This window comes from Streptomyces sp. NBC_00028, assembly GCF_045041065.1.
Classification (GTDB): Bacteria; Actinomycetota; Actinomycetes; order Streptomycetales; family Streptomycetaceae; genus Streptomyces.
Genome location: NZ_CP108293.1, coordinates 56423 through 114093 on the forward strand (window position 1 = coordinate 56423; position 57671 = coordinate 114093).

Sequence of the window (57671 nt, forward strand, 5' to 3'; positions counted from 1 at the left end):
GCGGCCGTGGCGAGCCGTTCACGGCGTTCGGGCGGTACATCGTCGCGGATCGCGCGCTGGACGAGGGAATGCACGTCGACGACCGCCGTTCCGGCAGGTCCATGGTGGGTGACCAGACTCAACCGGTGCAGTGCCCGCAACGCCAGCAAGGCACCTCGTTCCGGGACGGGGTCACCGCCGAGCCAGTCGCGCGCCGCCGAACCGAGCAGCACCGCGTCGGGAATGCCGTCGGGCGCGAACATCGAGATCAGTTCGAGCATGGCACGGACGGATCCGGGAGGTGCCAGCAACTCCGCTCGCCCCAGGGCGAGTTGCAGTGTGCCGGTCATCGTGCCGCCGTGCTCGTCCGCCGGGGAGGAGGGCGGGAGCAGACCGGCGACGCTCTCTCGCCGGTCGGCCAGCAGGCTCAGGTACGCAGGCAGGTTCATGCCTGTGTCGATGAGGAAGGCGGCCGCCTGGGACAGAGCGAGCGGAAAGTGGCCCAGCACCGCGGCAAGGGCCGCCAGATCCTCGCGGCGGTGCGCCTGGGACCCGTGCTGCCCGGCCGCCGGGCCCAGGTCGAGCAGCAGCCGGTCGGCCAGGTAGGCAGTGGCCTCGTCGGCGGTGAACACGCCGACGGGAATCATCCGAACGCCCGGCCGCAGCAGCGTGGCGTCCCGCCGACGGGTGACCAGTACGGTCCGACCGGCGTCTCCGGCAGGCCAGAGCCCGGCCAGTTCGCCCGGATCGTCGATGTCGTCGAGGACCACGAGCCAGGGCGTGGCGGTTGATCTCAGCCAGTTCAGGAACAGGTCGGCCTGGGTCTCGTCGTCCCCGCCGCGGTCGATCCCGGGCAGCAGAGCTTCCTCCTCGCTGCCCGTGATGCGCACCCCGGACAGCGCCCGCCACGCACGGGCGTAACCGCCCAGAACCGAGAGGCGGTCGCCCGCGGGCACCCAGAGCAGCATCTCGTCCCGCTGCTTGGCGCGGTGGAAGGCCGCCGAGGCCAGTTGTGACTTGCCGACGCCGCCCGCGCCCGTGAGCAGGATCTGCCGCACGGACGCGTCCCGTATGGCCGCGTCGATACTGTCGGCCAACCCCTCACGCGGCCGCAGCGCGGCGGCATCACCCGGCGGACGGCCGATCACAATCTGCGACTGAGGCTGCGGCGACGATCCCGTGGCGGCAGTGCTCCGGTAATCCCGCGCGGCACGCCACAGTTGCTGCCACTGCGCCACAGTGGGCTGTTCGGCGGACTTGCCTCCAGCTGTCCTCTCGACGGCCTGCACCAACACCATGACAGCTTCGAACTTGCGCGGTACGGACTGGCCGTTGGCCCATTCGCCAAGCCTGCGCGCGTTGACGGCGACCCGGCGCCCGGACGGCAGCACCACCGCGCTGGCCCGCCGGGCCAGGGTCTCGTCCGACACGTCCGGCAGACGCCGGCGCAGCCGGGTCAGCGCTGCTGCGAACACCACTCTGGGATCGCCGGTTTCACGATCGTCCACCCGAGTCTCCCCCACCCGCCGCGCCGCCCACGCCAGCCTATGCGACTGCGCCGCCCCCGGACCGGCCCGGAACGGGAGCGAACTGCCGCCACAGCACCCGCCGTTGACCTCCTCGGACAGCCTGCGTCGACTGCCTGGGACGGTCGCCGGCGCTCCTCACCCCTACCGTGGAACCGTTGTTGTCGGGTGTTGAAGCACCGGGTACTCAGAAAAAAGGGGGGACTCCTCTTGGCTGTTGAACGCGCCTATCCAGAAATGATCCGCGACGAGCACTACGTGCGGCACTTCAACGGCTGGGAGGGCTACGCCCATGTGCGGGCGTGGCGGACGGCACCGCACCAAGTGACCGTCGTGATCAGTGGCCTGGGCGGCACGTGCACTCTGGAAAACCTGCTTCCCCTGCTGCGCGACGAATACCCGGACGACGCGACGGACTTCTACTTCCACATGCCCACGGACTGGACGGAGTTGGGGTACTACGCAGCGCTGACGACGAACGCCGACGGCACCGTCGTACAAACACGCCTTGTTGGAAACACGCTGACCACACGTCTCGGGCCCACCCTGCACGCGACCGACGACCCGGACGACGACTCCATCGGCGGGGACAGCCCGTGACGGCTTCCTGCCCCACGCCTCGCGCCCTGGTCAAGGGGCCGCCCGTCTGTCTCAGCTCCATGATGTCGGGCCCGCGGGGTGCGCCCAAGAGCACTCTTGCGAGAGGTGCGCGTGCCATCGGCCGTCGAGGTCCGACTGGACGTGCAGGGTGGTGCCCAGGTAGCCCGCGGGGCCGGGTGTTTCGTCATCTCCGGCATGGGCCAAAGGGCCGGCTGCGCCCGGCGCTGTGCCGGCTCCTTTGGCGTCGGGGTCTACTTCACTGAGCCTGCCATCACGCCCTGGACGAAGTAGCGCTGGAAGGCGAAGAACACCACCAGGGGTACCACCAGGGACACGAAGGCTCCGGGGGCGAGGACGTCGACGTTGCTGCCGAACTGCCGGATCTGGGACTGCAGTTGCACGGTGAGCGGTTGGGAGGAGGCGTCTGCGAAGAGCAGGGCGACCAGCATGTCGTTCCAGACCCACAGGAACTGGAAGATGGCGAGGCTGGCGATGGCCGGCCGGCCGACGGGCAGGACCAGTTGGCGGAAGATGCGCCACTCGGTTCCGCCGTCCATGCGTGCGGCTTCCAGCATCTCCTTGGGTATCTCCGCGAAGTAGTTGCGCAGGAGGAAGATGGCGAAGGGCAGACCGTAGGCGACGTGGAAGAGGACGACGCCCGGGATGGAGCCGAACAGGCCCAGTTGGCCGAAGAGTTTGGCGACGGGCAGCAGGCCGATCTGCACCGGCACGACCAGCAGTGCCACGACGACGAGGAAGATGGCGTCCCTGCCGGGGAACTCGAGCCAGGCGAACGCGTATCCGGCCAGTGCCGCGATGAGAACGACCAGGGCGGTGGTGGGCACCGAGATGAGCACGGTGTTCCAGAACGCCTGGGTGATGCCCGCGTTCTTCAGCAGCGCTGAGTAGTTGTCGAGGGAGAGCTGGCCGGGGTGGGAGAAGGCTGTCCACCATCCGCCCAGTGCGGAGTCCTGGGCCGAGCGCAGCGAGGAGAGGAGCAGGCCTGCCAGTGGGGTGAGCCATATCAGCGCCATCACGGCCAGGACTGCCTGGATGAGGGTGTTGCTGAGTCCGCGCCGGATCGTGCTCATCGCTGGCTCCTTCGGAATCGGCGGACGTTGAAGGCCATGGCCGGGACGACCAGGAGCAGCAGGAGTACGCCCAGGGCACTGCCCAGGCCTTGGTTGTTGCCGCCGCCGAAGGAGACCAGCCACATCTGGGTGGCCAGGACGGTGGCGTCCTCCTGTACCGGTCCGGGCGCGATGATGTAGACGAGGTCGAAGACCTTCATCACGTTGATGACCAGGGTGACGAAGACGACGGTCAGGACGGGGGCCAGGAGCGGCACGGTGATGCGGCGGAAGATCTGCCATTCGTTGGCGCCGTCCATGCGTGCGGCTTCCAGGGCGTCGCGTGGGAGTGCGGCGAGTCCGGCGCCGATCAGGACCATGGCGAAGCCGGTCCAGATCCACAGGTAGGCGCCGATGATCGCGGGTGTGACGAGGGTGGGGCCGAGCCAGGACACGCCTTCGTAGGGCTGTGTGAAGTTGGAGGCGGGCAGTTCCAGCAGGTAGGGGTGGGCTTCGAGGCCGGTGAAGCGGAAGGAGCCGTCGGCGCCTGTTGTGGTGGTGGCGACCGTGTCTCCGGTTTCGTCGACTGCCTTGACCTGCATCTTGGGCAGTCCGCTTTCTTTGCGGTCGACCTTGCCTTGTGTGCCGCCGCCGCCCGGTGTGAAGTCCAGGTACACGGTCCCGCTGATGGTGTCCGTGGGCGCCTCGCGGCCGGCTGCCGGGTACGCGGGTCGGGCGCCTGCGGGGAGGTTGTCCGGGGCGACGCCGACGAAGCCGAGGTTCACGCCGGTGCCGGGGGCGACGGTCGTGCTGGTCCGGTAGGAGCCGTCTTTCAGTGCCGTGAGGCCGTGGCCGTCGCGGGCCCGCGCTGTGGGGTAGGTGGAGGTGCCTTTGAAGGCGTCGTGGACGCTGACGACGGCGGCGTTCAGCACTCCCTTCGAGGGGTCCTCGTCGTAGGCGAGGCGGAAGATGATGCCGGCGGCCAGGAAGGAGACGGCCATCGGCATGAAGAGCAGCAGTTTGAAGGCCGTCGCCCAGCGGACCTTCTCCACGAGCACGGCGAGGATCAGGCCCAGGCCGGTCAGCAGGGTGGGGGCCACGACGACCCAGATGGCTGTGTTGCGCACGGCCTTCAGGGTCGCCGGGTCGCGGAACATCTCGGTGTAGTTGTCGGCGCCAACGAATCGGGTGCCGGAGGCGTCGAAGAAGCTGCGTCCGACGGAGAACACGACGGGGTAGACGACGAGTGCGCCCAGCAGGAGCAGCGCGGGGAGGACGAACAGAAGGGCGATGGTGCGGGCCCTTCGGGTGCGGCGGCCCCTGTCGGGGGCGCTGGTGGGCGCCGGGCGGGGCGTCTGTCTGATCAGCGTGGCAGTCATGGGTCGATCAGTTCTGGTAGGCCTTGGCGGCGGCGTCTTCGAGCTTGGCCGCGGTGTTCTTCGGGTTGGAGGGGTCGCGCAGGAAGTCCTGCAGGAGCTTCCACTCGCCGGCGCCCTTGGTGCCGCCGAAGGCCGCGGGTGCCTGGTCGGACATGTCGAAGCGGACGGAGTCGCCGGCCTCGACGAGGGACTTGGCGGTGGCGCGGGCGACGTCGTCGTTGTAGGAGTCCAGGGGGACGTTCTTGTTGGGCGACAGGTAGCCGCCGGCCTTGGCCCAGACCTTGGAGGCTTCCGGGGTGGCCAGGTATTCGAGCAGTGCCATGCCGGCCTTGGCGTTCTTGCCGTCCTTGAGGACCACGGCGGCGTCGCCGCCGCTGACGACGGGGGCCCTGCCGCCGTCGACGGGCGGGAAGGGGAAGAAGTCGGCGTCCTCGCCGATGGTCTTGCCGAACTGGTCGTGGGCGACGCCGCCGACGAAGTCTCCCTCGTAGACCATGCCGGCGTCGGGCTTGGGTCCGAAGACCTTCTCCACGGAGCCCGGGAAGTCGGTGTTGAGGGCTTCCTTCTGGCCGCCGGCGAGGAGTTCCTTGTCCTTGAAGACCTCGCCGAGGGTGGTGAGGGCCTGGACCACGGAAGGGTCGGTCCACTTGATCTGGTGGGCGGCGAGGGCGTCGTACTTCTCGGGCCCGGCCTGGGAGAGGTAGATGTTCTCGAACCAGTCGGTGAGCGTCCAGCCGTCCTGACCGGCGACGGAGAAGGCGGCCAGGCCGGAGTCGGAGATGGTGTGTCCTGCCTTGAGTAGGTCGTCGAAGGAGGTGGGTGCTTCGACGCCGGCCTGGGTGAAGGCGTCGGGGCTGTACCAGACCGTCGACTTGTGGGCGGCCTTGAAGTAGAGGCCGTAGAGGGTGTCTTCGACGCTGCCGTACTTCTTCCAGACGGGTGCGTAGCCGGCGTCGACGGACTTCTCGGTGGTGGCGGACAGCGGGGTGAGCCAGCCGTTGTGTGCGAACTGCTGCAGTACGCCGACCTGCGGGACCATGACGACGTCGGGGGCGTTGCCGCCTTCTATCTTGCTGCCGACGACGGTGGAGACGTTGTCGCCGGTGGAGATGAACTGGGTCTTGGCGCCGGTCTTGGCGCTGAAGGCGTCGAGGACCTTCTGGAAGTTCTTCTGTTCGGTGCCGGACCAGACGCCGGCGACGGTGACGGTCTGGCCGCTGAGGTTCTTGGCGCCGCCGCCCGCGGAGACGGGCTCGCTGCCGCCGCAGGCGGTGGCACCGAGGGCCAGGGGGAGGGCGATGCAGCCGGTGAGCAGGGTCGTACGTCGTCGCATCATCGTTGATGTCCCTTTGCTTGCTGGTAGGGGCGGGCAGAGTCAGAGGTCGTTGATCCACCACGCGGCGGTGGAGCCGGGGAGGACTCCGGCAGGTGTGGGGCCGCTGGCGAGGAGAGGGGCGCCGGCAACCGGCGCGGGAACGGGTTCGGTGCCGAAGTTGACGGCGCAGACGAATCCGTCGCCGCGCTCGAAGGCGAGGACGCCGGGCGGGGTTTCCAGCCAGCTCAGCGAGCCTTCTCCCAGGTGGGGCAGGGTCGAGCGCAGGTGGAGTCCGTCGCGGTACAGGTGCCAGAAGGAGCGGGTGTCGGCGAGGGCGCGGTCGGTGGCGTACTCGGCGAAGTAGTCGGGCTGGGGCAGCCAGGGCCGTGCGGTGTCGGTTCCGGAGGTGAAGCCGAAGGGGGAGGCCTGTCCGGACCAGGGCAGGGGGACGCGGCAGCCGTCGCGGATGCGGGCCCGGCTGCCGGTGCGGCGGAAGATGGGGTCGGTGAGGACCTCGTCGGGCAGGTCGATGACTTCGGGCAGGCCGAGTTCTTCGCCCTGGTAGATGTAGGCGGCTCCGGGCAGTGCCAGCATCAGGAGGGCGGCGGCGCGGGCGCGGGCGGGGCCCAGGCCGCTGCCCTCGGGGGTGAATTCGCCGTACCGGGTGACGGTGCGGACCTGGTCGTGGTTGTTGAGGACCCAGGTGACCGTGGAGCCGGTGCCGGCGATGTCCTGCATGGCCTCGGAGATGACCTTGCGGAAGGCGTCGTCGCACCAGGGTGCGCTCAACAGGTCGAAGAAGAAGGCCTGGTGGAGTTCGTCGGAGCGGACGTACTGCGCGTGCTGGCGGGCGGTGGGGACGGAGACCTCGCCGACGAGCAGGCGCTCCGATCCGTCGCGGGCGGTGTATTCCTCGCACACGGCCCGCCAGTGGCGCCAGACGTCGTGGACCTCGGGCTGGTTCCAGGCGAGGGGGTTGACGGAGTCGCGGGTGCGGGCGTCGGCTTCGGGGTCGTGGGAGTCGGGCAGATCCGGGTGCTTGAAGAGGCCGGCGGCGACGTCGATGCGGAAGCCGTCGACTCCCCGGTCGAGCCAGAAGCGCAGCACCCGCTCGAACTCGGCGGCGGTCTCGGGGTTGCGCCAGTTCCAGTCGGGCTGGTCCGGGGTGAACATGTGCAGGTACCACTGGCCGGGTCGGCCGTCGGCTTCGGTGACGCGGGTCCAGGCGGGGCCGCCGAACATGGCGTGCCAGTTGTTGGGGGGCTGTCCGCCGTTGGGGCCGCGGCCGTCGGCGAAGTGGAAGCGGGCGCGTTCGGGGCTTTTGGGTGAGGCGGCAAGCGCCTGTCGGAACCAGGGGTGCTCGGAGGAGCAGTGGTTGGGGACGATGTCGAGCAGGACGCGCAGGCCGAGCCTGTCGGCGGCGGACATCAGCCGGTCGAACTCGGCCAGATCGCCGAAGGTGGGGTCCACGTCGCAGTAGTCGGCCACGTCGTAGCCGTGGTCGTGCTGCGGGGAGGGATAGAAGGGGCTCAGCCAGATGCCGTCGACTCCGAGCTTCTTCAGGTAGGGCAACCCGGCCCGGACTCCGGCGAGATCGCCGATTCCGTCACCGGTGCTGTCGAGGAAGCTGCGGACGTACACCTGGTAGATGACAGCGTCGCGCCACCAGTGCTCCATGTTCACTGCCTGTCTGTGCCGTAACTGGTTATGCATGCATGTTAAGTAGCGATGTCGGCGAGGTGTCAATGAGAAGCGCGCAAGCAGCGCGATATCGGTCCGCTATATAGGCATATTTCAGCGCACTATGGGAGTGGAGCGCCCGCCAGTCATACCTAACAGGTAAGTAGAGAGGTCAGTGGGTGCTGACGGCGTCGAGCTCACGGCTGAGCCGCCGCACCGCTGCTTCGGGCGTCTGATGTCCCGTCAAGGCGTCCTGCACCGCCGCCTGGACGACCAGACTGACCTGGTCGTAGCGCGGGCTCTTCGGACGCGGCGCCGCATGCAGCACGCTGGAGCGCAGAATCGGCAGATAGGGAAACTTCTTCACGAGGTCGGGGTCCTCGTACAGTGCGGCCCGCACGGGTGGCAGGGCGCCCCGCGTGAGGACCTGACGCTGCACGGCCTCACTGGTCAGGTAGGCGATCAGGCGCGCCGCGGTGTCCGGGTGCCGCGCATGCGCGCTCACCGCCAGATCAGAGCCGCCCAGCACACTGCGTCCGGGGCCGTCCAACCCCGGCAGGGGCAGGACGCCCACCTTGCCCGCGACGGCGGATCCGGGCGCGGAGGCGCTCGCGAAGGCGTAGGGCCAGTTGCGCAGGAAGAGAAGACGGCCGTCCTGGAAGGCCTGTTTGGACTCCTCTTCCTTGTAGGTGAGCGCCGCCCGGGGAATCCACCCCTGCCGGACGCCTCGCGCCAAAAAGCCGATGCCCTGACGTGCTGCCGCCGAGTTGACGGTGACGCGGCGTCCCTCGTCACCGAGGATGCTTCCGCCGGCCGAATAGACCGCCTCCGCGGCGTTGACGGTGAGGCCCTCGTAGGGAAGGAACTGACCCGCGTAGCCGCCGAGGCCGTACTTGGGCGCGATGGTCTTCGCGGCCTCCTCCAGCTCCGCCCAGGTGTGCGGTGGTGACACGCCCTCCTTGGCGAGGATGTCCTTGCGGTACAGCAGAAGCCCGGCGTTCGTCACATAGGGCACGGCGTACAGCCGGTTGCCGTAGGTCGCCGTGTCGACGACCGGCTGCAGAAAGGACTTGAGCGGGAACCTGTCCCGCTCAAGGGGCCGCAGCCACCCGGCCGCCGCGAATTCCGAGGTCCAGGCGACGTCGATGTTCAGGACGTCGAACCGGCTGTGTTCTGCCCGGCGAAGGTCGGTGACCATCTGCGCATGGGTCTCGTCGGCGGAGTCCGGCAACTGTACGAGAGTGATCTGCTCGTCGGGGTGATCGCGGTTCCAGTCCCCCAGCACCGACCCCAGGTAACCGGTCAGGTCGCCGGCGGTGGCCAGCGTGAGCGGACCGCGATCCGCGTCTGCGCTGTGGGCGCCCGGCCTGTGGGCAGGGACACATCCGGCGAGCACCACACCGAGAGCGAGGAGACACTTACCCGCGGTCGTCATCCACCGCATCGGTCCTCCCATACGCCCGTGACCGGCACCATCACCTGGGTCAAGGGCCATGTATACCTGTTAGGTATGGGCGATACTAGGGGCCGGAAGATTTCACGAGGACAGGAGGACCGCGGTAGTGCGCCTGCCCCTCCTGGCACTCCTCGCGCGAGGACCCGCACACGGCTACGAGCTCAAGCAGGGCCTTGAGCAACTGCTGGGGTCCGCGTACCCTCAGCCGAACATCGGCCAGATCTACGTCACCCTCGGCCGTCTCGAGAAGCAGGGTCTGATCGAGGGCGAGGACGTCGAGCAGTCCAGCCGTCCCAACAAGAAGGTCTACCGCCTGACCGGTTCCGGGCAGGCGGAACTCCGCACCTGGTTCGACAGACCAGAGGATGAGCCGCGCGTCCGAGACGACTTCTTCATGAAGCTGGCCCTGGCCCCGCAGACCGGCATCGCCGATCAGATCGCTCTGATCAACAAGCAGCGCCGCCAATACCTCAACTCCATGCGCAACCTGTCGAAGCTGGCCGCCGAGGAAGACCGTGCCAACCGCATCGCACACCTCCTCATAGAGGGCGCGATGTTGCACCTGCAAGCCGATCTCGATTGGCTCGAACGATGCCAGGAAGAGCTGGAGGAGCTGGAGTGAGCGACCACCCCGCTCCCGCATTGCGCGCAGAAGGCCTGCTCAAGACCCACTACGGTGAGAGCGGCCCGGCCCACGCCGTACGCGATGTCGATCTCACCGTCCGCCGCGGTGAGTTCCTGGCCGTCACCGGCCCATCCGGCGCGGGGAAATCGACCCTCCTGCATCTGCTCAGCGGACTGCAGCGCCCCGACAACGGCAGCGTCTGGCTGGACGGCGAATGCACCGACCCCTGGGGCGAGGCCCGCTGGGCGGTCGAGCGCCGCAAACGCATCGGCATCGTGTTCCAGTTCTTCAACCTCGTCTCCAGTCTCTCCGTCGCGGACAACGTCGAACTGCCCGCCCTCCTTGCCGGCCTCTCCCCCAGACAAGCGCGTGCCGAGCGGCAGAAACTGCTGGACGAGCTCGGCCTGACCGGCAAGGAACGCAGCCTGCCCGCCGAACTCTCCGGCGGCGAACAGCAACGCGTGGCACTGGCACGGGCCCTGGTCAACCACCCCCCGCTGCTGCTGGCCGACGAACCCGCCGGAAGCCTGGACAGCAAGGGCACCCGCGAGGTGATGCGGCTGCTGTCCCGCTTCCACCAGCGCGGGCAGACGATCGTCCTGGTCACGCATGACGCCCGGCTGGCCAGCGCGGCAGACCGGGTGATCAGCTTCTTCGACGGCCGCATCGCCGACGACGCCACACTCGACAGCACCCCGTCGCCGCGGCCGGGAACGTCCGGAGTGCTCAAGCTCAAGAGCTGAGGTGCGCACGTACGGCGACACCGGAGGGGATGAACGGAAATGCGCGCCACCTTGCGCTGGGCCCAGTCCGATCTGCGCACACACCGGGGCGAAGCTCTGTTCCTGGTGCTGGCCACCTGCGGCATCGCCATGTCGCTGCTGCTGGCCACCGCACTCTTCGGCTATGCCACCAACCCCTGGCAACGTGTCTTCTCCCAGACACGCGGAGCGCACGTCTGGATCCACACCGGCACCTCCACCGACCTCGAGAAGCTGTCAGCCGTGGACGGCGTCGAGGCCGCCGCCGGACCGTACGCCACCAGCAGCACCACCCTCGCCTCCCGGGGCGCCCGCGCCTCGGTGGAACTACGGGCCACCCCGAGCCTGCCCGGCGTCGACCGGCCGCTGCTGACGGCCGGCCACTGGCTCGACCCGCGCACCCCCCGAGGCGTGGTGCTGGAAAGCCAACTGGCTCGCGCCTTGCTCGCGAGCCCCGGAGACGCGCTCACCCTGAAGGGCACCGCAGAAAAGATCACCGTCGTCGGCATCGCCGACAGTGCCGAGACCCACTACAGGCCCGGTGGGAAACCCGGGCTCGTCTGGGCACTGCCGGCCGCTGTGCAGCGTCCGGACGGCCAGGTCATCGGGCTGCGGCTGATCCATCCGGACGACACGGACTACGCGATACAACGCGCCGTCACCGTCCTGGGCGCCGGTGCGATCGACGACGTCTCCACCTGGCAGCAGGCGCGGGGCGAGGCACAGGGCGAGAACCGCCTCATCGGCCAGGTGCTCGGTCTGTTCGGTGTCGGCTCACTGCTCGCCGCCGGGCTCGCGGTGCACGGCGCCATCGGCACCCGTATCCGCGGCCATCTCCGCGACATATCCGTCCTCAAAGCCGTCGGCTTCACTCCCGGACAGGTCGTCCGCACCTTCCTGTGCCAGCACGTCGCCTACGCCGTGGTCGGAGCACTGACGGCCGCAGCGGTCACAGAGACCGCCGGCTCCCACCTGCCGGGGCGGCTGGGAGACGCCGTCCAGGTGTGGCGCGTCCTTCCCGGACACACCGCGGCACAGATCCTCATCCCGGTGGGGGTCGTGCTGTTCATCGCCGCGACGACCGGCCTCGCCGCCTGGCGGGCGGGGCGGGTACCCCCGGTGCCCGGAGTCCGCGCCCCGGCGATCTCCCGCCCGCGCGCGCTCCGCTCCGGCCGACGCCCGCAGCGCAGTCGCCCCCGGACCACACACCGCACGTCATTCAGCACGGCGCGGCCCCTGTCCGCGGCGACACGGCGGGCCATCGGCGGCGGCGTACCGGCCGCCCTGGTCCTGGGCCTGCACACGTTGATCGCCCGGCCGATCCGCTTCGCCTCCAGCGTGGCACGCCTGGCACTGCCCCTGCTGCTGATCGTCGTGGCCGTGAGCGCCTGGACCACCCTCGACCGCTTCCACAGCCAACCCGAGAAGTTCGGCGCTCCGGCCGCCCTGACCGTCCGCACCCACGAGGGACTCAGCGACAGGGAAGTCCGCGAACTGCTGCTCGGCACAGCGCAGATCGACGCGGTCTATCCGGGCGCGGAAGTCGCCGCCCTGGTCCCGGGGCAGACGGCCACGATCGCCCTGCGCGGACTCGGCACCCGCCACTCCCCCTATCCCGTCTCGCTCGCCGAAGGCAAGGCTGCGACAGCACACGACGAGGCCGTGGCCGGGCAGGGGCTTCTGGACCTGCTGAATGTGCACGTGGGTGACTGGATCCGTGTGACAGTCGGCGACCAGCCCCAGGTCCTGCACATCGTGGGCCGCAGTATCGAGCCGGAGAACGCCGGCCGCGTCATCACCACCTCTCTCGACACCCTGCGCGAGAACGACCCCAGCCTCGGCCCCGCTCTCTATCAGGTCCGTCTCCGACCGGGCGCCGACCCGCACACGGTCGCGCGCCACGTGCTCACCGCCGGCGACGACCGACTCGACGTCCACACCGTGCCCAGCCCGGCTGACGAGCTCTCCCCGCTGCGCAGCGTCGTCGCAGGCCTGATCCTCGTACTCGCCCTCATCGCCCTCATCGAGGTGCTCACCAGCATCGCGGCCACCGTCCGCGAGAGTGAACGTGACCTGCTGGCGCTGAAGGCCATCGGCCTGTCGCCGCGTCAGATCACCGCCATCACCCTCACGGCCACGGGCTGCACCGCCCTGGCCGCATGTGCCGCAGCGGCGGGCATCGGCATCCCCCTGGCCCGCTGGCTCATCAACACCCAAGGACGATCGAGCGGCATCGGAGCGGGTATCGCCCAAAGCCCGCCACCGCCACTGTTGATGTTCTTCGCCGTGGCCGTCGTCATCGGCTCGGCCGGGCTCGCCGCGGTACCGGCCGCACGAGCGGCGCGACGCCGGCTGGCGGACTCACTGGCCGCCGCAGCGTGAAGAAGCACGTGACACCCCGGCCTGCCCTCCGGGAAGTTCGACGACTATTGACGTGTCCCGTCGGTGGATGGGTCTGCGCGGGGCGGGTGCGTTGCTTGTCGGCGCACACCGAAGTTCAGGGCGCTTCGCTGCGCAGAAGGCTGATGTGCAGTTCGCTGCGCAGAAGGCTGATGTGCAGTACGGAACGGCGGAGCCTGGAAGGGCCGGTCATGGTCCTTCGTCCCCATGACGGTGAGCGACCCGCCACCACCCGTCCTCGCGGCGGTAGATCTGCGTCACCCGCAACGTGTAAGTCGTGGGCTCGCCGTTAACGGACACGGACGTGCGCTCGAAGCCGGCCGTCCAGGCCAGGTCGCCCACCACGTCGTACGTCCGCAGATCGAACCCGTACGACGTGCAGTCGGAGAAACTCTCAGCGAGGTGGGTGAAGAGCTCGTCGACCTCGCGCAGCCCGAAGGCGTTGCGCCAGGCGCCGAGCACGCTCACCGGCTCCTTGCGGGACCACAGCGCTCTACGCGGGCCCGCGTCGCCGTTGTGGAGGGCCAGCTCCGCCGCGTACAGGTCGGAGCCGACCCAGGCCAGGAAGTCGTCACGCTCGCTCATGGCAACCATCGAAGCGCCGCTCCGGCCTGACTGCCTCCCGGGCGGCACGTGGGTGAGCTGCGCGCGGGCCGTCTGGCGGGCCCTATCCCTCACCGCACACGCCGCCCTGGCCGGCCCCGCCTCCCGCACCCGCTACGACAAGGCGGGCATGGAGCGTAAGCACCAACCGCAAGCCTTCTGCTGCCTCGCCCGTGGCCGAGCCGACGTGCTCCTCGCAATGCTCCGCGACGACACCTTTCATCACCCCCACACGGTGAGTTCGCAGACGGTGCGTGAAGGTGTCGGACCTCAGCCCAGCGAGGCGCTCGCTGCACGCAGTTCGTCCAGGGCCGCCAGGGTGTACCCGGCGAGTTCGTCCTTGCCGTCGCGGTCGCCCTCGGACCATTGGGCGTATCCGCGTTTGAAGGCCAGGACGCCCAGCTCACCCGCGAGGGCTGCCGTCGCATCGGGTACTCCGCGGGCGACCAGAGCGGTTGTCATCGCGGCCGCGAGGCTGACGCTCTTGAGGGCGTCGCGTTCTTGGAGTTCGGCGCTGGCGGCCACGGCCGCCTTGAGGCGGGGCGCGAGTTCGCGGCTCATGGGGCCCATCGCGCTGCACGCGCGCTCCAGGCCGGCGGCGACCGATTCGAGCGGGCTGGCGTCGGCGGGCGCTTCGGAGATCCCCTCGCTCAGCAGGCGGCTCAGCGTCTCCTGTCCGGCCACCAGCAGCTCGCGCTTGTCGGGGAAGTGCCGGAAGAAGGTGCTCTTGGTGACTCCTGCGCGCTCGGCGATCTGCGCGACCGTCGTGGCGTCGTAGCCCTGCTCGGTGAACAGGTCGACGGCGGCCACGACAAGGCGTTCGCGTGCGCCTGGTTCCCATCTGCCCATGGTCACCATCCTAGGTGATGGGACTCTTGTCCCGTCATTGGAGTAGAGTGATGGGACAAGAGTCCCATCACTTCTGGGGAGTTTTCCCATGCGCGTTTTCGTCACCGGCGGCACTGGACTGATCGGATCCGCCGTCGTCGCCGAACTGCTCGACAACGGACACACCGTCCTCGCACTCGCTCGCTCCCTCACATCCGCGCAGACCATAGAGGCGGCCGGGGCCGAGCCACTGCGAGGAGCCCTCGCCGACCTGGACACCCTTCGCGCCGGCGCCGCACAGGCCGACGGCGTCATCCACCTCGCCTTCGACCACGACTTCAGCAGCCCCGACACCCTCGCAAAGTCGGTCACCGAGGAGAGCGCCGCCCTCGCCACCCTCGGCGAAGCACTCATCGGCAGCGACCGCCCCCTCGTCACCTGCTCCGGCACGCCCCACATCCCCGGTCGCCCCTCCACCGAGACCGACCCGCTGATGACCGACGGGCCGGTCGGCGGTCGCGGTCGTGCGGTCACGTCCGTCCTGGGCCTGTCTTCGCGCGGGGTCCGCAGCAGCGCCGTACGACTGCCGCGCACGGTGCACAACCAGGGCTCCGGCGGATTCGCCGGCCTGCTGACCGACATCGCCCGCCGCACCAGAGTCTCCGGCTACCCCGCCGACGGAACACAGCGCTGGCCGGCCGTACACGCGCTCGACGCGGCGGTCCTCTTCCGGCTCGCCCTGGAACAGGCGGAAGCGGGCACCGCCTGGCATGCCGTGGCCGACGAAGGCGACACCGTCCGCGACATCGCCACGGTCATCGGCCGACGCCTGGGCCTGCCGGTCGAGTCGGTGTCCCCGGAGACCTTCGGTCCCCTCGGCCAGATCTTCGCGAGCGACCAGCCCTCGTCCAGCGCGTACACCCGGCAGGTCCTCGGCTGGGAGCCCAAGCACCCCAGCCTCCTGGAGGACCTGGAGAACATCCGGGCCTGACCGGCGAGCGCAACGTTGCACGCGCCGAAGCGGAGAGGCGGCCTGGCCACTCGCGCTGGTTCAGGGCCCTGGTCAGCTGCCGGTTGGCTTCCCGGGCGGCCTCCAGTTCGGCCTCGCACTTCTCCAGGGACGCCTTCGGATCGACGGTCTGCCGTTCCAGGCGGGTGATCGTCCACTGAAGTTCCTCGACATCGGCGGGGGCGCCGAGGCCGGACTCTCGCGCCGGACCTGTTCCCCCAATGCCTCGGGCAGGCGCTTCTCCAGATGTTGGGTGCGTGCAGCGAGCCGGGTGTTGCGGGCTTACGCATTGGCCAGGTCGGCTTGGAGCGAGGCCCGGCTGAACCGAGGTGGCGCCTGCCGGATCCTGTGCGGGGGGTTCGAGTTCGGCGGCGTGGACCAGGGCGAGGAGGTCTCGATGGCGGTGGAGGAAGGTGCGGTCGCCCGGTGCGCGGGTCCGGGCCCCGTACGGCTCAACGTGGCATGCGGTCAAGGGATACGGAGCCGGGCGGAGCAGCGGCGGCGCGGCTCCGCCCGGCCGCGGTGTCAGGCGCAGCCGCCGGGGGTCCAGCCGAGGTAGTGACTCGCCGCCGTTTTGTCAGCCCCAGTCGGCCGGTCGGTGCTGCTGCCGCTGTGATGACCTCGTACGAATTGTGTCGCCGCACCTGGATGTGGTGCGGGTGGAACGGGTGGCCTGGTGAGGAACACACCATCCGGCGCCGCCGGACAAGAACCCGCGTCGCGGGGCGTCGCGGGGCGTCGCGGGGCCGTCCCGGCGGACGCTCTATCACCAGACTTCAGCCACGACAGGCAGCCGCCCTGCGCGTAGACCAGACAGCACACCGCTACTGCGCGACTGGTCGAAGTCGGTCTGCCCTCAGGATGTTCAGCCGCGTCGCGCGGCGCCCCCATAGCCCGTACATAGGGAAAACCCTGGAAAGGCGGGCGAGCTCTTGTCGCTGCCGCCTTCAGGGCGCTTCACTGGCGCTGCTGCACCCCCACAGGAGAACACCCGTCCCGTCAGTAGAAGGGTTTCTCTTGACCGCCCTACGCGCCTCCGCCGTCACCGCCGCCGCCTGTGCCGCCGTGCTCGCCACCGCGCTGCCGTCCTCGGCCATCAACTCGTACAACGCGACACCCGCACCCGAGCGCACCGAGGTCGGCGCGCTCGTCGCGACCTGGGACAACGACGGCGACCCCACGACACCCGACCGGGTCGACTGGGTCTGCTCCGGCACCATGATCGACGCGGACACGTTCCTGACCGCCTCGCACTGCACCACCGACTGGCCCGACAACGTGAAGTTCTACGTGTCGCTGGACCAGGACGTGCAGGCCGGCCTCGACGCCGCCGCGAAGAAGTACCCCGGAGATCCGGCCGCGCAGGCGGGCACCGTCGCCGTCGAGGGCACCGCGCACAGCCATCCCGACTACCCCGGGCCCGCGTCCGACCCGCACGACATCTCGGTGATCGAGCTGCCCACGACCAAGGTCAAGGCCCGCTGGACCTTCACCCCGGCCACGCTGCCCGCCGCCAACCAACTCGGCGCGCTCGGCCCGCAGGCGCTGAACTCCACCGACTGGTTCGTCGCCGGATACGGCACCCAGGAGGCCCAGCGCGGCCCCGGCGGCCAGACCCACCCCGGCGGCGGTGTCCGGATGAAGGCGCCTGTCACCTTCGACGCCCTCAACAACGCGTGGGTGCGCCTGGCGATGACCGAACCCCAGGGCAACGGCGGCGCCTGCTACGGCGACTCCGGCGGCCCCAACTTCGCCGTGCTCGGCGGCCGTAACGTGCTCGCGGCCACCACGATCACCGGCGACGGCCCGTGCTACGCGACGAACGTGTCGTACCGCCTGGACACCCCGGGCGCCCGCGCCTTCCTGGCCCCGTTCGTGAAGCTGCCGTAGCCCCCTGCCGGGCAGAGCTCGCCACCTCCGCAGCGCCTTACCGCGCTGCCGGGCCCGCCGTCGACCACGACTCGGACGAGCCGCGGTCGACGGCGGGCTGATCTCGAACGGTGACGGAGCCCTTCGGCGAGCTGGGCTGCGCGCGCCGTTTTACTGCCTGCCGTATCGAGTTGACCCAGCCCGCAGCGATGGAGCTGAGGCAGACGGGCAGCCCCTTGACCAGGGCGCAAGGCGTGGGGCCGCCCATGCCCTGCTGTTCCTGCACTGGGCAGTCGCCGACGGTGATCGCCAACTTGCGGCACAAGCAGCATCAGGCTCCACTCACGGTCCGGCCACGGTGACCGGCTTCAAGAGGGGCCCAGGCACACGCTCGTCCTCCTCCACCGACGGCTGGCCACAACGGTGGGTCCGCGCCACGACACCGCTCATGACGGGCCGGTCTGCCGGCTCGGCGTGAACCGCTCCCCCACCACCCGGGCGATCGGCGAGGTACGCCCCCTGCCTAGCAGGCGCATCGAGGTCGCCGCGGCATCGGGCAGCCGCGGCGACCGGTTTCCTCAGGCCTGGGGAACACCTGGGGTGGCAGGGACCCGGCTCATGCGCAGGCGCTGGGCGAGCAGGGCCAGGGCGCACAGTGCGGCGACCGTGGCCGCGTAGGTGACGAAGGTGTCCTTCAGGCCGGCGTGCGTGGCGGCAATGCCTGCGATCACGGCGGGGATGCTGAAGGCCAGATAGGAGATGACGAAGGCGACGGAGAACAGTTCGCTGCGTTCGGCGGGGCGGGCTATCCGGGCCAGGGTGCCGAAGCTGGCCAGGGCGGAGCCGCCGAATCCGATGCCCGCGATCGCGGTGCCGAGCGCGGCCCCGGTCAGGGAGTGCGCTTCCACCCCGGTCAGGGCGACGGCCGTGCCGGCCAGGAGGAGCATCGCGCTGACGGCGAGGGTTCGGCCGACGGGCCAGCCGCGCAGGGCGAGGGCGGTGAGGAAGGCCGGGCCGGTGAGGAGGGTGACCACGAGTCCGCCGACGACGTGGTTGGAGAGGCCGAACAGGCCGGCGGCGACGGACGGGCCGAGGGAAAGGTAGAGGCCGCCGAGCGCCCAGTTCGCGATGAGGATCGGGACCAGGCTCAGCAGGTCGGCCCGCAGGTGGGGGGCGATGCGCAGGCGGGGCTGGAGGGAACGGGCGGCGCCCGGGCGTCGCAGCGAGGTCTCGGGCAGGGCCGACAGCAGGGCCCCGGCCACCACCAGAGCAAGGAGCAGCAGCACGTAGACGAGGCGGGTGGGGTGCGGACCGTACTCGACGAGGAGCCCGCATCCCAGCGCGCCCAGTCCGAGTCCGAAGGTGGGCGCGGTACCGGTGACGAGGCCTGCCCGGTGCGGGGCGTGCGCGGGGTTGAGGTCGGACAGGGCGGCGCCGAGCGTGGTCATCGCCGTCCCGGTGGCGATGCCCTGGATGAAGCGTGCCGTCAGCAGCAGGCCGACGCTCCCCGCAGTGAGGAACAGAACCATGGAGACGGCTTCGAGAGCGATCGCGGAGAGGAGGACCGGACGGCGGCCGAGGTGGTCGGAGAGGGCGCCGAGGACGAGCAGCGCCCCGATCATGCCGAGCACGTAGACGGCGAAGACCGTGGTGAGGGTGGTGGCGGAGAAGTGCCATTCCTGCTGGTAGACGACGTAGAGCGGGGAGGGCGCGCTGGAGGCGGCCATGAAGAGCACGAAGACGACCGCGAGGGAGGCGAAGGCCACGGGACGGCTCAGTCGTCGTCGCCTCTCGTCCGGTGGCGCTGTGCGGTCGGTGGGCGGCGGGGAGGGCTGGAGCTGGGACGAGGTGGGACCGGACACGGCGAACTCCAAAAGCAGTGATCGATGCGTTTGGGACGCTACCACTAACGCAGCGATCAGTGCGATAATTTCCGCATGGCTGACTCGTCGACCCAGGTACGTCCCGGCGGCCGCTCCGCGAAGGTGCGGGCGGCCGTCCATCGCGCTGTAGCGGAACTCCTCGCCGAGGAGGAGGCGGAGACTTTGACCCTGCCCGCGGTGGCCGCACGCGCCGGTGTGCACCCCACCACCCTGTACCGGCGCTGGGGATCCATCGCCCAGCTGCTCACCGACGTCGCCAGCAGCCGCTTCACCGACGACCTGGTCGTCCCCGACTCCGGCTCCCTGGCCGGCGACCTCCAACGCTGGCTCGCCGACGTGGCCACCGACGTCGCCGACCCCGACACCCTCGCCCTCATGCGGGCGACCATCGGCTCCGGTCCGGCAGGCGGCTGCGCCTGCGTCGAGGACCGCCACCGCCAGCTCGCCGCCATCATCCAGCGCGAACAGGACCGCGGGGGAACGGCAATCGACGTGCAGAGCGCGGCGGACTCCCTCCTCGGCCCGCTCTACTACCGCGCCGTCTTCACCCCCGAACCCGCCACCGCAGACTGGGCCCGCACCCTGGTGACCACCTACCTGGCCACGCTCCGTACACCCTGAGGCCCACCTGACCGCAGGTGTGAGACGCCTCAGGCACACATCCCCCTGCGCCGAGCAGCCGAGCGCGACAGCCTCGGATCAGCAGCGTGCGCTCGACCGCATCCAGACCCCCTGCTGCTTACCCGCCACCCCGCAGACCATAGAGGTCTCACAAACAACCACGAGGTCGGGCGCCCCGTCCTCCGTCCTCCCCCGGCGGTAGACCGCCTGGCCCGCACCAGCGCCCGCCGGAACGGCAAACCGAACCGAGAATGCAGGGTGAGCCGTACGCGGCGGCCGACACTGCCCCGCGGGCCGCATGTCGCCCTCGGCCTCGGGGCGTACGGGCCGCCACCGATCAGAACCAGCGCAGCATCATGCCGACCTCGCCCGCATCTGGACCAGGCTCGCCACCGGCCAGATCACGTCGAAGAACGCCGCCGACTGGGGCGCCCAACTCCCGCCGAGCACCGCGCCGTCCTCGGGCGCGCCAAGCAGCTCTATATCAACTGCCGCTCTTCAGAGGGGAACTGGAGCGAAGCAGTGCAGACGCAGGTGCGTCCGCACGTTGACCATCTTCTGGCCGAGATCGACCGGCTGCACACCGGGTCCCCGCGAAGGTGAGGGCTGTTTCGGCCGTCTCGTATCACGCACGACAACTTCATGGATGGTGCACGGGAGGTGAGGCCCGAGCTTGCCCGGCGAGAACCCCCGGCCCTGCCGTGACGGCTCTCGCGTCTCCGGACTCCTGTCGGCCACGGTTCGGTGGCATGCGCCGATGGGGCTCCGGGATCACGGAAAACGCAGAGTGGGATCAGTGGGAGGATTGCGCGGGTGATGGCAAGAACCAGTGACATCGAAACCGCTGCCCGTGTGTTGCGCGACGGAGGCCTTGTGGGCATCCCGACCGAGACCGTCTACGGCTTGGGCGCCAATGCCGAGGATCCCGCCGCCGTCGCGCGCATCTTCCACGTCAAGGGGCGGCCGCCCTCCCACCCGCTCATCGTCCACATCGGCGGTGCGGAGCAGCTGGCCGAATGGGTCGAGGAAGTGCCGGCGACCGCACGCCTGCTGGCCGAACACTTCTGGCCCGGGCCCCTGACCCTGGTCCTGCGGCGCGGCCGCCGAGTCCCCCTCGAAGCCACCGGTGGCCTGGAGACGGTGGCCGTGCGCGTGCCCGACCACCCCCTCACACTCGCGCTGCTGTCGGCCTTCGGTGGCGGTGTGACAGCCCCCTCCGCCAACCGCTTCGGATCTGTCAGCCCCACCACGTCGGACCATGTCCGTGCCGAGCTCCAAGATGCGGTCGACTTCGTACTGGACGGCGGCCCCTGCGAGGTCGGTGTCGAATCGACCATCGTCGATGTCACGGGCGAGATCCCGAGCATCCTTCGGCCCGGCGGGGTGTCACGCGAGGACCTCGAAGCGGTGCTGGGCTACCCGCTGGCGGTCCCCACGACGAGCAGCGTCCGGGTGCCGGGCCAGCATCCGTCGCACTATGCCCCACGGGCGCGGGTCATCCTCGTCGAGCCCGAGGAGGTCATCGCCGAAGCGCAGAGTGCGCAGGAGCACGGGCACCAGGTCGGCGTCCTGCTCCCTGCCCCCTTCGCCGACGCTCCGGTGAAGGCGCACTTCGTTGTGGCCCTCCCTGATTCGATGGCCGACTACGCGCGCGGGCTGTACGGGTTCCTGCGCGAACTCGATCAGCAAGGCTGCGATCTGATCATCGCGTCCTTGCCACCGGAGGACGGGCTGGGGCTGGCGATCGCCAATCGGCTCCGCCGCGCCGCCGGCCCCCGGCCCTCCCCCGGCAACGCCCGGCAGTGACGGACGGATCTACCGTCCCGACAGGGCATTGGCAGTGACGTCCGGGACGCGGGCTATGGCCCGGGCTACCGCTACCGGGATTCATTCGCGTCAAGCAGCACACCGCCTCGCAAGGGCACCACAGGCACCGTGACGGGGTCGCGGACGTGCCCCTGCGAGGGCAGGCTGCTCGCTCGGACGCACATGGCCGGCGTCCGGTCAGCGCCAGATTCGGAGTTCCGCGGGGGGTGCCAGGTTCAACGGATCACAAAGGTCATCACGCTCTGAGCGGGCAGCGCACGGGTGAAGGAGCCGTTCGACATGCCGACCGTGCCCTGGGACGCCACATTCCTGCTCGCGTCGGTCAGCCAGGAAGCGACACTGGAACCGGCGCCGTTCACCATGGTGAACTGCTGGCTGACCGCGGCCGTCCCCTTGTTCACCGCGACGACGACCGTGGAGCCACCGCCGCGATACGCGGAGACGTAGACGTTCGCCGTGGGATTCGCCGTCGCGCCGATGCGCACGTATCCCGGCCGCACGAACCGGGCGAAGTGCGCCATGGCGGCGCCGCGCTTGCTCATCCTGCCGTCCTCGCGCATGGGGCCGTAGCTGCGCCGGATGTACCACCAGATGTAAGCCTGGAACTCGGCGTCCACCATGGCCCGGTGGATGTGCTCCCCCACATCGAGGGCCTGCGGCCAAAGATCCGCCGAATCGGAGCTGTTGGGGTAGTACACCTCCGTCATCCAGAGCTCTTTGCCCGCGCCCTTCTGCTTGAAGAGGGGGTAGGGGAAGTTGCCGAACGACGTGCCGTACAGGTGGGCTCCGATCACGTCCACGTTGGCGAGCGCCACCGGGTCGTTGAGGATCGGGTCCGACATGTTCTTCAGGTACTGGAAGGACTCCGGTGCGATAACCCTGGTGCCGATCGAGCCGGCGTTCTCCCTCAGGAACCGGACCATTTCGGCCGGGGTCCACCACGTCCAGTCATGGGCGTAATCGGGTTCGTTCTGCACCGAAATGCCGTACAGATTCACTCCGTTGTTGCGGAGGTAGGTGTTGAAGTCGTTCAGGTGCTGGGCGTAGGCGCCGTACATGCTGTACCTGAGACGACGTGCGTCGCTCTGGGTGCCGCGGACGAAGGTCTCCACCATGGAGGCGGGCGGGTTCCAAGGTGACGCGATGACGGCGGCCCCGAGTTGCGCCGCGCGCTTCGCCGTCGCCAGATCAGGGCTCCAGGCCGCCCGGTCCTCGGGCACCGGGATCCGTAACAGGGTGAATCCCAACTGCCCGTCACCGGTCCCGAATGCCATGTCCCGCTGAGCCGCAGTGAGGTCGCCGATCCACGCGGCATGAGCCATACCACCGAAGCCCCGGATCGTCTGCCGCGTCGACGACGGGTCGATGACCGCTGTGGCGGCGGCCGTCGCGGACCCGGCGTCCGAGGCCCTCGCGAACGGTGCTGTGCTGGCGAGGAGGGGCAGGGCACCCATCGATGCCACGATGGCCCTCCGGCTCGCTGGCCTTCGCCCTTCGACGGGCTCGTTCCGACTCTGCGCCATGTCTCCTCCTCGTGACTGCAGCGCGCACTCCGGGACGTCTCGGCTGCACCTGTCCGAAGAGGCCGCGCACCATGGGAGCGCTCCCACTCTTACGAATGAGCACACTCGGGTTGTTTCAGCGGTACATGGTGTCGATCATCACGCAGGACCGTGCAGCGACCGGCCGGGCGCCAACGCCGTTCGATATCATGAACGTTGTCCAAGTGGCAGACCCCACGAAGTTAGCGACGCCGGTCACCACGGTCAACCCACGCGGCGCAGTCGCCCCCTGAGGCTCCCCCCGCCCACCCGGCGACCCCCTCAAGTGCTGCGACGCCCCGCAGAAGATCGCCTGCCCGGCCGCCGACCACTGACACAAACAAAAGGTCCTCGACGGCATCCGCGTCGTCCTCACCTTCCCCGACCCCGCGATGCTCAAGCTGCCTGCCCGGCCGCAGACCCTGAACAAGGCCGCCCAGGGCTACCCGGGACGCACCCCGCAAGCGGTCCGCCGGTATCTGCATCCTCTGCGCACCTCGCTCGGTTCGATCCGTTCTCCGGCACCGGTTCTCAAGCCCCCGCTAGCTGGATCATGTGGAATCCCGAGCCACTGCACCGTGAAGAGCAGCTGCAACACACTGATGTACTCCTGCGCTGCCCGGAGTTGAATGCGGTGCGCGGCTACATGCACACCCTCGCCCAAATGGTCCGCGACCTTGCTGGCGACCGCCCGCCGACGTGGATGGATGCCGTTTACGCCGATGACCTCCCCCAGGTTGCATGCCTTCGCCTATGGACTGCAGCGTGACCACGACGCCGTCATGACTGGTCTGACGCTCTCAAACACGGCCTGGGCCTGGACCACTTCGAAGGCCGCACCTGGCGCGGCTGGCACCACCACGTCACCCTCGTCACGACCGCACAGGCCTTCCCTCACTCTGCGGCGCTACGACCCAAAAGCCCTCACGGCAGCCTGAGTCTCTACGAAGTCCTCGGCGCGTTCAGGACCTGCTGCGCTGCTGGGACGGCACCTGCACCGCCTTCGGCCGCCCCCTCAGCGCCAGCAGAACCAGCACCTAACGAAGCGCTACTTGTCGGTGTGGGAGCGGGTCGAGGTGATCACGACGGATGTGTAGGGCACGGTGACGTGGCCGCCGAGCTTGTCGATCGCGGCTCCGGCACTGTCCAGGACTTCTGCCATTTTGTCTGCGGGGAGTTGAGTGAGGCCGCCGAAGGTGGGGAGCTGGTCGAGCCACTCTTCTCGGGAGTAGATGCGTTCCCAGGCGAAGCGCCATTGTTCCGGCTCGCTGAAGCTGCCGGTCTGCCGGATCCCGTCGGCGATTTTCGCGAACAGGGGCTGGTACGCCTCCACGGCCGCCGCTTTCAGCAGGCTGGGGTTGAACGGCGAATCGGGGGCGACCCGTTGGAGTGCTTCGGTGAGGGAATCGATCGTCTCGGCCGGGAGCTGGGGGACGTGATGGAACGGGGCGAGCCGGCCGCCCGGACGGAGCACCTGGGCTGCCTTGGCCGCACCGGCGACGGGGTCCACCCAGTGCCACGCGGTGCCGGAGATGACCGCGTCGAACCGCCGCCCGTACGGCTGCCAGTCCTCGAACCTGGCAACCTCGACCTCGACGCCGCTGCGTCGCGCGAAGGCGGCCATCCGCTCGTCGGGCTCGACACCGAGCACCGTGCACCCGGCTGCCCGGAACTGCCGGGCCTCAATGCCGGTCCCGGCTCCGACGTCGAGCACGTGGGGGCCCGGGCTTGCGGCGACGATCCTGTCCACCAGTGCCTGGGGATACGGCGGGCGTGCGCGGTCGTAGCGTTCCGCGTTCACGCCGAACGACTCGGCCGTCTGCCGGTGGAGGTGGGGCTCGGGCCCGGAGTTGTCCGGCTGTCCCTGCGATAAAGTGGGCATGCGCCCACCCTAGTGGGCGGTTGCCCACTTGTTAAGGCGGGCAAAACGGAAGGGGAGATGATGCCGTCCGGGGTGCACATCCACAATGTGCGCGGCCAGTTGTTCGAAGCCGCCGAGCGCGTCCTGCTCCGGGACGGGCCCGACGCGTTGACCAGCCGGGCGGTCACGGACGAGGCGAACTGTGCCAAGGGTGTGCTGCACCGGCACTTCATCGACTTCGACGCCTTCCTCGCGGAACTGGTCCTCGACCGCGTGGGCGGCATCGAGGACCGGGCCACGACGCTGTGTGCCGCCGCGGGCACCGGGAACATCGTGGACAACCTCACCGACGCGGTGAGGGACCTGTTCGGGCCGGTCACGGTCGCGATCGTCGCACTCATCACCTTCCGCGACGGCCTCAGGGCTCGGCTGCGCGAGGCCGGTCTGACCGGCATCCCCCTGGCCATGCAGGGCGCCGCCATGATCGCCGCGTACCTCACCGCCGAGCGGGAGTTGGGGCGCCTGGCCAGTGACGCCGACATCGACACACTCGCCCCCACCCTCGTCGGGGCCGGGCACCTGCTGTTCGCCGACCGGACCAGCGCCCCGCCACAAATCGCCGCCGTCCGCAAGATGGTGACCACCGTGATCGTCGGCGCCTTGCCACCATCGCAGTCGTGACCCAAGCATCCAACTCGTATGTCGCCGCCCGCCCCTGTCTCCGCATCCGGAGGGCTTCCGCAACGAACCCTGCGAAGCCGATGGCGGGCCTGAGCGCCGAGCAGAACAGGACGTGACGCCTGATCAACCTGGCGCATGGTGTGCTGATCGCGGACCTCGCCTGTGAACCGGACCGAGCCTGGGAAACTCTCGTGACGGTCTGCCAGCGCAGCAATATCAAACAGCGGGACGTCGCCGAAGCGATCACCTCGGCCGCGGCAGGCAATCCGACGTCGGCCGTGGCGCAGGAGCAGGTCACGACCGCTGTACAAGCATGACAGGCTCCCCTCTGGCGGGCAGCGCCGAAGAAGACAAGCAAGCATGCTTGCATAATTGTGGCCGTTCGGTGCACGACCCGGGGCGAGGACTGCGCGGACCCTGTGTGCTCAATACACTCGGCGATCGCGCCCATCACGGCGCACACTCGCCTATCGGGGGACGAACGATGAGCAACTGGAACCCGGGCGGACAGCCGCCCCAGGGGCCGCAGCCCTACCAGCCGCAGCCACCTCAGCCCTATCCGCCCCAGCCCTACGTGCCGCCACAGCCCCAGCCGCCCTACCCGGGGCCGCCGGGGCCGCCGCCGGGCGGGCCGATCACCCGGCTGCGGCGGCGCATCGGCCCCATCCACACCGCGCGCAGGGTCTTCACCCCGTCACGGCCGGGCATCGTCTCGGATCCTGAGGTGGCGCGGATGCGGAAGATCAGGACCCTGGCCGGCGTGGGCGCGTTCCTGTGGATGTCCTACGCCTACAAGCTCGCCCCCAAGCTCAGCGATGCGGCGGACGAGCAGGTCGACAAGTCGTGGACCAGCGCCCTCGTGCTGGCGGCGACCCTCCCGGTCGTCGTCGGCGTCCTGTACGCCCTGGCCGCTCCGGCGGCGCGACGGGACCTGCTGCGCCGGGCAGGGCGGTGCTTCGGCGCGATCGTCGCCATGATGGCGGCGGCCTCCGTCTTCCCGATCATCGTGCTCTCAGGGTTCTTCGAGGGTGAGGAACCCCTCGTGGAGGGCCACTTCACCGTGATGAAGGGCCTCATGCTCGCGGTCATCCTCTTCGTCCTCTTCTGGGTGACGCCGTTCGTCGTCTGGGGTGTGGGACTCGCCGTCCAGCACGTGTTCCGCACCGCGGACATCCATGAGACGGTGCCGTCGCTGCTGATCATGGCGTTGGCGTGGGAGATGGCACTGATCGACATGTTCACCGGCGCCCACGAGGGCGTGCCGACGGTGATCCGGTACGTGTTCATCCTGGGCGCCCCGCTCTCCGTCACGGCGGTGGGCCTGTGGGAGCTGCACCGGCTGCGCGTGCACTACGGGCTGGGGTTGCAAGGACTGCTGATGCGCTAGGAACGGCGCCTCGCAGGACGTACTAGCGATCTGGGTTTGAGGTCGTGGGCCGCCACATGAGGCGTCCCCTCTTTCTCAGACTGCCGCGTGCTACTGCCGCGGGTAGCGGCCGCTGGCGCTCATCTCGGGGCCTCGGCCATCAGTGACATCGAACTGGACCGGGTGGAAGGCGTGCACGAGCCGCGCGTCCTGGACGTCGTCGTGCTCGACGAGGTAACGGCCGCCGCCGGGGGCTGGTCGCGGCTGGCGCGAGCCGCAACGCCGCCCATTGGATTCCCCTGCGGGCGCCTACCGGTTGGTAGGCGCCCGCAGCGCATTGACGAAGCTCTACGACCGTCAGCCGGCCGCGCTGAACGTCCACAGCAGGTTGTTGCTCTGCTGCCACGTCCACTGCTTGGTCATGGCTCCCGCGGCGACCGTGCCTCCGCCGTCGAGGACCAGTCCCGTGGTGCGGTTGGCGATCGAGTACCGGCCGTCGCCGCGGTGGGTGATCTGCCACTGCTGGTTGTTGCCGCCGTTCCAGGCCGCCTGCTGGGCCGGGGCACCGTTGGCGGTGGAACCCCAGCCATCGGCGACCATTCCGTTGGTGCGGTTGACGAGCCTGTAGTAGCCGTTGCCGAGATCGATCGCCTGCCACTGGAGATTGCCGCTGCTTATCGGTTCCCACTGCTTCAGGTTGGAGCCGCTGGGGACGTTGCCGCCGCTGTCCAGTACCAGGCCGTTCGTGACGTTGGCCAGGCGGAAGTAGGTGGCCGGGTTGAACGTCACCTTGAGCGAGGCGATGACGTCGTTGTTGTTGGTCTGTCGAAGGTCGGCGGCGTTCGACGTGAACGTCCAGGCGGTGCCGGTGAAGTTGTCGCCGGAGTAGCCCGTCACCTGGAAGCCGTCGGGCACCAGGATGGAGGAGGTCATGGCGGGCCCCAGGCCGGCGGCGGACAGCTGGGCGGACGTGTAGCTGCCCAGCGCGAGAACGGCGCGGGAGCCTTGGTAGTTGACGTTCTGGAACACCGTCGGTGAGACCCGCACCGGCATGCCCTGGACCTCGACGCACACCACGGAGTCACTGGCGTTGGGCGCGCTGGTCGGCACGGTGACGTTGATCTGGTCGGTGACGGTGTAGGAGAGCGAGGCCGAGGGGTTGTTCAGCAGGTAGACGCGGCTGATCGTGTTGTCGAGCCGCGGAATCCGGAGCTGGCCGTTCGCGGGCCAGGTGAAGACATGGGCGAAGAGCTTGCCGCTCTTCTTGGTGACCTTTCCCCACGGCGGTTCGGTGACGAAGGGGCTGCCGCTCGTGCCGTGGATGCTGTCGCTGTACGTCGACATCCATGAGGCCACGCCGTTGAGGACGGTCTGGGAACCGGCGGTGACCGAGCCGTCGCCCTTGGGGCCGATGTTCAACAGGAGGTTGCCGTCCCGGGAGACCACGGTGACGAGCTCTTGGACGATGTCCTTCACGGATCTGTAGGAGTTCTCCTTCGACGCGTCGTAACCCCAGGCGCCGTTCATGGTGGCGCACCGCTCCCACGGCCGGCTCATCGGCATGATGGGTATGCCGAACTCCGCGCACGCGTAGTCACCGAGACCGTGGTCCCGCTTGACCCGCTCGTTGACGATGAGGCCGGGCTTGCGGGCGATCAGCCAGTTGTAGAGGCCGACGCCGTCCGCTGTCAGCCACCAGTCCTCCAGAGTGGGACTGGAAGGCTCGGCGAACCAGTCTCCGTCGAACCAGAGCAGCGCCGGGTCGTAGCGGTCCAGCAACTCCTGGAGCTGCGCTTTCATGTCGGCGATGTAGGCGGTACGGGCGGCCTGCGACGACATCGTGGTGAGACCGCTCTCGTGACGGTCAGTCTGGGAAGGGTGGTTCCAGTCGAGGATCGAGTAGTAGAGGCAGAACTTGATGCCCCGGCTCTCGCACTCCGTCTTGAGGTCCATGAGCAGGTCGCTCTGGACGCCACCGAAGTCATGCAGGTTGTACTGCTTGGAGCCCGTGCTGTCGGTGAAGCCCGCCACGTCGGAGTTCCACATCGCGTAGCCCTCGTGGTGCTTGGCGGTGATCACGAGGTACTTCATGCCGGCGTTCTCGGCCAGTTCGGCGATGGCGGCGGCGTTGAACTGGGTCGGGTTGAAGTGCTCGGTGACCTGGGCCTGATAGTCCGCCTTGCTCCAGTTCTGACCGTCGAACGCCCACTCACCCTGGCCGAGCTGCGAGTAGGACCCGAAGTGGATGAACATCCCGAACCGGGCCTGGTACCACCAGTCCATCTTCGAGGGGACGGTGTACGCCTCGGCGGCGGAGGGCCACAGGGCCTGCGGCAGCCCGAAGGCCGCCACTCCTCCGCCAAGGGCGACGGCCTTCATCAGAGAGCGCCTACTGAGGGAGGCAGAGGACATGGTGCGGCTCCATGTGTGAGGGGGGAAGGGCATGACGTTAGGTGCGGAGCACCAGCTTGGCGGCCGTGCTCCGCTTCGCCCTACGGAGACATCGGATGGATTTATAGGAGCACTGCACCGGCTGCGTCTATAGGCAGAGCGAGATTCACCCAAATCCTGGATATATACGAGACTTTAAAGGGAGCTCGCGTTGCTGGAGGTCACCCACTCACGAACACCTCGGCTATACATCGGATCTCTTGGCTGCTCTTCTGTCGATCTTGTACCGGTCGGGATGAAGACCGCGGAGGGCGATGCCACCCTCACCAGACCGACGGCCCCACCATCTGCGGGTATCCCGGCGAGCATCGGCATCCGAGAAGGTCACGTCCGGTCCGTCGCCCATATGCTCACCGAGCGCCAGGGCGAACGGCTCCGCAGTGGCTCGACGCCGTCTGCCAGGACGACCTTCGCCGGCCTGACCCTGCCTTGGAACTCCGGCGTCCTCGAGGGACACGTCAACCGGATCAAGATGCTCAAGCGCCACATGTTCGGCCGCGCCGGCTTCGCACTGAACCGCACCGGGGTCGGTGGAGGCTCCGGACTGTGCAGAGTGTCTGCGCTGGCGGCCTACCGCTCGCTCACCGGCTCGGACGTCCCGGCATGTCCCCCGTGCCTCCCTGCTACGCGCAACGCGTCGTTGCGGCGGTACTGCCTGGTCTCCAACTCGGTGCAGGTGACGGCGGATTGCACCGTTCGGGACCGGTGCTCGGCCAGGGCCGCGTAGCGTCCCCTCCAAGGGTGCAGTGACCGAACAAGACTCGTGGTCGTAGCGTGGGAGGAGCCAGAGCGTGGTGAGTGCTGGAACGGATGCGCTGTGGCAGCAGCTCGCCGTTACCGGGCAACAGTCGCACACGGCCATGTCCACGAGGACCGCAGCGCTGCACGCCGTCCCGTGCGCCTCCCACGGCAGCGGTTCCGTCAATGCCGAGGGGGGCGAGGAGGCCTTCGGGGCCGCATCGCCCAACCGGATACTTCTCGCGGCCAGAGCAGCCTCATGCCCTCAGCTCACGGAGCAGGCCGACGGCGGGTATCTCACCCATCTTGCCGAGCGCGACCCGGCCTGCGCGCCGGGAGGCCGTGGATGAAGGAGCCCGTCGACCAAAAGCCCCCACCAGGGCAGGCGTCCGAAGGCGGTGCCACCCACTACACCGAGGCATCGGGGACGCGGTCAGTCGCAGTCAACACCGTCGGCGGTGCCTTTACAGGCACCGTCATGACTGGGGACAACTCCACCGCGGTCCAGCTGCCTCCCGAAGCCCTTGTACCCCCGGCCGCCATCGAGGCCCCGCCAGGGCTGGACAATCTGCCAGCCCTGGCGCACGTGTTCGTAGGTCGCGCCTGGGAGCTGGAGCGGCTGGATGCCGCGCTTGCCTCGTCGGGCCGAGCGGTGGTTCAGGCGGTGCACGGGCTGGGTGGGATCGGCAAGAGCACCCTGGCAGCGCGCTGGGCTGCCACCCGCCCCCACGGCCACGCGCCCATCCGGTGGATCAACGCCGATGCTCCCGCCGCCCTCCAGCAGGGTCTGACAGACCTGGCCATCGCCCTGCAACCAGCCCTTGCTGGGGCTTTGACCGCCGAAGCGCTCGCTGAGCGCGCCGTCCAGTGGCTGGCCACTCACACCGGCTGGCTGATCGTGCTGGACAACGTCAACGACCCCGCCGACATCGCCGGCCTGCTCGCCCGCGCACCTGGCGGCCGGTTCCTGATCACCAGCCGGCTCGCCACCGCCTGGAACAACACCACCGCTGTGGTCCGCCTGGACGTTCTGGGCCCCGACGAATCCCTCGCCCTGTTCACCCGGATCACCACCGCCCACAGCCCTGGAAGGGACCTGAACGGCGCCGCCGAACTGTGCGACGACCTCGGCCACCTGCCCCTGGCCATCGAACAGGCCGCGGCCTACCTCGCCCAGAACCCGCTCACCACCCCGCACGCCTACCGAGAGCTACTCGCCCAGTACCCGGCGGCGATGTACCGCCACGGTGCAGTCACCACCCCCGCCGAACGCACCATCGCCCGCATCTGGAACATCACCCTCGACCGCGTCACCCACCTCCAGCCTTACGCCGCCGACCTGCTACGCACCCTCGCCTGGTACGCCCCCGACCGCATCCCCACGGCCCTGCTCGACCCCTGTCCCGTCGACCCGCCCGCACAGAACGCCGCGCTCGGCCTGCTCACCGCCTACAGCATGATCACACCCGACCCGGCCACCAGCACACTCGCCGTCCACCGCCTCTTGCAGGCCCTCGCCCGCACCCCCGACCCCGAAGACCCTCACCGGGCCCCCACCCTCATCGCCCACGCCCGCCAACGAGCCATCGACTATCTCGGCGCCAGCCTGCCCTCCACTCACGACGCCCCCAGCTCCTGGCCGACCTGGCGCACCCTGCTCCCACACATCGACGCCTTCGCGTTGCACACCACGCCCGACACTGACACCACGGCAACCGCCAGCGTCCTCAACAACATCGGGCTTTTCCTCATCATCCAGGGCCAGCCCGCCCGCGCCGCCACAAGTCTCCAGCGTGCCCTCTCCCACATCGCGCGGGTGCTGGGTGAGGATCATCCCGACACCCTCACCTGCCGCAACAACCTTGCCGGCGCCTACTGGAGGTCTGGGGATCCACGGCGAGCAATTCCCCTGCACGAGCAGACCCTCACCGACCGCATCCGGGTGCTGGGCGCAGATCACCCTTCCACCCTCGCCAGCCGCCTCGATCTCGCTGACGCCCACAGGTCGGCGGGTGACCTGCGGCGGGCCGTCTCCCTGTACGAACAAACCCTCGCCGACATGATCCGCGTGCTGGGCGAAGACCACCCCTCCACCCTCACCTCCCGCAACAACCTCGCGAGCGCCTACGAGTCGGCGGGGGACTTGGGACGAGCCATCCCCCTGTACGAACAAACCCTCGCCGACATGATCCGCGTGCTGGGCGAAGACCACCCCTCCACCCTCACCTCCCGCAACAACCTCGCGAGCGCCTACGGGTCCGCGGGGGACTTGGGACGAGCCATCCCCCTGTGCGAGCAGAACCTCGCCGACTTGGTCCGCGTGATGGGTGAGGACCATCCCAACACCCTGGCTTCCCGCAGCAACCTCGCCGACGCCCACCGGGCGGCGGGAGATCTGGAGCGGGCGATCCCGCTGTTCGAGCAGATCGTCACAGACCGCATCCGGGTGCTGGGCGAAGACCACCCTTCCACCCTCGCCAGCCGCTACGCTCTCGCCGACGCCTATAAGTCTGCGGGGGACGCACAAAAGGCCATCCCACTGCTCGAGCAGACCCTCACAGACACGGTCCGGGTGCTGGGCGAGGATCATCCCAACACCCTCGCCTCCCGCAACAATCTCGCCTATGCCTACGGGTCCGCGGGGGACCTGGAGCGGGCAATCCCCCTCTTCGAGCAGACCCTCACTGACCGCACCTGGGTGCTAGGCGAGGATCATCCCGACACTCTGATTTCCCGCAACAACCTCGCCTATGCCTACGTGCCTGGAGCGGGCGATCCCCTTGTACGAGCAGACCCTCACACACATGGTCCGAGTACTGGGCGAGGATCATCCCAACACACTCACCTGCCGCAACAACCTCGCTCGAGCGGTAGAGAAGCGGGCAGTGGAGGGGCCGAAGTGATGGAGAGTCCCGCTCAATCCTCTTGTGCGGTCGAGCGCTGATCAATTCCCCAGCCATCCCATCCTTCTTCATCAGTCTCTACAGTCACCGCATGGCCACCCAAGACGAGCCCCCAAGCCAGCCCGGCATCACAGCGATGCTCACCAACCAGACGAGTGCGTGCAAGCTGGCACGTGAGGCCATCGCTGCCGGCGCTGAAGTGAGGGTCTTTGACGGGGAGGTGCCCCAGTGGATGGTCGCCGGCATCGCCGCAACGAGGTTGAGACGAACGTTGGCCCGCGGCCTGCAAGAGACCATCGGCCTCGACGAGACCGTTGAGATCCTTGCACGGCACCGCGGCGAGCAACTGCGCACCGGGACCATCAACGCAGCGGACCGGCTCTGGTTCTTCAATCTGTACTTCGACTCCACCGGGACCGAGCTCTTGGCGTGCAGCGGTGTCAAACGCTCCCGGAGGCTCACCACGAAGGACTCCTTCGAGCCCTGAGCTGATCCGCGTCCGCCCTTGTCCGAGCGCAGCCGCCACTGCCTACAGAACCTCATTGTCGAGGAACAGGTTGTGGAGGCCGGTATGCAGAAGAATTCCCCATTGCGGTCAGCGTTAGGGGACGAGCCTTGAAGCGAAGATGCGGGTCACTGGCGTCGGCGCCCCGGCTCCTCGGCTCCTCGGCTCCTGGCATGTGAACCTCCAGTGGTCAGGCCGCTGCGGTTGCGGGTGGTGCAGTCGTCCCCGTACCTAGCCGGGCGGGATCCTCGTGCGGAGTGCGCGGCGTCGATGGCACCGCCACATACGGCCAGTGCGGCAGATAACGCAGAGCGCCCTTCAGCTCGACCAGAGCCACGGTCGGCGGCACGGCCTGCACCACCGGCGAGAGTTCCGCCAGCAACTCCAGCACCTGCCGGTAAGCCGCCTCCGGCAACCCGTCCGGGCACCGCACATGCATGATCGTCGACACCTCGTCCGGCGTCATCGCACTCGTGGTCATCGCCGTCACCTCCCACCCCCCACGTTATCGAACAGATAATCGAACACGCGAGGGTGCCGGTCGGTGAGGTGGGTCATCGCGGGATGTTCCTCCGGGAGCGGGTGCCGGGGGCGACGACCTTGACGGCGGCGAGTGGGGCGTCGGGGGCGCTGAGGGTGACAGCGATCGAACTAGCCGTGCGCAAACGCTGGCGACGTCTCGGCATCGCCGCCCAACTCCACACCCGACTCCTCCACGGCCTGGACGTCGAACGCGTCACTCTCACCGTGCGCCCAGAGCCCGAAGCCGCGCCCGCACAAGCCGCCTACGCCTCATGGGGTTACCGCAAACTCGGTGTCTCTCACCCCTGGGACGACGCGCCACTGTACGACTGCATGCTCCGCGACATGCACTAGATCACGGCCGACGAGGTGCATCGCCTCCGCTCTGTGCGTCCCCCTACTGGGGACGGACCTTTCGCACAGGACGGCCCGCTGAAGAAGTGTCAGCGTCGGAGCAGGCCTTTCCTCCACTCGCATGTGCCGCGTCCCGGATGGGCACGCGTACCCGGTCACGGACCCTCCTTCCCGGCACTCCCCCGCCTGTGCCGGGGCAGAGCCTCGGTGGCCGTTTCACAGCGTTCGGGGGACGTTCTCCTTTCGGGGCGGGCTGGAAGGCCGGGTGAAATGGCGGGCGGAGGCCGGGACGAGGACCACTAGGGCGGCCGGTACCGCGTAGGCGAGGCGGAAGTGACCGGTGGAACCGAGCACTCCGCTCAAGGCACCCCCGGTGATGACGCCGACATAGTTGAAGAGGTTCAGGCGTGCCAGGACCGCCTCCGAGGCCGCGGGGCTCAGCCGGGCGGCGGAGGCAAGGCACAGCGGAGCCAGGACGGACACGCCCAGGCCCGCGGCGCCGGCCGCGAGAACAGCGAGCGGCCAGTTCGGTGCGGCTGCCAGAGCTGCCAGGGCGCCCGCGGCCAGCAAGGCCGCCATGCGGACGACGGAGGTCGTCCCGAGGTTCTGTACGAGCCGATCGGCAGTGGCTCGGCCGATGACCGTGCCGGCCTGGTAGGCCGCATACGCCAGCGGCGCGACCGTGAGGGAGGCGCTGAGCGTCTGGCGAAGATAGACGGTCGACCAGGCCGAAACGGTGGATTCGACGACATAGACGACCAGGAGAACCAGGCCGAACGGTATGAGACGGACCCACAGGCGACGCCCGAGCGACGGCTCCACGGCGGGGCCCGAGGGCGCCCGGGGAGCGGAGAGGGCGTGTGTGCGCACAAAGCAGACGAGGAGCAGGACGATGCCTGCTTGCAGCGTCAGGCCGTCGGCCACGGGCCACTCCAAGCGGGCCGCCCCGGCGGTGAGCAGTGCCGCGACCACGCCGCCCACGCTCCACGCCGTGTAGAAGGAGCCGAAAACGCTACGGCCGTAGGCGCGTTCGATCTCAGCGGCCCGGGTGTTGACGCCGACGTCGAGGGCGCCGATAGCGAGCCCGAAGAGGACGTACGCACAGATGACGGTCGCCTCGTCCGGGGCCCGTCCGATCAGCACCAGCGTGGCGGCAGCCGTCAGCATGGCCCCGCGCATTGTGGCGACGGGACCGGCGCGGCGGATGGCGGCCAGGCCCAGGAAGCTGCCACCACCTGCCGTCAGTGCCACCGCGACCATCATGGCGGTCGTCAGGAGCGGAGTCAGTTTCAAGTGTTCGGTGACAGCGGGGACGGTCGTGTACACGGCGGCGACGGACACACCCTGCACGGCGAACGCCAGTGTCGCGCCTCGTCGGTCGCCGGTCTTGGGGTCCGGATGTCCGGCACCCGCCAGGGTTGGAGCGTTAGAGGACATGATGCTGTCGCGCCTTCATTTCCTGTGTGCGCTGGGGTGACCGGTCGATGTCCAGCAAGTCGAAACGGGTGCAGGTTCCGGAAACCGTAGCCAGGCGCGGAGGGCAAGCTCAGGACGCCAGGGGCCGTCAAGGGGACCTCAGCGGCCAGGGCGTGCGCCCGGACATGTCGGCTGCCTACGGTGGTCGTCGAGGAGAAGGTGAGAGCAATGCCCCTTGCCCCCGGCCCGGCGGACCCTCCCGGGACCAACCGCAGTACGTCGGCGACGATCCAGCCGAACATCCTGCGCTGTCTGGCCGTGGTCGCCGACGAGCACGGCATCGATCTGCGGCCCGTGTTGAAGCAGGTCGGGCTGGACGAGACGGTCATGCGTTCCGCCGCGCTGCGGGTTTCGTACCGGCAGGGCAGTACGGTGATCCGCCGCGCGGTGGAGCTCACCGGGGACGAGCGCCTGGGGCTGAAGGTCGGCGCTGCGCAGCACCTGACCGCGTGGGGCCTGCTCGGCTTTGCCCTGATGGCCGACGACACGTTGCGACACGCCATCGGGACGGGGGTGAAGTACCAGAACCTGTCCGGGGCAATGGTGGTGTGGTCGGCCGGTGCGGGCGAGGTCGATGACGCCTTCGTGCTGCGCGCCGATCTTCCCGATCCCGCCATGGACCCGGTCGTGGCTACCTTCCTCCTCGAGGAGGCATTCGCCTCCGTGGTCACCCTGTCCAGGCTGGCCGTCAGTGCGGACTTCGCGCCGAGGGTCGTGGAGTTCTCCTTTCCGCCACCCCGCCAGGACGACTTGTTTGCTGCCCTGTTCGGCTGTCCGGTCCGGTTCGGCGCCCCCGCCAACCGTCTGGTCATCGACGCCGCTTGGGCCCGCACCCGGATGCCCGGCCGGGATCCCGTGAGCCACGCGTCAACTCTGGAAATGCTCGACGCGCAGCTGGCTTCCCGCCGTGACCAGCAGGATCTGCTGGAGGTGTTGGAGATCTCCGTTGCGCAGAGCCTCCCCTTGGCGCCTTCGTTCGGTGAGCAGGCGCGGCGGCACGCGACGAGCGAGCGGACGCTGCGCCGTCGGCTGGCCGAGTGCGGCACGACGTACGAGGCACTCGTCGAGGGAGTGCGCCGGGAACGCGTCGAACAGCTGCTGCTGCGCCCGGAACTGACGCTGCGCGACATCGCCCGCCGGGCGGGATTCTCCGACGAACGGGCGATGCGCCGCGCGGTGCACCGGTGGCACGGCACCTCACCGGTCCGTCTGCGGGAGCGGATGCTCGGGAACACAGGGCAGATGGAATGACGTGACGCCGCGTCAGCGGGTGTGGACCCAGACCGTCTTCTCCCGGGTCCACTGGTCGAAGGCGTTGGTGGACTTCTCCACGCCACCGAATCCGGACTGCTTCCAACCGCCGAAGGGGGTGGTGATGTCCCCTTCGCTGTAGGCGTTGACGGAAACCACGCCGGCCTCGATGCCGCGTGCCATCCGCAGCGCGGTGTCGAGGTCGCGGGTCCACAGGGAGGCGGCCAGTCCGTACTCGGTGGCGTTCGCCCTGCGTACTGCCTCGTCCTCGGAGGTGAAGGTCTGGACGGTGACGACGGGGCCGAAGAGCTCCTTGGTGAGAACGTCGCTGCCGTCGGGGGCACCGGTGATCACGGTGGGCGGGTAGTAGGCGCCACGCGGAGGCAGCCCATGCGGCAATCCCCCGGTGTGGATCTGTGCTCCGCCGGCCCGTGCGGCCTCCACGGCTCCCGCGACCCGATCAAAGGCAGCGTGGCCGATGAGCGGCCCCATCTGGGTGTGGGGGTCGACCGGATCACCGATGACCAGCTCTCTCGCCGCGGCCGTGAACCGCTCGACGACCTCCTCGGCGATAGTGCGGTGCACCAGAACCCGGGAGCCGGCCGTGCAGTTCTGCCCCATGGTCAGGAACGCGGCTTCGATCATGTTGCCGATGAGCTCATCGCCGTAGGAGAGCGCGTCGGCCATGAGCACCTGAGGGCTCTTGCCGCCCATCTCCAGGGATACGCGCTTGAAGTTGCTGTCGGCGGCGGCCTTGAGGATGCTGCGGCCGGTCGCGGTGGACCCGGTGAAGGAGAGCGCCCCCACCAGGGGGTCGCGGGCCAGGGCCACCCCGGCTGTCTGGCCGTAACCGGGCAGCACGGTGAGCACTCCTTCGGGCAGGCCGGCCTCGGTCGCGAGTTCGGCGAGGTACAGGGCGGAGCGCGGGGTGGCCTCAGCAGGTTTGACGAGCAGGCAGTTGCCCGCGGCCAGGGCGGGTCCGACCTTCCACGCGGCCATGGCCAGCGGGTAGTTCCAGGGCAGAATCGCCGCGACAACCCCGACCGGTTCGCGGCTGATGAGGCCGAGAGCGTCGGGCCTGCTCGGCGCGATGCGGCCGAAGACCTTGTCCGCGGCCTCGGCGAACCAGCGGATCGATTCGATCGAGCCCGGTACATCGCCCGTACGGCACTCCGTGATCGGCTTGCCAGCGTCCTCGCTGTCCAGCCGGGCGAGGGTCTCGGCGTCTCGTTCCATCAGGTCGGCCAGCCGCAGCAGCACCGCGCCGCGCTCGCGGACCGGCAGCCGCGACCACACCCCGGCCTCGTGGACCTGCCGGGCCCGCTCGGCGGCCTTGGCGACGTCGTCGGCGCTCGCGGCGGACAGGGAGGTGATCGGCTTACCGGTGGCGGGGTTGACGACGTGCAGCGTCTCGTTCGTGGTCATGCTTCCTCCACCAGCTCCCAGCGGCCGTCGGTCCGGCGGGCCAGTCCGCGTCGGCGGAGATCTTCGAGATAGCGGGCCATACCGCGGTCACCGCGCTTGCGGAACAGCGGGAAGACCTTGGGCAGCTGGTTCGGCATGAGCATCGCGAACCGCACCAAACGGGACTCGCCGGGCCGGGGGTAGGCCTCCAGGCGGGGCTTGTCCAGCAGGCTCACCACGGCTGTGACGACGTCGGCGGGCTGCTGGGGTGGGTCCTGGAACTGCAGGGAGTTCCCGCCGTCGACGGCTTCCTGGCGCAGCATGCGGGTGTCGGTCGCCGACGGCAGTACTGATCCGGCGAGAATGCCCTTGCTCCTGAGGTCGAGCCCGATGGCGAGCATCGCGCCCCGCAGCCCGAACTTGGACGCCGTGTAGATCGGGGTCTCGCCCAGCGGGAAGATCCCGCCGAGGGAGACTGTCGTGACCACCCGGGCGTCCCGGGAGGCCCGCAGGAGGGGGATCGCGATCCGGGTGGTGACCAGCGGGGAGGTCAGATTGAGGCCGATCTCCCGCTCGATGCTCTCGACGCTGCGGACGTCGAAGCGTTCGGCGCTGGTCATGCCCACGTTGTTGACGAGCACGTCGAGGCGGCCGTAGACGTCGACGACCAGTTCGAACACCCGCTCCACCTGGGCGCGGTCCATCAGGTCACAGCCGAGGCCGGTGTGCCCGGCGCCGGGAAGCTCCGCGGCAACGGTCTTGGCGCGGGTCTCGTCGATGTCGACGACGACGCACCGGGCACCGCCGGAGGCGAAGCGGCGGCACAGCGCGCTGCCGATGCCGCCCGCGCCGCCGGTCACCAGCATGACCTTGTCGGTGTAGTCGAACCCGCTCATGCTGCGCTGCCTTCCTTGACAGCGCGCAGGGACCGCACCGGCGGCGGCTGGCCCTCGGTGCGCCAGCCCATGTCGCGCGCGACCTTGCCCAGGTACTTCACGAGCGCCCCGCTGTCGACGTAGCCGGTGTGGCGGGGCGAGTCGACGAACTTCAGCCCGCCGGACAGATCCGGTCGGTCGGCGCGGACCATCTGGGTGAACCGTTCAGCGTTGGGCAGCCGGAGCCGCGCGTCGTGGATGTACCCGGCGATCAGCTGCGCCTGGGTGTCGAAGAGTCGGTACGCACCCGCGTTGGTCTCCACGAAGCCGATGCCGAACAGGCCGAGATGCTCGCGTGAGAACGACGACAAGTACAGGTCGGGGTGCTGCTCGTCGCCGAAGTACTGCTGCGCGACCGGCACTTTGTGGACGTAGCCCGTGGCCAGCAGGATGAGATCGAAGTCGTCGCTCGTACCGTCGGTGAAGTGCACGGTTCTGCCCTCGGCACCGGCGATCCCGGGCCTGGCGGTGATGTCGCCGTGCTGGAGGTGGTGGATCAGCATCGAGTTGACGGCCGGATGGGTCTCGAACAGCTTGTGGTCCGGCTTCGGGAGACCCAGCCGCGTCGGGTCGCCGTTGATGATGCGCAGCACGGCACCGAAGATCCGCTGTTCGAGCCACATCGGCAGGTGCGGCCCGCTGTTGGCGATGGTGTCCACCGGCCGGCCGAACAGGTGTTTGGGGATGAACCAATACCCGCGCCGCATGCTGATCACCGCGTGCTCGGCGGTCCGGGCGGCGTCGCAGGCGATGTCACAGCCGGAGTTCCCCGCGCCCACGACCAGGACGCGCCTGCCGCGCAGCTCCTCCGCACTGCGGTAGCCGACGGTGTGCCGGACCTCACCGCTGAACTCCCCAGGAAGTTCGGGGATGTTGGGGTGCCACTGCGAGCCCGTACACACGACGACCTGCCCGTGCACGCTTTCGCGGCCGTCGGCCCGGGTGACCGTCCAGGTGCCGTCCGCGTTCTTCTCGACGCTTTCGACCTCGACGCCGAACTCGATCCGGTCCGTCAGCCCGTAGGCGTCGGCGAACAGCCGCAGGTACGACAGGATCTGCCGGTGCGGCGGGTAGTCGGCGAAGCGGTCGGGCATCGGAAAGCCGCCGAATCCCGACAGGGTCCGGCTGGAGATGAAGTGGGCCGATTCGTACATCGGGCTGCCGGGATTGTCGATGTCCCAGATACCGCCGGGCCCGGTGTGCCGCTCAAGGTGCGTGTACGGCAGTTTCCGCTCCGCCAGTGCCCTGGCGACCGCCAGCCCGGCAGGTCCCGCCCCGATCACACAGGTATCAAATGGACTTTCCTTCACGGGTCTGCCTCCTCGTTCGTCCCGCTGCACGGGCTTTCAAGGAAACGTATGCATTCGCCGGTCAGCGGGAACTGACCCGCGCGGCCAGGGACCGGACCTCAGCGGCCGCGCCACGCCATCCGGCTGCGCCCAGACTGCCACTGAACCTCCCGTTCTCCACCAACGAGTCGCACTCCCTGACGATCTACACCGCCGAGCCCGGCGCAGGTCAGAGGCCTGCACGGGTGGAGCGGGTGGGACTCGAACACACGGCCGACGGATTATGAGCCCTTTGAGCATCTTGGCGACCCTTGTCGATCAGCGCTGGTTTTGGCCGTTTTCGCAGGTCAGACGGGGTTTGGTGACTCAGCCCTTCTCGGCCCTTGTCAGTCTTTTCCGATCCTTGTGTCCAACCTGCGTCCAGAACGCGTCCTGGAAGGACAAGCCCAACCAACTTCCAAGACGATCGCCCCAGCTAGGAAGCAGGCCTCACTCCTGGGCACGCCCGTAGATCGCGCCCATGAAGACCGAAACGAGCGTTTCCAACAGGCGCTCCTCAGCCACAGCCGGCGTCTGACCGCTGAACGTGCTGAACAAGGACCGCTCCACCATGGAGTTCAGCACGGTGGCCAGGTCGCGTGCCGGGATGCCGTCAGGAGCCGCCCCACGCCGGCGCTCGGACTCGATCGCCTCCGTCACCTCCACCACGAACTGCTCCATGACCTGCGACCACAGATCCCTGACGGCGGCGCTGGTGTACTGCGTGGCGGCCGCGGCGGAGGTGATCGCCCGGTGGCTGGAGAAGGTCGCGCAGAACGGGCCGATGGCGTCGCGCCAGCCCTGTTCCTCGTCCTCGGCGAGCCGCTGGAGTGCGTCACCACGGTTCGACCGGGCCTCTTCGACGACCCGGTCGAACAACGCCAGCAGCACCTGCTCCTTGGACGTGAAATAGAAGTAGAAGGTCGGCCTGGAGATGCCCGCACCCTTGGCCAGCTGGTCCACGGAGATCTCGGACAGCGGCCGCTCACCCAGTAGCCGTTCCGCGGTGGCGAGGATCGCCCGCTCCCGGTCGTCTCCGCTGAAGCCGCGTGCCCTGCGTCCCCTCGTCGACGGGGCGGGCGGCGGCTCGAGTGCGGAGTCCATGGCGGGAGCCTACCAATCACGTTACCGACATGGCGTTGACTTAATCGACACTGTGTCGAATGCTGTGTCCCGACCCCGCCGCCACCCCCTTGCGGACCGGCGGACCACGCCGTACGTCAACGTCGACGACGCAGGGAGCTGCGGACATGCCCCAATCGCCCCACCGAAAACGACTCGCGACACCCCTGGACATCGGCTCGATGACGGTCGCCGGACGGCTGTTCAAGTCCGCGACCAGCGAGACCCGCGCCAGCACCGACGGGTTCGTCACCGACGAGCTGCTCGCCTTCTACGAACCGATGGCCGAGGCCGGTACGCCATTGATCGTCACGGGCAACCTGTACGTCTCCCCGCAGGGCAAGTCGGCCGGACGCCAGGCGGGCATCGACGCCGACGACAAGATCCCTGGCCTGCGCGAGTGGACGGGTCTGGCCCACCGACAGAGAGTCCGGCTGATCGCTCAGCTCAACCACGGTGGCCGGCAGATCGCCCAGGTGGCGCCGGGTGCCGACCGGATCGTCTCGGCCTCCGACGTACGGGAGCCGTTGTACGGGACGAAGCCGTCCCCGCTACGACTGGATGAGATGTCCGGGGTGGTGGAGTCGTTCGTGGCGGCCAGCGAGCGGGCCCGGGAGGCGGGGTTCGACGGGGTGCAGATCCACGCCGCTCATGGCTATCTGCTCAGCCAGTTCCTCACCCCGCACACCAACCGCCGCACCGACGCCTACGGAGGCAGCCTCGACAACCGCGCCCGGCTGCTTGTTGAGGTGCTCAAAGGGCTGCGCGCCAGGCTCGGGGACGACTATCCGATCCTCGTCAAGATCAACGGCACCGACGACCTTCCCTTCCGTCGAGGAGCGACGACGGAAGAGCTGGTCCGGGTCGCCGTACGGCTGCAGGACGAGGGCATCGACGCGGTCGAGATCTCCCGGGGGCATTACGAGTCCTGGCCCGGCATGATCCAGGGCAGATACCGGGGATCCATCAGGACCAGCCTCACCCAGGGGGCAGGGCGACACCTCTCGGGGCGGCGCCGAGCGGCCACCCTCGCCGTCGCGCCGTTGATCGAACACGTCGCCGAGCGACTGCGTCCACCACTGGAAGGCTTCAACCTGCCTCACGCCGAACAGTTCACCCGCGCCCTCGACATCCCCGTCATCTGCGTCGGCGGATTCCACACCAGGACGGGCATGGAAGCGGCCATCGCGAGCGGGAGGACCGACGCCGTCTCGGCGGCCCGCGCCATGATCGCCGACCCCTACCTGTACCGCAACGTCCTCGGCGACGTCGCCGACCGGCCGGTCTGCGGCTACTGCAACGGCTGCATCGCCCGCTTCAGCGGGCTGCCCGTGGACTGCTACAGCGACGAGATCCGCCGCGACCGCGACGTCATGATCGAAAAGCACCGCACCACCGGAGAGTGAGCATGCGCACCAGAGAAAAGAAGACTGCCGACCTGGTCGGCCGCACGGTCGTCATCACCGGCGGCGCCCAGGGCATCGGACTCGAAACAGCGCGTGAGGCGATCCGCCGCGGCGCACGCGTGGCCCTGCTCGACATCCATGCCGAGGCGGTGATCCGGGCCGCGGCCGAACTGGGCGACACGAAAACCGCGCTCGGCCTGACCGCAGACGTGTGCGACGTTCCGTCCCTGGAGCGGGCCTTCGCCCAGGTGACCGAGGCCTTCGGCGGCTACGACACGGTGGTCGTCAACGCCGGTATCGGTACCGGCATGAGGACCTTCCGCGCCACCACACCGGGCGACTTCCAGCGGATCATCGACGTCAACCTGCACGGCTCCGCCAACACGGTCAGGGCATCCCTCGACCAAGTCGTCGCCGCGCGCGGCCAGTACGTCATCGTGTCGTCGGTTCTCGCCTTCAACAACGGTGCTCTGCAGTCCCCTTACGCCACCTCGAAGGCAGCGGTCGAGTCCCTGGGACGTTCGCTGAGGAGTGAACTGGCCCCTCAGCAGGTCGATGTGACGATCGCCTACTTCGCCTACATCGACACCGCCATGAACTCGGCCGTCTGGGCCGACGAGGCCGGCCAGAGCTACAGCGCGTCGATTCCCGGTTTCCTGAAGACACCCCTGAGTCCCGCCATGGCAGGCCGGGGCCTGGCGGATGTGATCGCCGTACCGCGCAAGACCCTGGTCGTCCCGGGGCGCTGGAAGGCGCTGCTGCTCCTTCGTGGACTGTGGGGCCCGCTGTCCGATCGGGTGCTGGGGCGGGACGAGGGCTTCACGACAGCCGTGCGGCTGGCTGACCGGCCGAGGACGCTCAGGTGACGAGGGCGTCGACCAGGTCGAGATCGGGTAGTTCGAGCGAACAGATCCGCGCGGCCTCCTCGGCGGTCATGCCGAAGTGCCGCAGCAGCCCGCGCACGATCACGTCCGAGGACCGTGCGTCGTCGCGGTCGGGCTGGGCATGCAGGAGCGTGCCCAGGGCGAGTTGGGCGCTGACCGTCATCGCTAGGGCGAGATCCAGATCCTCCACATCGAACCGTCCGGCTTCGATCGCCCTCTGGATGTCCCGACGTGCCCGCGGTCCCAGGCCACGGTCAGAGTGGACCACCTCCATTCCATGCTTCAGCAGGACCCTGCTGAGCTGCGGGTAGCGGCGATGCAGCCGGCCGGTCATGCGGAAGCTCTGGGCGTACGCGACCGCCGGGTCATCGATCTCCGAGGTCAGCTGGTCCATCAGGCCGCCGAACCACTCCATCGCCTCCTCCACCGCGGTGCGGAAGAGGTCCTCCTTGGTGGTGAAGTGGTTGTAGAAGGAGCCGACCCCGACGTCGGCCAGCTCTGTTATCTCCAGGACCGCGACGTCGGTACGCCCCTCGGCCAGCAGGCGCTGTGCCGCGCAGACCAGCGCGTTCCGCGTCCGCGCCCGCCGCTGGTCGACTCGCCTGGACGTGGTCCTCTCGGCCATTGCATCCTCCGTCGCGCCACCGTCGATTCAGAGTTGAAGATATCATCAACTCTTTTTGCCCCGAGCCTGCGGACATGTCCATCTCGTTTTCTGAATGTTTCGTCAGTTCTATTGACTGACATCACTCTCGGAAGTGACGATTTCCTCAGGAGGTGGTGACCATGGCTGTTCACCCCGGCACCCACAACGACCTGCACTCCGAGCAGGGCGCGCTGCCTGGAGAGCATCCGGGGCGCGCGGCGAACCCATTGATCAAGGTCCACGACATCGCGTGGCTGGAGTTCTCCAAGCCCGACCTGGACCGCGCCGAGGTCTTCGGCAGGGCGTTCGGCTTCGTGACGTCCTACCGCGACGGTCGCGAGCTTCATCTGCGGGGCACCCAGGCGGGAGCCCCGTGCGTGATCATCCGCAAGGGCCGCCGGTCACGGTTTCTCGGTCCGGCCTTCCGGGCCGTCGACGCCCGCGATCTGCTGCGACTGGGGGACGCGCTCGGCGCCCGGGTGCATCCACTGCCCGAGGCGCTGGGCGGGTCGGTCGTCGAGCTGTCCGCCCCCGATGGGCTGCGCGTGCGGGTGATCGCCGACACGGACGAGCTGCCCGCCCTGCCAGGTCAGGGTCCGCAGCGGTTCAACTTCGGCGGTGACATCGACCGGGTCAACGGCACCCAGCGACCGCCCCGTGAGCCGGCCGGCGTGCGGCGCCTGGGACACGTCGTCCTGCAGTCGACGATGTACCGGCGCACGCTGGACTGGTACCTGGAGCACCTCGGCCTGATCGTCAGCGACTTCCTCTATTACGAGGGTCAGCGCGAGCGCGGCCCGACCATGAGCTTCATCCGCTGCGACCGCGGCGGCACGCTCACCGACCACCACACCCTCGCCCTGACGCTGGGGCCCTCCAACCGGTATGTGCACTCGGCGTACGAGGTCACCGACCTCGACGCGCTCGCCGCCGGGGGCCAGTACCTGATGAGGGAGGGCTACCGGCGCTCCTGGGGGATCGGCCGGCACATCCAGGGCAGCCAGATCTTCGACTACTGGCGCGACCCCGACGGCTTCCTCGTCGAGCACTTCACCGACGGCGACATGTTCGACAGCACCCTCGAGCCCGGCTGGGCGCCCATGACGGCCTCCGGCCTCGCCCAGTGGGGGCCGCCGGCGACCAAGGACTTCCTGGGCATCGCCCCGGGCCGGGAGTCGCTGGCCGAGCTGCGCTCGATCCTCACTTCACTGCGAAAGAACGACAACGAGTTCGACCTCGACCGCCTGCGCGGCCTTCTGAAAGTGGCTTCTTCGTGAGTATCACCGTCCTCCGTACCGCCGACTCGTGGTGGGTCGCGCTCGACCAGCGCGAAGCCGTCCCCGTCGACACCACCGCGACCACGACCGCCGAACTGCTGGCCGACCTCACGGCAGTCAGCGCGGCCCGTTCGGGCGGGTCGTCCGCGCAGGCGCGCAGCATCAGCACCCTCCAGCTGGTATCCCCGGTCACCGCGCCGTGCCGGGTGGTCGCGCAGATGACCAACTTCGTCTCCCACGTGCGCGATTCGGGCATGGACCCCGCGACCGTGCCGCTGACGTTCTTCCGCAAAACCTCGGGATCGATCAGCGGCCCCTTCGACGAGATCGTGAAGCCCGCACACGTCCGCTTCCTCGACTATGAGATCGAGCTGGGCCTGGTCATCGGGCGCCCGCTGAAGGTCGGCGCCACCGTGACCGCCGCCAACTGGAAGGACCACGTCGCCGGTCTGGTCATCACCAACGACATCTCAGCGCGCGACGTCCAGCTGCCCAAGACCCAGTTCTACGAGGCCAAGTCCTACCCGACCTTCACGCCGGTCGGCCCTTCCCTCGTCCTGCTCGACGCCGACGAGCTCGACCGGCTTTCCCAGCTGAGGCTCGTCCTCAAGGTCAACGGCGAGATCCGCCAGAACAGCGACCTCGCCGAAATGATCTACAACCCGCTCCAGGCCCTCCAGGAGCTGTCCCGCTTCCAGGCCCTCGGGACCGGTGACCTCATCCTCACCGGCACACCGGGCGGAACGGCCCTCAAGGCCCCGCCGAAGGTCGTGGAGATCATCGGCTCCCTCCTGCCTTCCTCGGCCAAGTGGAAGGCGTTCTTCAACGCCCAGGCGAAGAACGACAAATACCTCCGCGACGGTGACGTGGTGGAGCTGTCCATCTGCACCCCCGACGGAAGCATCGACCTGGGCATCCAGCAGAACAAGGTGAGGTACGCGTGACCACCAGCACTGACACCGGCATGACGTGGCCGCGCTACGACCAGCCCGACGACCTGGCCGCCATTGAGGCCACACCGCTCGCCGATCGAGGCCTGCCCGGAACGTCGTATGAGCTGCTTCGCCGCGCGGCCGAGCAGTGGCCTGAGCGGACCGCGCTCACCGTCCTGCCTGACGCCGCGTCCTGGCGTACGCCCGAAGATCGTACGTACGCGGAGTTGCTCGCCGACGTGCACCAGGCGGCCAACGCCCTGCACCGGCTCGGCATTCGCCGCCATGACACCGTCGCGCTGCTCTCGACGAACTGCGACGAGCTGCTCACCGCCCTCCTGGCGGCCCAGCTCGCCGGCATCGTCACCCCCGTCAACCCGGCACTCGCCCGCGACCACGTCGCCGAGCTGATCCGCCGCTCCGGCGCCCGCGTCGTCGTCACCGCCTCGCCGGAACTGGACGCGGAGGCGTTCGCGACGAGCGCGGCGCTGGCCGAGGAGGGGCTGGTGGACCACGTACTGGTGCTGCGTCCGACCGCCGCCGGGGTGACAGAGGCGGATCTGCCGAAGGCGGGCAACGCCACCGTGACGTACCTCGCCGATGCCGCGGCCGACTGCCCGCGCGAGCGGTTCCTCGGAGAGCCGCCCGCCGTCGCGGACCTCGCCTCCTTCTTCCACACCGGCGGCACGACCGGGGCACCGAAACTCGCCGCCCACACCCACGCCAACGAGATCGCCGATGCCTGGACGATCGCGGCCAACTCGCTGCTGGACGAGAACTCGGTGGTGTTCGCCGCGCTGCCGCTGTTCCACGTCAACGCGCTTGTCGTCACGCTGCTTGCACCCCTGTTCCGGGGCCAGCGGGTCGTGTGGGCGGGGCCGCTCGGCTACCGGGACATCGCGCTCTACGGCGAGTTCTGGCGCATCGTCGAGCACTACCGGATCGCCACCATGAGCGGAGTACCGACCGTGTACGCCGTCCTGGCCACCGTCCCCGTCGGCGAGGCGGACATCAGCTCGATGCGCGGCGCGGTGGTCGGCGCCTCCGCACTGCCAGAGGGAGTGCGGACGAGCTTCGAGACAGCTACCGGGATCACGCTGCTGGAGGGTTACGGCCTGACCGAGGCGACCTGCGCCAGCGTGCGCAGCTTCCTGGACGTCCGCCGTCCCGGATCGGTCGGGCAGCGGATGCCGTACCAGCACATCCGCATCGTCGACGCCGCGACGGGCGCGGAATTGCCCGCCGGGCAGACGGGCGCCATCCTCATCAGCGGCCCCACCGTCTTCCCCGGCTATGTCGAAGGGCGCGACGAGAACGGGTACCAGATCAGCGGGCAGGGCAAGATCGTCGACGGCTGGCTGGACACCGGCGACCTCGGTCACCTGGACGAGGACGGCTTCCTCTACCTCACCGGGCGGGCGAAGGACCTCATCATCCGCGGCGGCCACAACATCGACCCACAGGTCATCGAGGACGCGCTGCTCTCTCATCCCGCGGTCACCGATGCCCAGGCCGTCGGCCAGCCCGACCAGCGGGCGGGCGAGGTGCCGGTGGCGTACGTGACGGTGGGCAACGACATGGTCAGCGAGGCCGACCTCCTCGCCTGGGCCTCCGAACACGTCGGCGAGAAGGCCGCCGCTCCCAAGGCCGTACGCATCCTCGACGCCCTGCCCATCACCGCGGTCGGCAAGCCCTACAAGCTCCCGCTGCGTGCCGACGCCACCCGCCGTGTGCTGGCCAAGGCCCTCATCGACGTCGACGGCGTCGAGGAGATTCGAGCCGATGCCGACTCCGGAACGGTGACGGTCACCGTGACCCTGCGGACGCGGGCGGTCGAGGCCGAAGTGGCGGGCAGGCTCGGCGACTTCGCCGTCCCCTGCCGCATCGTCACGCTGGAGGGCGCCTGACATGACCGCTCTCGACACCATCCTCACCTGCCTCCTGGCCCTGTGGTTCACGCTGCTGAGCGCCGGAAAGCTCCTCGGGACGGCCCAGATGGCCGAGCGAGCCGCCCATCTGGGATTCACCGTCGGCGGCTACCGCGTCATCGGCGCGCTCGAACTCGCCGGTGTTCTCGGCCTCTTCGCCGGATGGGCGGTCACCGGCCTGGGGATCGCCGCCGCGGCCGGCTTCCTCCTCCTACTCGCCGGCGCGATCCTGGCGCACCTGCGCGCCGGAGACCGGCTGCCCGCGGCGGCACCGGCGATCGGCTCGGCCGTCCTCGTCGTGGGCTACCTGCTGGCCCTCTTCCAGAAATGAGCCACGAGATGAGCAAGCCAACACCGCCGACGGTCGAGCAGGCCGAGGTGCTCGTGGTCGGGGCGGGCCCGGTCGGCCTGACCCTGGCCCTGGAGCTGGAGCAGCACGGGGTGCAGACCCTCCTGGTGGAGCGGAACGCCTCCACCACCCGGCATCCGAAGATGGACGTCACCAACGGCCGCAGCATGGAGCTGTACCGCCGTCTCGGCGTCGCCGACGACCTGCGCAACGTCGCCCTCACCGCTGACCGCCCGACCAAGGTGACGTGGGCGACGAACGCGGCCGGCTGGGAGCTGGCGTCGTTCGAATACCCCAGCGTCGACGACATGCGGGCGAAGAACCGCGAGCGCAACGACGGCACAGGGCCCCTGGAGCCCTGGATGCGGGTCTCCCAGGTGATCCTCGAACCGGCGCTGCGGGACCTGCTGCTGGACCGGGCGAAGCACGTGAACGTGCAGTACGGGTGGGGGCTGGAAAGCTTCGAGGAGGACGCCGACGGCGTCACCGCCCACCTGGTCTCCGCCGACGGTACGAGCCGCCGCACGATCCGCGCCCGCTACCTCGCCGGCTGCGACGGCGCCGGCAGCCGCACCCGCAGACAGCTCGGCATCGGCCTCGACGAGATCGACCTGCGCAAACTGGTCGTCAGGGAGATCGGCCTCCCCCGCACGGTGGCGGCCCTCGCCCGCGCCTTCCGGGAGCGGGGCGAGCGCCCGGCGGACGGCCGCTTCTACCTGGTGCACTTCACCACCAAGGACCCGGCGGTCCTGGGCCGGTTCGGCACCGTCTGGCACCTTCAGTCCCCGGACGGCTGGACCCTGATCTCGCAGAACGACGGCGACACCTTCACCCTCCATGCCCCGCTGGGCATGGGCACCGACGCCGAGGGCATTGACCCTCGCGAGTTTCTCTTCGGCCGCCTCGGCTGCCGCTTCGAGGCGAACGTGCTGGTCGCCAACGCCTGGACACCGCGACTGACCGTCGCCGACTCCTTCGGCCGCGGCCGGGTCTGGCTCGCGGGCGACGCCGTCCACCAGGTCACCCCGACCGGCGGCTACGGCATGAACACCGGCGTCGGCGACGCCGTCGGCCTCGGCTGGGGGCTTGCCGCGGTCCTCCAGGGCTGGGGCACTCCGGACCTCCTTGATGCCTACGAGCACGAACGCCGAGCTGTGGCGCTGCGCAACCGGCAGGCCGCCGCCCGGCACGCCCTCGTGCGGGCGGCCATCATGACCTCCAACAGAGCCGAACTGCACAGTGAACGCTGGCTCGGCGCCCGCACCAGGCAGCGCGTGGGCCGCGAGATCCTCGACCTGGGCAACCTGGAGAACGAGGCCCTCGGTATCGAACTCGGCTACCGCTACGACACCTCACCCGTCGTCTGCCCCGACACCGCACCCGGCGCCCAAGCGCCGCGCCAGACGATGGACGACTACGTCCCCAGCACATGGCCGGGAGCACGGCCCCCGAGCGTCCTGCTGGCCGACGGCACCGCGCTGTTCGACCTCTTCCACTCGGCCGGCTTCACCCTGCTGCGCTTCGCCGACCACGACGTCACCGCGCTCACCGAGGCCGCCGCCGAACGCGGCGTCCCCCTGGAGATCGTCGACGTGCGAGACCCGCACGCCCACGCCCTCTACGAACGGGACCTGGTCCTCGTACGACCGGACCAGCACGTCGCCTGGCGCGGGGACACCCCGCCCGCCGACCCGCTGCACGTCATTGACCGTATCCGAGGCGCCCGCCACTGAGCGCGCACCCGGCGAGCGGCAAGTGCCCGGCCGGGCCCGGGACTTGCCGCTTGCCAGTCCGTACAGGATCCGTACAGGAGTAGACATGAGCCGACCTGTGAAGACCACCTCCTACATGTCCCCCGTCTGGCTGCGCGCGGATCTGCCGCGGGAGGCAGCCCTCGGATACTGGGCCGGCCCGCACGCAGAGATCGCCGGGCGCCTGCCCAACATGGCCGAGTACGTGCAGCGACACTTCTCGCCCACCGACCACGGCTACTGGCCGGCGTCGCCCACGGTGGGCACGGTGATCCCGTCGAGCTGGCGCTGCGACGGTGTGGCCGAGGTCCGCTTCGGCAGCACGGCCGCCGCACTGGGTATGCCGCTGCACATGCGGGAGGTGTACCTGGACGAACAGAACGTCTTCGAACGGGTCCTTGGGCAGGTCACCGGACCGGGCGGAGGCCGCTGGTGGACCGACGGCCATGACGACGCCGTAGGCCATCGCACGGTCCTTCTGCTGCGCCGCCGTCGAGGAGTGAGCGGTCGCACCTTCCGGCGATTCGTCCACGACCGCATCGGCCCGGCGCTCCTGGAGGCCGGCGCGCAGGATCTGCGGACATACACCTTCCTGCCGTGGTCGCGGTTCGTGCACCCCACACCCGGCGTCTGCCATCACAACCCGGCCTTCCGCCGGTATCACGCGAGCGTCGTCGTCGGAGCCGACAGCCGTGCCGCTATGGACGACCTGATCAAGTCCGAACAGGTCGACGGAATCGTGGCCGACCAGCGGAAGGTGCTGGCAGCCATCCACGCGTACTCCGTGGAGCGGAGTGTGCCGGTCATCCGCGTCAGGTCGGCGCCGGCTACTGCTTAGAACGCAGTACACGCGGAAAGCCAGAGCGTCATCACAATCATCGAGAAGGGAGACCCACACCGCAATGAGTTCGGTCAGAGGCAAAGTCGCGGCCATCACGGGCGCCGGTTCAGGCATCGGCCGCGCGGTCGCGTTGGAACTCGCGTGCCGCAAAGCAAGCATTGCCATGTCGGACGTCGATCCCATTGGCCTGCGGGAGACGACCGACCAGGTCGCGGCACTCGGTGCACGCGTGCATCAACAGCTGCTGGACGTGAGCGATGCCGCTGGGTTCGAGACCTATGCCCACACGGTTGCCGAGCACTTCGGCATCGTCCATCAGATCTACAACAACGCCGGCATCGGTGCCGGGCGCGCCTTCCTCGACAGCGAGTTACGCGACTACAAGCTGGTTCTCGGGGTCAACCTCTGGGGCGTGATCCACGGAACCAAGGCGTTCCTGCCCCACCTGATCGCCTCGGGCGACGGTCACGTCATCAACGTGTCCAGCCTCAACGGATATATGGCCCAACCGGATCACGGTCCGTACGTGACCTCGAAATTCGCCATTCGCGGGTCACGGCGACGCTGCGGATCGAGATGGCGTTCGCCAACCACCCGGTCACCGTCACATGCGTCCATCCGGGCGGCGTCAAGACCAACATGGCGGTCAATGCGATCGCCGCCGCCGAGAGCCAGGGCCTGGAGCCCACGGCGGCAGACCGGGCCCGCGCGAAGGTCGTCAACGACAAGGTGCTCAAGATGGACCCGGCCAAGGCGGCCAGGATCATCGTCGACGGCATCGAAGCCAAGCGTCCGCGGATCCTCGTCGGCACCGACGCGAAGATCACCGACCTGCTCGTACGGCTGATGCCGCGCCGGTACACCAACTTCGTCGTGGCCCTGAACCATCGCCTTCTCGCGGCCTAGCACCGCGACCGCAAACCGCAGTTCTTGACCAGAGCTCATCATGGCTTTCTACGAGATAGACCCTGGACTCCGTCGCATTTCGGCCTCCGCTTGCCCTCATCTGCCGGTCGAAGGCCCGACCAGCAGATGAAGCGAGGACCGCAGCTTGGGAGGATCAGACGCGAGCCCGCTTCATCCCCGGGTTCTGCCGCACGAGCGCAGGCAACAGGAGACGCCGGGGAGTCAGCCGCATCAGGCGGCTGACGACCTTCATGGCTAGTCCGGCGACGACCACACCGCGGTCGCCGTCGAGCGCGTTGACGCCGATCCGCGCCACAGCGCGGGACGGCATGTACAGGAACGGCGGATGGCCGTCACTCTCCAGCCCGGCGGACTGGACGAACTCGGTGTGTACCGGACCGGGACACAGCACCGCGACCGTGACCCCAGTGCCCACCAGCTCCGCGCGCAGGCCCTCGCTGTAGCGCTGCACGAACGCCTTCGTCCCCGCGTAACCGGACTGCCCAGGCTGCGGAATGAAGCCGCTGACGGACCCGACGTTGAGGATCGCGCCGCGTCTGCGCGGCACCATCTGCTGCACTGCGCGGGTGGTGAGATCGATGACCGCCTCGACGTTCACGCGCACCTGGGCGATCTCGGCCTCGACCGGGGAGTCGGCGACCGCGTCGATGGTGCCGATGCCAGCGTTGTTCACCAGGATGTCTGCCGTGAGGCCTCGCTCGGCCACCGTGTCGAAGAGCCGCGCGCGCTGCTCGGCATCGGCCACGTCGCAGGCGATGACCTCGACTCGGACCGTGTCGGAGAGCTCGGTGGCCAGTTCGCGCAGGCGGTCTTCGCGGCGGGCCACCAGGGTGACGCCGTGGCCGCGTCTGGCCAGTTCGCGGGCAATGTCCGCGCCGATGCCGGACGAGGCGCCGGTCACGATCGCGGTGCTAGTGGGGTTTGGCTTCGGCAGCGGCATACGTCGGCCCTTTCGCTGTAGACCTTGTTCGACAAGGTGTCGGGTGGACTAGGCGGTGTCGAGCGTGCGGACACCGGCGCGCAGAAGAGCCTTCGCCTTGTCGATGTGGGCTTCTTGCGCGTCATGGCAGACCTCGCTGATGACCGTTGCCGCCGCGGCGGCGGCCATGCGGGGGCCGCAGTCACCAGGGGAATCGCCGCGTTCCTCAGCGTGGATGCGGGCGCCCTCCTGGATGACCTCGCTGAGGCGGGCGTTGGTGACGGCCCTCAGCTGTGGGTTCAGGTTGAGCATGCGGTCGTGCAGACGGTCCGGATCGCTGCGCTGGGCAACCTCGCGCCGTGGATCGATTCTCTGCGCCGCGCCTTGGAACGTTCGCGGAGACCTTCCCTCGCCATGACCCATCACTTTACCGTCCATTGTTATTTTACAGTCTACTGTAAAAATACAGTACGGTGTAGTGAGTCGGGTGTCGGAGAACTGTGGAAGACAGGGACAGGGGCATGGTTGTGGCGCACCCCGGTCGTCGCAGGAGGCGCCATGAGCGGGCCCTCTGACGCCCCTGCACCTCAGGCCTTGTCATCTCCTTGACCCCGGCAGGTGCGGGACTCCAGGGAGCCCCGGTCGAGCCGGTCGTCACCCTGTCCGTCGTATTCCTGCCCTTGGGCCTGGCGAAGATCGCCGCGCTGCCGTTCATGCGCCGAGCGACAGCTCACCTCGGGGCGATGCTGTAACGCGAGCGGAAATGGACCTCGGGCTCAAGGACGGCAGCTACATCGTCACCGGCGACACCGGGCTGGGGTATATCGCGATGACGGTGGTGATGTCCGCGATCAGGGTCACCGTGCCTGAAGTACTCCAACCCGCTGCACCTCGACGACGTCGCCGCGGACTTCCCGACACAGGTGGGGTGGATGGGACTCGAACCCACGGCCGACGGATTATGAGTCCGCTGCTGTGCGTGCCGCGGAGCGGATCCGGATCAGGGGCGCGCGAGTCTGGCCGCGAGATACGGTGCCGTGGCGCTGCGCCGGGCCTTCGCCACCTTGGTCGGCGGGCCCGCGGCGACGACCCGCCCGCCTGCGTCGCCGCCTCCTGGGCCGAGGTCGATGACCCAGTCGGCGGTGGCGATGGTGTCCAGGTCGTGTTCGACGAGGACGACCGTGTTGCCGGCGTCGACGAGCCGGTGCAGCTGACGCAGCAGCAGTGCGATGTCCGAGGGGTGCAGCCCGGCCGTCGGCTCGTCGAGCAGGTAGAGCGCGTGCCCGCGGCGGGCTCGCTGCAGTTCGGTGGCCAGTTTGATGCGTTGCGCCTCGCCACCGCTGAGTTCCGTCGCGGGCTGGCCCAGCCGCAGGTATCCCAGTCCCACCTCACGCAGCGTTTCCAGACTGCGGGAGGCGGCCGGGACGGCGGACAGGAACGTGGCGGCGGCGTCGACGGACATCGCCAGCACTTCGGCGATGTTCTTGCCTCGGTAGGTGACTTCCAGCGTCTCGGCGTTGTACCGGGCGCCGTCGCAGGTCGGGCACGGCGCGTAGGTGCCGGGCAGGAAGAGCAGTTCCACCGCGACGAATCCTTCGCCCTGGCAGGTCTCGCACCGCCCTTCGGACACGTTGAAGGAGAACCGCCCGGCCGAGTAGCCACGCGCCCTGGCCTCGTCCGTCGCCGCGTACAGCTTGCGCACCGCGTCGAACATCCCGGTGTACGTGGCCAGGTTGGACCGGGGAGTCCGGCCGATGGGCCGTTGGTCGACCAGGACCAGCCGGTCGAACGCCTCGACCCCCGACGCATCCTGGACGTCGACTTCCAGCTGAGCCTCGTCGGGCTCCTCGGGCACGAGGCCGAGGTGGCCGCGGACGACCTCGGCCAGCACCTGCGTCACCAGCGTCGACTTTCCGGAACCGGACACGCCCGTCACCGCCGTCAGTACACAGAGCGGTACCTCGACGGACACGTCGCGCAGATTGTGGCGGGAGACGCCACGCAGGTGCAGCCAGCCGAGCGGTGTGCGCGGGCGATGATCGACCGGTTGGGCGCGCCCGAACAGGTACTGGCTCGTGGCCGACTCCCCGACCTGCTCAAGACCGGCGACGGGGCCGCTGTACAGCACGCGTCCGCCGCCCTCGCCCGCGCCGGGGCCGATGTCGACCACCCAGTCCGCCCGCCGTACGACGTCCATGTCGTGCTCCACGACGAACAGCGAGTTGCCCGCTGCCTTGAGCCGGTCCAGCACGTCCAGCAGCGGTTTCGCGTCGGCCGGGTGCAGCCCGGCGGAGGGTTCGTCGAGGACGTAGACGACGCCGAACAGCCCCGAGCGCAGTTGGGTGGCGATCCGCAGGCGCTGTGCCTCGCCGGGCGACAGGGTCGTCGAGCGGCGCCCGAGGCTGAGATATCCAAGGCCCAGGTCGAGCAGTACGTCGATCCGCGCGACCAGATCGCCGCAGATCCGTACCGCGACCTCGGTGGTCTCGCCGGTTCGGGCGGTCGACGTGGTGGCCTCGGCCTCGGTCTGCCCCGCGACGGGCCGCAGCAGCGCCACGACCTCGGTGAGCGGCATCGCGTTGATCTCGGCGATCGAGCGTCCGACGAAGGTGACGGCGAGCGCCTCGGGCCGTAGTCCGCTGCCGTGACAGGCGGGGCAGGGCACACTCCTGACGAACCGGAGCGCTCGTTCGCGCATCTTCTCGCTCTTGGAGTCGGCGAGGACGTGCATGACGTGCTTGCGGGCACTCCAGAACTTGCCCTGGTAGCCGTAGTCGATGCGGTCCTCCTCCGGCTCGATGTACACGGAGGGCTGCTCGTCCGTGTACAGCAGCCAGTCCCGGTCCTTCTTCCTGAGCCTGCGCCATGGTCGGTCGATGTCGATACCCAGGCCGTTCACGACGCTGCGCAGGTTGGCGCCCTGCCAGGCGCCCGGCCAGGCGGCGATCGCGCCCTCTCGGATGCTCAGCGAGGGGTCCGGGACGAGCAGGTCCTCGGCGACGTCGTGCACGACGCCCAGTCCGTGGCACTCCGGGCAGGCGCCGGCGGCGGTGTTGGGTGAGAACGACTCTGCTTCCAGCCGTGCGGCCCGCGGCGGGTAGGTGCCCGCGCGGGAGTACAGCATGCGCAGCAGATTGGACAGCGTGGTGAGTGTGCCGACCGTCGAGCGCGAGCTGGGCGACCCGCGTCGCTGCTGCAGGGCCACGGCAGGTGGCAGTCCGGTGATCTCCTGTACGTGCGGTGCGCCGACCTGTTGCAGCAGCCTTCGGGCGTACGGTGCCACGGACTCGAAGTAGCGCCGCTGGGCCTCCGCGTACAGCGTGCCGAACGCCAGCGAAGACTTGCCCGAACCGGAGACGCCGGTGAAAGCGACCATGGCGTCCCGCGGAACGTCGACGTCGATGTTCCGCAGGTTGTTCTCACCGGCGCCCCGGACGTGTACGAAGGGGTCGGTCGCGTCCGTGTCCACTGTTCATGAGTACCTGATCAGGCCGGGCACCGCGCGACAGACGCCGTCACGGGACCCGCTTACACGAGCGCCCTCCAGAAGCCCGGCTAAGCGGGCGGCTTCCTGGAGGGTGAACGTGGAAGGCATTTGGCGCAGGGCGGCGCGCCGGAGGCGTGACAGCATCGGGGCCGACCTACCCGCCTCTCGCCTGTGCCTGTCTGCCGGACGCAACCGCAGCGATGCGGGATCACCCGCCTCTCAAATCACTATCAAGGTGGTCCGGCATCACCGAGTAGGCCTTCGCCAGGCCACAGGTCTCGTTCGGTGACAAGCGCGGCGAGGAACTTCGTAATCTCGGTCATAACGGCGGCCCGCTCCGCGGCCCCGTAGACCACGGCCTTGCCGGATGCGCTGTCGAGGGCGCGGACCTGGCTGTGCGGGCCGGCGCAGATGAGGGCGCGGGCGAGATCGGGCAGGCCGAGGCTGAGAGCGTC

47 protein-coding genes and 5 pseudogenes (2 of these 52 running past the window's edge) are annotated in these 57671 nt (G+C 69.0%); 29 read left to right on the forward strand and 23 right to left on the reverse strand.

Features of this window, described 5'->3' with window-relative positions; all coding sequences use genetic code 11:
- Positions 1-1487: the 5' portion of a tetratricopeptide repeat protein gene (locus tag OG885_RS00315; protein ID WP_405724279.1), read on the reverse strand. 1249 nt of this gene lie to the left of the window's left edge; the window shows 1487 of its 2736 coding nt (coding positions 1-1487); it begins with the start codon at positions 1485-1487; its stop codon lies beyond the left edge, outside the window.
- A gap of 228 nt (positions 1488-1715) precedes the next feature.
- Between OG885_RS00315 and OG885_RS00320 the strand changes: the two genes are divergently transcribed.
- Positions 1716-2105, forward strand: coding sequence for a hypothetical protein (locus OG885_RS00320; RefSeq protein ID WP_405724281.1), 390 nt, complete (start codon positions 1716-1718; stop codon positions 2103-2105).
- Between the two features lie 251 nt (positions 2106-2356).
- Here OG885_RS00320 and OG885_RS00325 read toward each other — a convergent pair whose 3' ends face one another.
- The 5 genes from OG885_RS00325 to OG885_RS00345 all read right to left on the reverse strand — a co-directional run bounded on the left by OG885_RS00325 (position 2357) and on the right by OG885_RS00345 (position 8993).
- Positions 2357-3196, reverse strand: a complete 840-nt coding sequence (locus OG885_RS00325; RefSeq protein ID WP_405724283.1) for a carbohydrate ABC transporter permease — start codon at positions 3194-3196, stop codon at positions 2357-2359.
- Positions 3193-4554, reverse strand: coding sequence for a carbohydrate ABC transporter permease (locus OG885_RS00330; RefSeq protein ID WP_405724285.1), 1362 nt, complete (start codon positions 4552-4554; stop codon positions 3193-3195). The genes OG885_RS00325 and OG885_RS00330 overlap by 4 nt, the downstream gene beginning before the upstream one ends.
- Positions 4555-4561: 7 nt before the next feature.
- Complete coding sequence (locus OG885_RS00335) at positions 4562-5890, reverse strand: ABC transporter substrate-binding protein (RefSeq protein ID WP_405724287.1); 1329 nt, start codon at positions 5888-5890, stop codon at positions 4562-4564.
- 39 nt (positions 5891-5929) lie between these two features.
- Positions 5930-7546, reverse strand: a complete 1617-nt coding sequence (locus tag OG885_RS00340; RefSeq protein ID WP_405742508.1) for a glycoside hydrolase family 13 protein — start codon at positions 7544-7546, stop codon at positions 5930-5932.
- Positions 7547-7721: 175 nt separating this feature from the next.
- Positions 7722-8993: an ABC transporter substrate-binding protein gene (locus tag OG885_RS00345; RefSeq protein WP_405724289.1), complete on the reverse strand. Its 1272-nt coding sequence runs from the start codon at positions 8991-8993 to the stop codon at positions 7722-7724.
- 118 nt (positions 8994-9111) lie between these two features.
- Between OG885_RS00345 and OG885_RS00350 the strand changes: the two genes are divergently transcribed.
- Genes OG885_RS00350 through OG885_RS00360 form a run of 3 tightly spaced genes read left to right on the forward strand, consistent with a single transcriptional unit; the run spans position 9112 to position 12773 of the window.
- Positions 9112-9627 (forward strand): PadR family transcriptional regulator, encoded by a 516-nt coding sequence (locus tag OG885_RS00350; RefSeq protein ID WP_405724291.1) that lies wholly within the window; start codon positions 9112-9114, stop codon positions 9625-9627.
- Positions 9597-10373 (forward strand): ABC transporter ATP-binding protein, encoded by a 777-nt coding sequence (locus OG885_RS00355; protein WP_405724293.1) that lies wholly within the window; start codon positions 9597-9599, stop codon positions 10371-10373. The genes OG885_RS00350 and OG885_RS00355 overlap by 31 nt, the downstream gene beginning before the upstream one ends.
- Positions 10374-10412: 39 nt before the next feature.
- Positions 10413-12773 (forward strand): FtsX-like permease family protein, encoded by a 2361-nt coding sequence (locus tag OG885_RS00360; RefSeq protein WP_405724295.1) that lies wholly within the window; start codon positions 10413-10415, stop codon positions 12771-12773.
- A gap of 207 nt (positions 12774-12980) precedes the next feature.
- On the opposite strand, the gene OG885_RS00365 is transcribed toward OG885_RS00360, so the two are convergent.
- Complete coding sequence (locus OG885_RS00365; RefSeq protein ID WP_405724297.1) at positions 12981-13376, reverse strand: DUF4440 domain-containing protein; 396 nt, start codon at positions 13374-13376, stop codon at positions 12981-12983.
- A 288-nt stretch (positions 13377-13664) separates the two neighbouring features.
- Positions 13665-14243 carry a TetR/AcrR family transcriptional regulator gene (locus OG885_RS00370; protein ID WP_405724299.1) on the reverse strand — a complete coding sequence of 193 codons (579 nt, stop codon included), beginning with the start codon at positions 14241-14243 and terminating at the stop codon, positions 13665-13667.
- An 88-nt stretch (positions 14244-14331) separates the two neighbouring features.
- Here OG885_RS00370 and OG885_RS00375 point away from each other — a divergent pair, with 88 nt between their 5' ends.
- Positions 14332-15213, forward strand: coding sequence for an SDR family oxidoreductase (locus OG885_RS00375; protein WP_405724301.1), 882 nt, complete (start codon positions 14332-14334; stop codon positions 15211-15213).
- A 1035-nt stretch (positions 15214-16248) separates the two neighbouring features.
- Positions 16249-17121 (forward strand): trypsin-like serine protease, encoded by an 873-nt coding sequence (locus OG885_RS00380; protein WP_405724303.1) that lies wholly within the window; start codon positions 16249-16251, stop codon positions 17119-17121.
- Between the two features lie 557 nt (positions 17122-17678).
- Here the strand turns inward: OG885_RS00380 and OG885_RS00385 are convergent.
- Complete coding sequence (locus OG885_RS00385; protein ID WP_405724305.1) at positions 17679-19103, reverse strand: MFS transporter; 1425 nt, start codon at positions 19101-19103, stop codon at positions 17679-17681.
- Here OG885_RS00385 and OG885_RS00390 point away from each other — a divergent pair.
- Together OG885_RS00390 and OG885_RS00395 are read left to right on the forward strand one after the other, a co-directional pair.
- Positions 19038-19604, forward strand: coding sequence for a TetR-like C-terminal domain-containing protein (locus OG885_RS00390; protein ID WP_405724307.1), 567 nt, complete (start codon positions 19038-19040; stop codon positions 19602-19604). The genes OG885_RS00385 and OG885_RS00390 overlap by 66 nt on opposite strands.
- Before the next feature lie 816 nt (positions 19605-20420).
- Positions 20421-21410 carry an L-threonylcarbamoyladenylate synthase gene (locus tag OG885_RS00395; RefSeq protein WP_405724309.1) on the forward strand — a complete coding sequence of 330 codons (990 nt, stop codon included), beginning with the start codon at positions 20421-20423 and terminating at the stop codon, positions 21408-21410.
- 236 nt (positions 21411-21646) lie between these two features.
- Here OG885_RS00395 and OG885_RS00400 read toward each other — a convergent pair whose 3' ends face one another.
- Positions 21647-22954, reverse strand: a complete 1308-nt coding sequence (locus tag OG885_RS00400) for a glucuronoxylanase (protein WP_405724311.1) — start codon at positions 22952-22954, stop codon at positions 21647-21649.
- A gap of 790 nt (positions 22955-23744) precedes the next feature.
- Here OG885_RS00400 and OG885_RS00405 point away from each other — a divergent pair.
- Positions 23745-23999 (forward strand): annotated as a pseudogene (locus OG885_RS00405) (hypothetical protein); the annotation flags it as partial.
- Between the two features lie 21 nt (positions 24000-24020).
- Here the strand turns inward: OG885_RS00405 and OG885_RS00410 are convergent.
- Complete coding sequence (locus tag OG885_RS00410; protein WP_405724313.1) at positions 24021-24854, reverse strand: methyltransferase domain-containing protein; 834 nt, start codon at positions 24852-24854, stop codon at positions 24021-24023.
- Between the two features lie 72 nt (positions 24855-24926).
- On the opposite strand from OG885_RS00410, the gene OG885_RS00415 reads away from it, so the two are divergent.
- The 4 genes and pseudogenes from OG885_RS00415 to OG885_RS00430 all read left to right on the forward strand — a co-directional run.
- A complete protein-coding gene (locus OG885_RS00415) occupies positions 24927-25514 on the forward strand; it encodes a TetR/AcrR family transcriptional regulator (protein ID WP_405742510.1) in 588 nt (195 codons plus the stop codon).
- A gap of 128 nt (positions 25515-25642) precedes the next feature.
- A complete protein-coding gene (locus OG885_RS00420) occupies positions 25643-25831 on the forward strand; it encodes an ANTAR domain-containing protein (RefSeq protein ID WP_405742512.1) in 189 nt (62 codons plus the stop codon).
- A 167-nt stretch (positions 25832-25998) separates the two neighbouring features.
- A complete protein-coding gene (locus OG885_RS00425) occupies positions 25999-26901 on the forward strand; it encodes a hypothetical protein (protein WP_405724315.1) in 903 nt (300 codons plus the stop codon).
- A 106-nt stretch (positions 26902-27007) separates the two neighbouring features.
- A pseudogene (locus tag OG885_RS00430) lies at positions 27008-27111 on the forward strand (lactate utilization protein C); the annotation flags it as partial.
- A 126-nt stretch (positions 27112-27237) separates the two neighbouring features.
- On the opposite strand, the gene OG885_RS00435 reads toward OG885_RS00430, so the two are convergent.
- A complete protein-coding gene (locus OG885_RS00435; protein WP_405724317.1) occupies positions 27238-29292 on the reverse strand; it encodes an alpha-L-fucosidase in 2055 nt (684 codons plus the stop codon).
- A 1255-nt stretch (positions 29293-30547) separates the two neighbouring features.
- Between OG885_RS00435 and fxsT the strand changes: the two are divergent.
- The 3 genes and pseudogenes from fxsT to OG885_RS00450 form a co-directional block, all read left to right on the forward strand.
- Positions 30548-32767 (forward strand): annotated as a pseudogene (gene fxsT / locus OG885_RS00440) (FxSxx-COOH system tetratricopeptide repeat protein); the annotation flags it as partial.
- 52 nt (positions 32768-32819) lie between these two features.
- On the forward strand, positions 32820-32972 hold the full coding sequence (locus tag OG885_RS00445; RefSeq protein WP_405742514.1) for a tetratricopeptide repeat protein: 153 nt from the start codon (positions 32820-32822) through the stop codon (positions 32970-32972).
- A 91-nt stretch (positions 32973-33063) separates the two neighbouring features.
- Entirely contained in the window at positions 33064-33459 is a 396-nt protein-coding gene (locus OG885_RS00450) for a hypothetical protein (protein WP_405724319.1), read from the forward strand.
- Positions 33460-33667: 208 nt separating this feature from the next.
- Here OG885_RS00450 and OG885_RS00455 read toward each other — a convergent pair whose 3' ends face one another.
- Positions 33668-33958 (reverse strand): hypothetical protein, encoded by a 291-nt coding sequence (locus OG885_RS00455; protein ID WP_405724321.1) that lies wholly within the window; start codon positions 33956-33958, stop codon positions 33668-33670.
- 164 nt (positions 33959-34122) lie between these two features.
- On the opposite strand from OG885_RS00455, the pseudogene OG885_RS00460 reads away from it, so the two are divergent.
- Positions 34123-34353 (forward strand): annotated as a pseudogene (locus tag OG885_RS00460) (GNAT family N-acetyltransferase); the annotation flags it as partial.
- A 216-nt stretch (positions 34354-34569) separates the two neighbouring features.
- On the opposite strand, the gene OG885_RS00465 reads toward OG885_RS00460, so the two are convergent.
- On the reverse strand, positions 34570-35790 hold the full coding sequence (locus tag OG885_RS00465; protein ID WP_405724323.1) for an MFS transporter: 1221 nt from the start codon (positions 35788-35790) through the stop codon (positions 34570-34572).
- A 207-nt stretch (positions 35791-35997) separates the two neighbouring features.
- On the opposite strand from OG885_RS00465, the gene OG885_RS00470 reads away from it, so the two are divergent.
- Positions 35998-37080, forward strand: a complete 1083-nt coding sequence (locus OG885_RS00470) for an AraC family transcriptional regulator (RefSeq protein ID WP_405724325.1) — start codon at positions 35998-36000, stop codon at positions 37078-37080.
- Between the two features lie 12 nt (positions 37081-37092).
- Here the strand turns inward: OG885_RS00470 and OG885_RS00475 are convergent, their stop codons facing one another.
- The 4 genes from OG885_RS00475 to OG885_RS00490 all read right to left on the reverse strand — a co-directional run bounded on the left by OG885_RS00475 (position 37093) and on the right by OG885_RS00490 (position 41851).
- On the reverse strand, positions 37093-38505 hold the full coding sequence (locus OG885_RS00475; RefSeq protein WP_405724327.1) for an aldehyde dehydrogenase family protein: 1413 nt from the start codon (positions 38503-38505) through the stop codon (positions 37093-37095).
- On the reverse strand, positions 38502-39380 hold the full coding sequence (locus OG885_RS00480) for an SDR family NAD(P)-dependent oxidoreductase (RefSeq protein ID WP_405724329.1): 879 nt from the start codon (positions 39378-39380) through the stop codon (positions 38502-38504). Before OG885_RS00480 ends, OG885_RS00475 begins: the two co-directional genes overlap by 4 nt.
- Complete coding sequence (locus tag OG885_RS00485) at positions 39377-40702, reverse strand: flavin-containing monooxygenase (protein WP_405724331.1); 1326 nt, start codon at positions 40700-40702, stop codon at positions 39377-39379. Before OG885_RS00485 ends, OG885_RS00480 begins: the two co-directional genes overlap by 4 nt.
- A 495-nt stretch (positions 40703-41197) precedes the next feature.
- The gene (locus tag OG885_RS00490) at positions 41198-41851 is read right to left on the reverse strand and encodes a TetR/AcrR family transcriptional regulator (protein WP_405724333.1); all 654 of its coding nucleotides are present in this window, start codon (positions 41849-41851) and stop codon (positions 41198-41200) included.
- 146 nt (positions 41852-41997) lie between these two features.
- Between OG885_RS00490 and OG885_RS00495 the strand changes: the two genes are divergently transcribed.
- Positions 41998-43275: an NADH:flavin oxidoreductase gene (locus OG885_RS00495; protein WP_405724335.1), complete on the forward strand. Its 1278-nt coding sequence runs from the start codon at positions 41998-42000 to the stop codon at positions 43273-43275.
- A gap of 2 nt (positions 43276-43277) precedes the next feature.
- Positions 43278-44141, forward strand: coding sequence for an SDR family NAD(P)-dependent oxidoreductase (locus OG885_RS00500; RefSeq protein WP_405724337.1), 864 nt, complete (start codon positions 43278-43280; stop codon positions 44139-44141).
- Here the strand turns inward: OG885_RS00500 and OG885_RS00505 are convergent.
- Positions 44134-44784, reverse strand: coding sequence for a TetR/AcrR family transcriptional regulator (locus OG885_RS00505; RefSeq protein ID WP_405724339.1), 651 nt, complete (start codon positions 44782-44784; stop codon positions 44134-44136). The two genes, OG885_RS00500 and OG885_RS00505, sit on opposite strands and share 8 nt — an antisense overlap.
- A 161-nt stretch (positions 44785-44945) precedes the next feature.
- Between OG885_RS00505 and OG885_RS00510 the strand changes: the two genes are divergently transcribed.
- The 8 genes and pseudogenes from OG885_RS00510 to OG885_RS00545 all read left to right on the forward strand — a co-directional run bounded on the left by OG885_RS00510 (position 44946) and on the right by OG885_RS00545 (position 52789).
- Entirely contained in the window at positions 44946-46082 is a 1137-nt protein-coding gene (locus OG885_RS00510; protein ID WP_405724341.1) for a VOC family protein, read from the forward strand.
- Positions 46079-47026: a fumarylacetoacetate hydrolase family protein gene (locus OG885_RS00515; protein WP_405724343.1), complete on the forward strand. Its 948-nt coding sequence runs from the start codon at positions 46079-46081 to the stop codon at positions 47024-47026. Before OG885_RS00510 ends, OG885_RS00515 begins: the two co-directional genes overlap by 4 nt.
- Positions 47023-48921: an acyl-CoA synthetase gene (locus OG885_RS00520; RefSeq protein ID WP_405724345.1), complete on the forward strand. Its 1899-nt coding sequence runs from the start codon at positions 47023-47025 to the stop codon at positions 48919-48921. The genes OG885_RS00515 and OG885_RS00520 overlap by 4 nt, the downstream gene beginning before the upstream one ends.
- Position 48922: 1 nt before the next feature.
- Positions 48923-49273 carry a DoxX family protein gene (locus OG885_RS00525; protein ID WP_405724347.1) on the forward strand — a complete coding sequence of 117 codons (351 nt, stop codon included), beginning with the start codon at positions 48923-48925 and terminating at the stop codon, positions 49271-49273.
- Between the two features lie 8 nt (positions 49274-49281).
- Entirely contained in the window at positions 49282-51024 is a 1743-nt protein-coding gene (locus tag OG885_RS00530) for an FAD-dependent monooxygenase (RefSeq protein WP_405724349.1), read from the forward strand.
- An 85-nt stretch (positions 51025-51109) separates the two neighbouring features.
- On the forward strand, positions 51110-51880 hold the full coding sequence (locus OG885_RS00535) for a hypothetical protein (RefSeq protein ID WP_405724351.1): 771 nt from the start codon (positions 51110-51112) through the stop codon (positions 51878-51880).
- Between the two features lie 64 nt (positions 51881-51944).
- Positions 51945-52406: pseudogene (locus tag OG885_RS00540) on the forward strand (SDR family NAD(P)-dependent oxidoreductase); the annotation flags it as partial.
- A gap of 53 nt (positions 52407-52459) precedes the next feature.
- A complete protein-coding gene (locus OG885_RS00545) occupies positions 52460-52789 on the forward strand; it encodes a hypothetical protein (RefSeq protein ID WP_405743187.1) in 330 nt (109 codons plus the stop codon).
- Positions 52790-52943: 154 nt separating this feature from the next.
- Here OG885_RS00545 and OG885_RS00550 read toward each other — a convergent pair whose 3' ends face one another.
- Together OG885_RS00550 and OG885_RS00555 are read right to left on the reverse strand one after the other, a co-directional pair.
- A complete protein-coding gene (locus OG885_RS00550; protein ID WP_405724353.1) occupies positions 52944-53750 on the reverse strand; it encodes an SDR family NAD(P)-dependent oxidoreductase in 807 nt (268 codons plus the stop codon).
- A gap of 48 nt (positions 53751-53798) precedes the next feature.
- The gene (locus OG885_RS00555) at positions 53799-54041 is read right to left on the reverse strand and encodes a hypothetical protein (RefSeq protein WP_405724355.1); all 243 of its coding nucleotides are present in this window, start codon (positions 54039-54041) and stop codon (positions 53799-53801) included.
- A 293-nt stretch (positions 54042-54334) separates the two neighbouring features.
- Between OG885_RS00555 and OG885_RS00560 the strand changes: the two genes are divergently transcribed.
- Positions 54335-54481: a hypothetical protein gene (locus tag OG885_RS00560; RefSeq protein ID WP_405724357.1), complete on the forward strand. Its 147-nt coding sequence runs from the start codon at positions 54335-54337 to the stop codon at positions 54479-54481.
- 248 nt (positions 54482-54729) lie between these two features.
- Here the strand turns inward: OG885_RS00560 and uvrA are convergent, their stop codons facing one another.
- Complete coding sequence (gene uvrA, locus OG885_RS00565) at positions 54730-57198, reverse strand: excinuclease ABC subunit UvrA (protein ID WP_405724359.1); 2469 nt, start codon at positions 57196-57198, stop codon at positions 54730-54732.
- Between the two features lie 248 nt (positions 57199-57446).
- Positions 57447-57671, reverse strand: the final stretch of a protein-coding gene (locus OG885_RS00570) for a hypothetical protein (RefSeq protein WP_405724361.1). The gene runs 321 nt beyond the window's last position; the window shows 225 of its 546 coding nt (coding positions 322-546); the start codon falls outside the window, past its right edge; the stop codon is at positions 57447-57449.

Bases quoted from the DNA above. Each gene is read 5' to 3' on its own strand.
- OG885_RS00500 (WP_405724337.1), top strand. From the start codon at position 43,278: ATGCGCACCAGAGAAAAGAAGACTGCCGACCTGGTCGGCCGCACGGTC.
- OG885_RS00480 (WP_405724329.1), bottom strand. From the start codon at position 39,380: ATGAGCGGGTTCGACTACACCGACAAGGTCATGCTGGTGACCGGCGGC.
- OG885_RS00385 (WP_405724305.1), bottom strand. From the start codon at position 19,103: ATGGACGGCCGCCCGCACCTTCGCGGAGCGGCCGCCGGGACGTACCTG.
- OG885_RS00505 (WP_405724339.1), bottom strand. From the start codon at position 44,784: ATGGCCGAGAGGACCACGTCCAGGCGAGTCGACCAGCGGCGGGCGCGG.
- OG885_RS00390 (WP_405724307.1), top strand. From the start codon at position 19,038: ATGGCTGACTCGTCGACCCAGGTACGTCCCGGCGGCCGCTCCGCGAAG.
- OG885_RS00435 (WP_405724317.1), bottom strand. From the start codon at position 29,292: ATGTCCTCTGCCTCCCTCAGTAGGCGCTCTCTGATGAAGGCCGTCGCC.
- OG885_RS00525 (WP_405724347.1), top strand. From the start codon at position 48,923: ATGACCGCTCTCGACACCATCCTCACCTGCCTCCTGGCCCTGTGGTTC.
- OG885_RS00360 (WP_405724295.1), top strand. From the start codon at position 10,413: ATGCGCGCCACCTTGCGCTGGGCCCAGTCCGATCTGCGCACACACCGG.
- OG885_RS00375 (WP_405724301.1), top strand. From the start codon at position 14,332: ATGCGCGTTTTCGTCACCGGCGGCACTGGACTGATCGGATCCGCCGTC.
- OG885_RS00395 (WP_405724309.1), top strand. From the start codon at position 20,421: ATGGCAAGAACCAGTGACATCGAAACCGCTGCCCGTGTGTTGCGCGAC.
- OG885_RS00345 (WP_405724289.1), bottom strand. From the start codon at position 8,993: ATGCGGTGGATGACGACCGCGGGTAAGTGTCTCCTCGCTCTCGGTGTG.
- OG885_RS00335 (WP_405724287.1), bottom strand. From the start codon at position 5,890: ATGATGCGACGACGTACGACCCTGCTCACCGGCTGCATCGCCCTCCCC.
- OG885_RS00550 (WP_405724353.1), bottom strand. From the start codon at position 53,750: ATGCCGCTGCCGAAGCCAAACCCCACTAGCACCGCGATCGTGACCGGC.
- OG885_RS00530 (WP_405724349.1), top strand. From the start codon at position 49,282: ATGAGCAAGCCAACACCGCCGACGGTCGAGCAGGCCGAGGTGCTCGTG.
- OG885_RS00330 (WP_405724285.1), bottom strand. From the start codon at position 4,554: ATGACTGCCACGCTGATCAGACAGACGCCCCGCCCGGCGCCCACCAGC.
- OG885_RS00410 (WP_405724313.1), bottom strand. From the start codon at position 24,854: ATGCCCACTTTATCGCAGGGACAGCCGGACAACTCCGGGCCCGAGCCC.
- OG885_RS00490 (WP_405724333.1), bottom strand. From the start codon at position 41,851: ATGGACTCCGCACTCGAGCCGCCGCCCGCCCCGTCGACGAGGGGACGC.
- OG885_RS00365 (WP_405724297.1), bottom strand. From the start codon at position 13,376: ATGAGCGAGCGTGACGACTTCCTGGCCTGGGTCGGCTCCGACCTGTAC.
- OG885_RS00450 (WP_405724319.1), top strand. From the start codon at position 33,064: ATGGCCACCCAAGACGAGCCCCCAAGCCAGCCCGGCATCACAGCGATG.
- OG885_RS00545 (WP_405743187.1), top strand. From the start codon at position 52,460: ATGGCGTTCGCCAACCACCCGGTCACCGTCACATGCGTCCATCCGGGC.
- OG885_RS00535 (WP_405724351.1), top strand. From the start codon at position 51,110: ATGAGCCGACCTGTGAAGACCACCTCCTACATGTCCCCCGTCTGGCTG.
- OG885_RS00475 (WP_405724327.1), bottom strand. From the start codon at position 38,505: ATGACCACGAACGAGACGCTGCACGTCGTCAACCCCGCCACCGGTAAG.
- OG885_RS00425 (WP_405724315.1), top strand. From the start codon at position 25,999: ATGAGCAACTGGAACCCGGGCGGACAGCCGCCCCAGGGGCCGCAGCCC.
- OG885_RS00445 (WP_405742514.1), top strand. From the start codon at position 32,820: ATGCCTACGTGCCTGGAGCGGGCGATCCCCTTGTACGAGCAGACCCTC.
- OG885_RS00555 (WP_405724355.1), bottom strand. From the start codon at position 54,041: ATGCTCAACCTGAACCCACAGCTGAGGGCCGTCACCAACGCCCGCCTC.
- OG885_RS00470 (WP_405724325.1), top strand. From the start codon at position 35,998: ATGCCCCTTGCCCCCGGCCCGGCGGACCCTCCCGGGACCAACCGCAGT.
- OG885_RS00370 (WP_405724299.1), bottom strand. From the start codon at position 14,243: ATGGGCAGATGGGAACCAGGCGCACGCGAACGCCTTGTCGTGGCCGCC.
- OG885_RS00455 (WP_405724321.1), bottom strand. From the start codon at position 33,958: ATGACCACGAGTGCGATGACGCCGGACGAGGTGTCGACGATCATGCAT.
- OG885_RS00355 (WP_405724293.1), top strand. From the start codon at position 9,597: ATGCCAGGAAGAGCTGGAGGAGCTGGAGTGAGCGACCACCCCGCTCCC.
- OG885_RS00510 (WP_405724341.1), top strand. From the start codon at position 44,946: ATGGCTGTTCACCCCGGCACCCACAACGACCTGCACTCCGAGCAGGGC.
- OG885_RS00465 (WP_405724323.1), bottom strand. From the start codon at position 35,790: ATGTCCTCTAACGCTCCAACCCTGGCGGGTGCCGGACATCCGGACCCC.
- OG885_RS00495 (WP_405724335.1), top strand. From the start codon at position 41,998: ATGCCCCAATCGCCCCACCGAAAACGACTCGCGACACCCCTGGACATC.
- OG885_RS00400 (WP_405724311.1), bottom strand. From the start codon at position 22,954: ATGGCGCAGAGTCGGAACGAGCCCGTCGAAGGGCGAAGGCCAGCGAGC.
- OG885_RS00340 (WP_405742508.1), bottom strand. From the start codon at position 7,546: ATGGAGCACTGGTGGCGCGACGCTGTCATCTACCAGGTGTACGTCCGC.
- OG885_RS00325 (WP_405724283.1), bottom strand. From the start codon at position 3,196: ATGAGCACGATCCGGCGCGGACTCAGCAACACCCTCATCCAGGCAGTC.